The organism is Asanoa ferruginea (assembly GCF_003387075.1).
GTDB lineage: Bacteria > Actinomycetota > Actinomycetes > Mycobacteriales > Micromonosporaceae > Asanoa > Asanoa ferruginea.
The window spans coordinates 7,646,177-7,703,196 of sequence record NZ_QUMQ01000001.1 but is presented as its reverse complement, the minus strand read 5'-3'; the positions used below and the strand labels follow the sequence as shown (position 1 = coordinate 7,703,196).

49 protein-coding genes and 4 pseudogenes (2 of these 53 running past the window's edge) are annotated in these 57,020 nt (G+C 71.1%); 30 read left to right on the top strand and 23 right to left on the bottom strand.

The annotated features are described in order from the left end of the window. On the top strand, window positions 1–572 hold the 3' portion of the coding sequence (locus DFJ67_RS35995; protein ID WP_116073266.1) for an N-acetylglucosamine kinase. The gene continues 406 nt to the left of window position 1, outside the view; the window shows 572 of its 978 coding nt (coding positions 407–978); its start codon lies beyond the left edge, outside the window; its stop codon occupies window positions 570–572. A 5-nt stretch (window positions 573–577) separates the two neighbouring features. Next, window positions 578–1,634: pseudogene (locus DFJ67_RS35990) on the top strand (epoxide hydrolase family protein). Here the strand turns inward: DFJ67_RS35990 and DFJ67_RS35985 are convergent. Next, window positions 1,624–2,574, bottom strand: a complete 951-nt coding sequence (locus tag DFJ67_RS35985; RefSeq protein WP_147315750.1) for a ribokinase — start codon at window positions 2,572–2,574, stop codon at window positions 1,624–1,626. The pseudogene DFJ67_RS35990 and the gene DFJ67_RS35985 sit on opposite strands and share 11 nt — an antisense overlap. An 87-nt stretch (window positions 2,575–2,661) precedes the next feature. Here DFJ67_RS35985 and DFJ67_RS35980 point away from each other — a divergent pair, with 87 nt between their 5' ends. The 5 genes from DFJ67_RS35980 to DFJ67_RS35960 are packed head-to-tail and all read left to right on the top strand — an operon-like array spanning window position 2,662 to window position 7,703. Further along, a complete protein-coding gene (locus DFJ67_RS35980; protein WP_116073261.1) occupies window positions 2,662–3,687 on the top strand; it encodes a LacI family DNA-binding transcriptional regulator in 1,026 nt (341 codons plus the stop codon). Between the two features lie 37 nt (window positions 3,688–3,724). Beyond that, window positions 3,725–4,756 carry an ABC transporter substrate-binding protein gene (locus DFJ67_RS35975; protein WP_170216136.1) on the top strand — a complete coding sequence of 344 codons (1,032 nt, stop codon included), beginning with the start codon at window positions 3,725–3,727 and terminating at the stop codon, window positions 4,754–4,756. Window positions 4,757–4,759: 3 nt separating this feature from the next. Further along, window positions 4,760–5,332: an AAA family ATPase gene (locus DFJ67_RS35970; RefSeq protein ID WP_116073257.1), complete on the top strand. Its 573-nt coding sequence runs from the start codon at window positions 4,760–4,762 to the stop codon at window positions 5,330–5,332. Further along, on the top strand, window positions 5,329–6,132 hold the full coding sequence (locus DFJ67_RS35965; RefSeq protein WP_116073255.1) for an ABC transporter ATP-binding protein: 804 nt from the start codon (window positions 5,329–5,331) through the stop codon (window positions 6,130–6,132). The genes DFJ67_RS35970 and DFJ67_RS35965 overlap by 4 nt, the downstream gene beginning before the upstream one ends. Then, the gene (locus tag DFJ67_RS35960) at window positions 6,132–7,703 is read left to right on the top strand and encodes an ABC transporter permease (RefSeq protein WP_116073253.1); all 1,572 of its coding nucleotides are present in this window, start codon (window positions 6,132–6,134) and stop codon (window positions 7,701–7,703) included. Before DFJ67_RS35965 ends, DFJ67_RS35960 begins: the two co-directional genes overlap by 1 nt. Window positions 7,704–7,897: 194 nt before the next feature. On the opposite strand, the pseudogene DFJ67_RS35955 reads toward DFJ67_RS35960, so the two are convergent. Further along, window positions 7,898–8,813: pseudogene (locus DFJ67_RS35955) on the bottom strand (aminoglycoside phosphotransferase family protein). Between the two features lie 127 nt (window positions 8,814–8,940). Here DFJ67_RS35955 and DFJ67_RS35950 point away from each other — a divergent pair. Continuing rightward, window positions 8,941–9,675 carry a DUF8817 family protein gene (locus tag DFJ67_RS35950; protein ID WP_116073251.1) on the top strand — a complete coding sequence of 245 codons (735 nt, stop codon included), beginning with the start codon at window positions 8,941–8,943 and terminating at the stop codon, window positions 9,673–9,675. Window positions 9,676–9,682: 7 nt separating this feature from the next. Here DFJ67_RS35950 and DFJ67_RS35945 read toward each other — a convergent pair whose 3' ends face one another. Continuing rightward, complete coding sequence (locus tag DFJ67_RS35945; RefSeq protein ID WP_116073249.1) at window positions 9,683–12,226, bottom strand: NucA/NucB deoxyribonuclease domain-containing protein; 2,544 nt, start codon at window positions 12,224–12,226, stop codon at window positions 9,683–9,685. Between the two features lie 176 nt (window positions 12,227–12,402). Further along, complete coding sequence (locus DFJ67_RS35940) at window positions 12,403–13,488, bottom strand: ABC-2 transporter permease (protein WP_147315749.1); 1,086 nt, start codon at window positions 13,486–13,488, stop codon at window positions 12,403–12,405. A gap of 55 nt (window positions 13,489–13,543) precedes the next feature. Between DFJ67_RS35940 and DFJ67_RS35935 the strand changes: the two genes are divergently transcribed. The 3 genes from DFJ67_RS35935 (at window position 13,544) to DFJ67_RS35925 (ending at window position 19,960) form a co-directional block, all read left to right on the top strand. Next, entirely contained in the window at window positions 13,544–14,431 is an 888-nt protein-coding gene (locus DFJ67_RS35935) for an alpha/beta fold hydrolase (protein ID WP_116073245.1), read from the top strand. Between the two features lie 184 nt (window positions 14,432–14,615). Then, the gene (locus DFJ67_RS35930) at window positions 14,616–18,671 is read left to right on the top strand and encodes a Pls/PosA family non-ribosomal peptide synthetase (protein ID WP_116073243.1); all 4,056 of its coding nucleotides are present in this window, start codon (window positions 14,616–14,618) and stop codon (window positions 18,669–18,671) included. Next, window positions 18,641–19,960 carry a M1 family metallopeptidase gene (locus DFJ67_RS35925; protein ID WP_116073241.1) on the top strand — a complete coding sequence of 440 codons (1,320 nt, stop codon included), beginning with the start codon at window positions 18,641–18,643 and terminating at the stop codon, window positions 19,958–19,960. The genes DFJ67_RS35930 and DFJ67_RS35925 overlap by 31 nt, the downstream gene beginning before the upstream one ends. A gap of 6 nt (window positions 19,961–19,966) precedes the next feature. Here DFJ67_RS35925 and DFJ67_RS35920 read toward each other — a convergent pair whose 3' ends face one another. Both DFJ67_RS35920 and DFJ67_RS35915 read right to left on the bottom strand, forming a co-directional pair. Beyond that, window positions 19,967–21,709 carry a putative bifunctional diguanylate cyclase/phosphodiesterase gene (locus DFJ67_RS35920; protein WP_116073239.1) on the bottom strand — a complete coding sequence of 581 codons (1,743 nt, stop codon included), beginning with the start codon at window positions 21,707–21,709 and terminating at the stop codon, window positions 19,967–19,969. Window positions 21,710–21,791: 82 nt separating this feature from the next. Beyond that, window positions 21,792–22,271 (bottom strand): GtrA family protein, encoded by a 480-nt coding sequence (locus DFJ67_RS35915; RefSeq protein ID WP_116077046.1) that lies wholly within the window; start codon window positions 22,269–22,271, stop codon window positions 21,792–21,794. A gap of 35 nt (window positions 22,272–22,306) precedes the next feature. Between DFJ67_RS35915 and DFJ67_RS44185 the strand changes: the two are divergent. Both DFJ67_RS44185 and DFJ67_RS44840 read left to right on the top strand, forming a co-directional pair. Next, window positions 22,307–22,600: pseudogene (locus tag DFJ67_RS44185) on the top strand (PHP domain-containing protein); the annotation flags it as partial. Window positions 22,601–22,844: 244 nt separating this feature from the next. After that, window positions 22,845–23,192: a PHP-associated domain-containing protein gene (locus tag DFJ67_RS44840; RefSeq protein ID WP_170216241.1), complete on the top strand. Its 348-nt coding sequence runs from the start codon at window positions 22,845–22,847 to the stop codon at window positions 23,190–23,192. Here the strand turns inward: DFJ67_RS44840 and DFJ67_RS35905 are convergent. Continuing rightward, a complete protein-coding gene (locus DFJ67_RS35905) occupies window positions 23,119–24,051 on the bottom strand; it encodes a lysophospholipid acyltransferase family protein (RefSeq protein WP_170216135.1) in 933 nt (310 codons plus the stop codon). The genes DFJ67_RS44840 and DFJ67_RS35905 overlap by 74 nt on opposite strands. A 177-nt stretch (window positions 24,052–24,228) precedes the next feature. On the opposite strand from DFJ67_RS35905, the gene DFJ67_RS42445 reads away from it, so the two are divergent. After that, window positions 24,229–24,702 (top strand): hypothetical protein, encoded by a 474-nt coding sequence (locus tag DFJ67_RS42445; protein ID WP_147315747.1) that lies wholly within the window; start codon window positions 24,229–24,231, stop codon window positions 24,700–24,702. On the opposite strand, the gene DFJ67_RS35895 is transcribed toward DFJ67_RS42445, so the two are convergent. The 4 genes from DFJ67_RS35895 to DFJ67_RS35880 all read right to left on the bottom strand — a co-directional run bounded on the left by DFJ67_RS35895 (window position 24,699) and on the right by DFJ67_RS35880 (window position 29,479). Beyond that, a complete protein-coding gene (locus tag DFJ67_RS35895) occupies window positions 24,699–25,355 on the bottom strand; it encodes a response regulator (RefSeq protein ID WP_203783335.1) in 657 nt (218 codons plus the stop codon). The two genes, DFJ67_RS42445 and DFJ67_RS35895, sit on opposite strands and share 4 nt — an antisense overlap. 5 nt (window positions 25,356–25,360) lie before the next feature. After that, entirely contained in the window at window positions 25,361–27,415 is a 2,055-nt protein-coding gene (locus tag DFJ67_RS35890) for a sensor histidine kinase (protein WP_116073231.1), read from the bottom strand. A 13-nt stretch (window positions 27,416–27,428) separates the two neighbouring features. Then, the gene (locus DFJ67_RS35885; protein WP_116073229.1) at window positions 27,429–28,079 is read right to left on the bottom strand and encodes a hypothetical protein; all 651 of its coding nucleotides are present in this window, start codon (window positions 28,077–28,079) and stop codon (window positions 27,429–27,431) included. 284 nt (window positions 28,080–28,363) lie between these two features. Next, a complete protein-coding gene (locus DFJ67_RS35880) occupies window positions 28,364–29,479 on the bottom strand; it encodes an FAD-dependent oxidoreductase (protein ID WP_116073227.1) in 1,116 nt (371 codons plus the stop codon). Window positions 29,480–29,507: 28 nt separating this feature from the next. Here DFJ67_RS35880 and DFJ67_RS35875 point away from each other — a divergent pair, with 28 nt between their 5' ends. Beyond that, complete coding sequence (locus tag DFJ67_RS35875) at window positions 29,508–30,233, top strand: TetR/AcrR family transcriptional regulator (RefSeq protein WP_239097067.1); 726 nt, start codon at window positions 29,508–29,510, stop codon at window positions 30,231–30,233. On the opposite strand, the gene DFJ67_RS35870 is transcribed toward DFJ67_RS35875, so the two are convergent. Continuing rightward, complete coding sequence (locus DFJ67_RS35870; protein WP_116073225.1) at window positions 30,211–30,699, bottom strand: hypothetical protein; 489 nt, start codon at window positions 30,697–30,699, stop codon at window positions 30,211–30,213. The genes DFJ67_RS35875 and DFJ67_RS35870 overlap by 23 nt on opposite strands. A gap of 305 nt (window positions 30,700–31,004) precedes the next feature. Here DFJ67_RS35870 and DFJ67_RS35865 point away from each other — a divergent pair, with 305 nt between their 5' ends. Further along, window positions 31,005–33,473: a M14 family metallopeptidase gene (locus tag DFJ67_RS35865; RefSeq protein WP_116073223.1), complete on the top strand. Its 2,469-nt coding sequence runs from the start codon at window positions 31,005–31,007 to the stop codon at window positions 33,471–33,473. Window positions 33,474–33,523: 50 nt separating this feature from the next. Here the strand turns inward: DFJ67_RS35865 and DFJ67_RS35860 are convergent, their stop codons facing one another. Further along, entirely contained in the window at window positions 33,524–34,855 is a 1,332-nt protein-coding gene (locus DFJ67_RS35860) for a lanthionine synthetase LanC family protein (RefSeq protein WP_203783337.1), read from the bottom strand. Window positions 34,856–34,921: 66 nt separating this feature from the next. On the opposite strand from DFJ67_RS35860, the gene DFJ67_RS35855 reads away from it, so the two are divergent. The 7 genes from DFJ67_RS35855 to DFJ67_RS35825 all read left to right on the top strand — a co-directional run bounded on the left by DFJ67_RS35855 (window position 34,922) and on the right by DFJ67_RS35825 (window position 42,559). Further along, entirely contained in the window at window positions 34,922–35,227 is a 306-nt protein-coding gene (locus tag DFJ67_RS35855; protein ID WP_116073219.1) for an ArsR/SmtB family transcription factor, read from the top strand. Beyond that, a complete protein-coding gene (locus DFJ67_RS35850; RefSeq protein ID WP_170216134.1) occupies window positions 35,224–35,676 on the top strand; it encodes an SRPBCC domain-containing protein in 453 nt (150 codons plus the stop codon). Before DFJ67_RS35855 ends, DFJ67_RS35850 begins: the two co-directional genes overlap by 4 nt. After that, window positions 35,673–36,137, top strand: a complete 465-nt coding sequence (locus tag DFJ67_RS35845; protein ID WP_116073215.1) for a DUF6069 family protein — start codon at window positions 35,673–35,675, stop codon at window positions 36,135–36,137. Before DFJ67_RS35850 ends, DFJ67_RS35845 begins: the two co-directional genes overlap by 4 nt. A 3-nt stretch (window positions 36,138–36,140) precedes the next feature. Then, window positions 36,141–37,283 carry a DUF5925 domain-containing protein gene (locus tag DFJ67_RS35840; RefSeq protein WP_239097068.1) on the top strand — a complete coding sequence of 381 codons (1,143 nt, stop codon included), beginning with the start codon at window positions 36,141–36,143 and terminating at the stop codon, window positions 37,281–37,283. A gap of 123 nt (window positions 37,284–37,406) precedes the next feature. Further along, a complete protein-coding gene (mraY, locus tag DFJ67_RS35835) occupies window positions 37,407–38,519 on the top strand; it encodes a phospho-N-acetylmuramoyl-pentapeptide-transferase (protein ID WP_116073213.1) in 1,113 nt (370 codons plus the stop codon). A gap of 130 nt (window positions 38,520–38,649) precedes the next feature. After that, window positions 38,650–39,288 carry an HNH endonuclease family protein gene (locus DFJ67_RS35830; RefSeq protein WP_116073211.1) on the top strand — a complete coding sequence of 213 codons (639 nt, stop codon included), beginning with the start codon at window positions 38,650–38,652 and terminating at the stop codon, window positions 39,286–39,288. A gap of 85 nt (window positions 39,289–39,373) precedes the next feature. Beyond that, on the top strand, window positions 39,374–42,559 hold the full coding sequence (locus DFJ67_RS35825; RefSeq protein ID WP_203783338.1) for an ATP-binding protein: 3,186 nt from the start codon (window positions 39,374–39,376) through the stop codon (window positions 42,557–42,559). A 4-nt stretch (window positions 42,560–42,563) separates the two neighbouring features. Here the strand turns inward: DFJ67_RS35825 and DFJ67_RS44180 are convergent. The 5 genes and pseudogenes from DFJ67_RS44180 to DFJ67_RS35800 form a co-directional block, all read right to left on the bottom strand. Continuing rightward, window positions 42,564–43,790, bottom strand: a pseudogene (locus DFJ67_RS44180) (amino acid permease); the annotation flags it as partial. Between the two features lie 66 nt (window positions 43,791–43,856). Then, entirely contained in the window at window positions 43,857–44,588 is a 732-nt protein-coding gene (locus tag DFJ67_RS35815) for an alpha/beta fold hydrolase (RefSeq protein WP_116073206.1), read from the bottom strand. Between the two features lie 116 nt (window positions 44,589–44,704). Beyond that, window positions 44,705–45,583: a cyclase family protein gene (locus tag DFJ67_RS35810; protein ID WP_116073204.1), complete on the bottom strand. Its 879-nt coding sequence runs from the start codon at window positions 45,581–45,583 to the stop codon at window positions 44,705–44,707. A 55-nt stretch (window positions 45,584–45,638) separates the two neighbouring features. Continuing rightward, complete coding sequence (locus DFJ67_RS35805) at window positions 45,639–46,433, bottom strand: alpha/beta fold hydrolase (RefSeq protein ID WP_116077037.1); 795 nt, start codon at window positions 46,431–46,433, stop codon at window positions 45,639–45,641. Then, a complete protein-coding gene (locus tag DFJ67_RS35800; protein ID WP_170216133.1) occupies window positions 46,430–47,326 on the bottom strand; it encodes a LysR family transcriptional regulator in 897 nt (298 codons plus the stop codon). The genes DFJ67_RS35805 and DFJ67_RS35800 overlap by 4 nt, the downstream gene beginning before the upstream one ends. Before the next feature lie 178 nt (window positions 47,327–47,504). On the opposite strand from DFJ67_RS35800, the gene DFJ67_RS35795 reads away from it, so the two are divergent. Both DFJ67_RS35795 and DFJ67_RS35790 read left to right on the top strand, forming a co-directional pair. Further along, a complete protein-coding gene (locus DFJ67_RS35795; protein WP_116073200.1) occupies window positions 47,505–48,059 on the top strand; it encodes a dihydrofolate reductase family protein in 555 nt (184 codons plus the stop codon). Window positions 48,060–48,088: 29 nt separating this feature from the next. Next, window positions 48,089–48,748 carry an MSMEG_1061 family FMN-dependent PPOX-type flavoprotein gene (locus tag DFJ67_RS35790; protein WP_116073198.1) on the top strand — a complete coding sequence of 220 codons (660 nt, stop codon included), beginning with the start codon at window positions 48,089–48,091 and terminating at the stop codon, window positions 48,746–48,748. Here the strand turns inward: DFJ67_RS35790 and DFJ67_RS35785 are convergent. After that, window positions 48,739–49,350: a TetR/AcrR family transcriptional regulator gene (locus tag DFJ67_RS35785; RefSeq protein ID WP_116073196.1), complete on the bottom strand. Its 612-nt coding sequence runs from the start codon at window positions 49,348–49,350 to the stop codon at window positions 48,739–48,741. The two genes, DFJ67_RS35790 and DFJ67_RS35785, sit on opposite strands and share 10 nt — an antisense overlap. A gap of 86 nt (window positions 49,351–49,436) precedes the next feature. Here DFJ67_RS35785 and DFJ67_RS35780 point away from each other — a divergent pair, with 86 nt between their 5' ends. After that, window positions 49,437–50,516: an aldo/keto reductase gene (locus DFJ67_RS35780; RefSeq protein WP_116073194.1), complete on the top strand. Its 1,080-nt coding sequence runs from the start codon at window positions 49,437–49,439 to the stop codon at window positions 50,514–50,516. On the opposite strand, the gene DFJ67_RS35775 is transcribed toward DFJ67_RS35780, so the two are convergent. Further along, window positions 50,470–51,267, bottom strand: coding sequence for a methyltransferase (locus tag DFJ67_RS35775; protein ID WP_170216132.1), 798 nt, complete (start codon window positions 51,265–51,267; stop codon window positions 50,470–50,472). The two genes, DFJ67_RS35780 and DFJ67_RS35775, sit on opposite strands and share 47 nt — an antisense overlap. A gap of 140 nt (window positions 51,268–51,407) precedes the next feature. Between DFJ67_RS35775 and DFJ67_RS35770 the strand changes: the two genes are divergently transcribed. After that, window positions 51,408–52,340, top strand: a complete 933-nt coding sequence (locus DFJ67_RS35770) for a zinc-dependent alcohol dehydrogenase family protein (protein ID WP_116073192.1) — start codon at window positions 51,408–51,410, stop codon at window positions 52,338–52,340. A 23-nt stretch (window positions 52,341–52,363) separates the two neighbouring features. Here DFJ67_RS35770 and DFJ67_RS35765 read toward each other — a convergent pair whose 3' ends face one another. Beyond that, complete coding sequence (locus DFJ67_RS35765) at window positions 52,364–53,158, bottom strand: MarR family winged helix-turn-helix transcriptional regulator (protein ID WP_239097069.1); 795 nt, start codon at window positions 53,156–53,158, stop codon at window positions 52,364–52,366. 205 nt (window positions 53,159–53,363) lie between these two features. On the opposite strand from DFJ67_RS35765, the gene DFJ67_RS35760 reads away from it, so the two are divergent. Next, window positions 53,364–53,966 carry a TetR/AcrR family transcriptional regulator gene (locus DFJ67_RS35760; RefSeq protein ID WP_203783340.1) on the top strand — a complete coding sequence of 201 codons (603 nt, stop codon included), beginning with the start codon at window positions 53,364–53,366 and terminating at the stop codon, window positions 53,964–53,966. Continuing rightward, window positions 53,963–55,141 carry a GDSL-type esterase/lipase family protein gene (locus tag DFJ67_RS35755; RefSeq protein WP_116073188.1) on the top strand — a complete coding sequence of 393 codons (1,179 nt, stop codon included), beginning with the start codon at window positions 53,963–53,965 and terminating at the stop codon, window positions 55,139–55,141. Before DFJ67_RS35760 ends, DFJ67_RS35755 begins: the two co-directional genes overlap by 4 nt. A 58-nt stretch (window positions 55,142–55,199) precedes the next feature. Here the strand turns inward: DFJ67_RS35755 and DFJ67_RS35750 are convergent, their stop codons facing one another. Continuing rightward, window positions 55,200–55,880: a hypothetical protein gene (locus tag DFJ67_RS35750; RefSeq protein ID WP_116073186.1), complete on the bottom strand. Its 681-nt coding sequence runs from the start codon at window positions 55,878–55,880 to the stop codon at window positions 55,200–55,202. Between the two features lie 41 nt (window positions 55,881–55,921). On the opposite strand from DFJ67_RS35750, the gene DFJ67_RS35745 reads away from it, so the two are divergent. Continuing rightward, on the top strand, window positions 55,922–56,782 hold the full coding sequence (locus DFJ67_RS35745) for a phosphotransferase enzyme family protein (protein WP_239097075.1): 861 nt from the start codon (window positions 55,922–55,924) through the stop codon (window positions 56,780–56,782). 55 nt (window positions 56,783–56,837) lie between these two features. On the opposite strand, the gene DFJ67_RS35740 is transcribed toward DFJ67_RS35745, so the two are convergent. Next, window positions 56,838–57,020, bottom strand: the 3' end of a protein-coding gene (locus DFJ67_RS35740) for a DUF4253 domain-containing protein (RefSeq protein WP_116073182.1). Its footprint extends 660 nt past the window's final position; the window shows 183 of its 843 coding nt (coding positions 661–843); the start codon falls outside the window, past its right edge — the gene reads right to left on this strand; it ends in the stop codon at window positions 56,838–56,840.

Here is a 57,020-nt window from a genome sequence, read left to right as displayed (position 1 = left end):
ACCGCGTCGGCGGCTGGAGCGAGCTGTTCGGCGACGAGGGCTCGGCCTACTGGATCGCGGCCCGCGGCCTGCAGGCGTTCTCCCGCATGAGCGACGGGCGCGACCCGGCCGGCCCACTCCTCGACGTCTTGCGCGAGCACCTCGAGCTGTCCGCCGACCTGGACCTGATCGACGTGGTGGTCAACCGGTGGCAGGGCGGCCGCGGCCAGATCGCGGCCCTGTGCCCGCAGGTCGTCATCGCCGCCGAGCGGGGCGACGACGCGGCGACCGCGATCCTGCACGACGCCGCCCGGGAACTCGCCCTTCTGGTGGACACGACTCGTAGGCAGCTCGGCTACGGCGCCGACGACCAGGTGTTGGTCTCCTACTCCGGTGGCACGTTCAACGCGGCCCAGGTGCGCGCGGAGTTCCAGGCGCATCTCCACAAGCTGCATGACCGGTATGACCTCCGTCGGCCCCTGTATTCACCTGTCGTCGGCGCGGCGCTGTATGCCGCGAAACAGGCCGGCAGCCCGCTCGACGCCGACGCGCTCGAGCGGCTCCGAACTACCCCTACCGCCACCGCCGCCTAGACAGCCTGCGCGACCGCATCACCGCCACTCGCTGGCCGCACCAGGAACTCGTGCGAGACCGGTCGCAGGGCGTGCAATCGGCGACGATCCGCCGGCTCGCGGACTATTGGGCAACGGACTACGACTGGCGGCGGTGCGAGTCGAAGCTCAACGCGCTGCCACAGTTCAAGACCGAGATCGACGGGGTCGACGTGCACTTCATCCATGTGCGGTCGCCGCATGCTGGCGCGTTGCCGCTGATCATGACGCACGGCTGGCCCGGCTCGGTCGTCGAGTTGCTCGAGACCGTCGGCCCTCTCACCGACCCGACCGCGTACGGCGGGCGGGCCGAGGACGCCTTCGACCTCGTCCTGCCGTCCATGCCCGGCTACGGCTTCTCCGGCGAGCCCGCCGACCTCGGCTGGAACGCCGGCCGCGTCGCGCAGGCCTGGGCGGAGCTGATGCGTCGCCTCGGCTACACCCGCTACGTCGCCCAGGGCGGCGATGTGGGCGCCGCCGTCACCGACGCGATGGGCCGCCAGGCACCCGACGGGCTGCTCGGCATCCACATCAACGTGCTGCTGACGGTGCTCGGCGGGCCCCAGCCGGCGGAGTCCGACGCGGAACGCGCCGCGGCCGCACAGGTCGCCACGTTCGGTGGCGCTGGCCGCCTGGATGCTCGACCACGACACGGACAGCTACTACAAGATCTCCCGTGCCTTCGTCGACGGTGAGCCCGCCGGCAATTTCACGCGCGACCACGTCGTCGACAACATCACGCTCTACTGGCTGACCGGCACGGCCGACTCGGCCGCCCGGTCCTACTGGGAGGACGGACGCGTGCTCGCCGCCGCGCAGGCGTCCGGGCAGGCTCCGCCGGACGTCTCGGTTCCGGTCGGCTTCACCACGTTCCCCGGCGAGGTCTGGGCCGCTCCGCGTAGCTGGGTCGAGCAGTCCTATCCCAGCCTGACCTACTTCAACGAGGTCGATCGGGGCGGGCACTTCGCCGCCTGGGAAGAGCCGGAACTGTTCGCGAGCGAGGTGCGCGCCGCGTTCCGGCCGCAGCGGGAGGTCACGCGCTAGCCGCCCAGGCGAGCGCCTCGTCGAGTTGGGTGGCCCGGGGGAACGACGACTGGGTGCCCGGGCGGGCGACGCTGGAGGTCGCGCACGCACAGCCCAGCCGAGCCGCGGCAGTGGGGGAGAGGCCCGCGGCCAGCCCGTAGGAGAAGGCACCGACGAACGCGTCCCCGGCGCCGGTGGTGTCGACCACGGCCGCCGGCGACGGCGTGATCCGCTCGGCCGCTCCGGAACTGTCCACTATGGTCGCGCCCCGGTCGCCCAGCGTCGCCACCATGTTGACGCCGAAGCGTTTCGCCGACGCGGCGATGGCCTCGTCCGAGGAAGCACCGTCGCCCCCGGTCAGGAACTCGAACTCGACCTCGTTGGGGATGAGCCAGTCGGTGACGGCGAGGAGTTCGGGGCTGACCTGCGCCGCGGGTGCGGGGTTGAGGACGGTCACCGCGCCGCGGGCCTTGGCCGCCCGGAAACCGGCCGCGGTCACGGCCTGCGGCACCTCGAACTGGCCGACGACGACATCGACCCGGGGAACGGACTCCACCGCGGTCGTCGCCTGTTCCTCGGTCAGGTAGGCGTTCGCGCCCGCGACGCAGACGATCCGGTTGTGGCCACCCGCTTCCACCCAGATCGGCGCCACCCCACTGCTGGCCTCCGATGTCCGCGTGACGTAGCTGGTGTCGATCCCGGCCGCGCGGAAGTTGTCGACGGTCAGGTCGCCGAAGACATCCGTGCCGACGCAGCACACCATCGAGACATCAGCGCCGAGTAACCGCGCCATCACCGCCTGGTTGGCGCCCTTGCCCCCGAACCCGAGCGCGAAGCGGTCGCCGAACAAGGTTTCGCCGGCGTCCGGGATGCGTGGCATGTACGAGATCATGTCCATCATCGTGCTGCCGATGACGACGATCCGTGCCCGCTCGACACTGCTCATGCTGCGCGGTCTCACTTCCTGCTGCTTGACGGGATGCTCGCACGGATCTACGGTCCAGTGCAATCGATACCAGGATTCGATTCCAGGGGGTTGTGACCGGCTATGTCCGAGGCGACGATTGGCGACGTGGCACGCCGGGCCGGCGTCTCCGTTACGACGGTCTCGCGGTTTCTCGCTGGTCAACCGGTGCGTGCGGCGGACACGATCCGGACCGCCGTGCAGGACCTGGCCTACCGGCCGAGCCCGGTCGCGCGCAGCCTGCGCTCCGGGCGTACCCGGTCGATCGCGCTCGTGGTCCCTGACGTCACCAACCCCTACTTCGCCGCCGTGGTCAAGGGCGCCGAAGCGGTGGCCCGGCAGGACGAATACCACCTGTTCCTCTCCAACACCGACGAAGACGTCGACCGGGAAGCGGCGGTCCTCGCGGACCTGATCGGCCGCGTCGACGGTGCGATCCTGGCGCCGACGGTCGAGTCCGACGAAGCGCCGTTGCGCGCGCACCAGGCCGGCCTGCCGCTCGTCTTCCTCGACCGCGAGATCGGCGGATCCGCCCTCTTCGACGCGGTCCTGGTCGACAACGCCGGCGGCAGCCGTAGCGCGGCCGAGCACCTGCTCGACCTCGGGCACCGGCGGTTCGCCATCGTCAACGGCACCATGCACTCGACACCGGGAAGGCAACGCCGCGAAGCCTTCCTCGAAACGCTGACAGCGCGGGGAATCGACCCCGCGGAGATCGACGAAGAGGTCGGCGACTTCCGGGAGCAGGGCGGCTATCAGGCGGTCATGCGCCTGCTGGCCCGCGAGCACCCGCCCACCGCGCTGTTCGTCACCAACAACCTGATGACGGTCGGTGCGCTGCGCGCCCTGCACGACCTCGGCGTCCGCGTCCCGGAACAGCTGTCCATCGTCGGCTTCGACGACCTCGACCTGGCGGCGCTGCTGATGCCGCCGCTCACGGTCGTCGACCGCCCGATGGAGGAACAGGGCGCGATCGCCATGCGGCTGCTGTTGCGCCGGCTGCGCGAGAGCGACGACGTGACGCCGCGCCGCATCGTCTTGGAGACCAAGCTTCTGGTCCGTGGCTCGACCGCACGGCCAACCGCGGGCAATCGCACACCTCTCTCCTGATTGGACATTGATGACCACTCGCCGTGATTTCTTGACTGTGACCGCGAGGATCCTCGGTGGCGGCGCGCTCGCGGCCGGGCTCGGCGGAGCGCTGGCCGCCTGCTCCGACGACGACGACAAGCCGACCGCGGCTGGCGGAGGCGGCGTCAGCCCCGTCACGTTCCAGCTCGGCTGGCTCGCCAACGTGGAGAACATGGGCGTCTACGTCGCCGACGACGCCGGCTATTTCACCAAGGCGGGCCTGAAGACCACCATCGTCCCGGGCGGACCGTCGGTGTCCGTCGGCCCGCTGATCGCCAGTGGCAAGGCATTCGTCGGGCTCGACTCGGTCGACACCATCGCCCGGGCCCGCAAGGAAGGCGCGCCGCTCAAGGTGGTCGGCGCCACGTTGCAGAAGAACCCGTCGGCCGTGATGTCGCTGGCCAAGAATCCCATCCGCACGCCACAGGACCTGGTCGGCAAGCGGCTCGGCGTGCAGCAGTCCGGCACCGAGATCTACAACGCGTTCTTCAAGGCCAACGGGGTCGACCCGAAGTCGGTCACCTACGTGCCGGTGCAGTTCGACCCGGCCCCGCTGGTCAACGGTGACGTCGACGCGTTCGCCTCGTTCCTGACGTCGCAGCCCATCCAGCTCAAGCGCCAGGGCGTCGAGACAGAGTCGTTCCTGCTGGCCGACTTCGGCTACGGGCTGTGGGCCGATGCCTTCGTCGTCAGCGAGGAAACCCTTGCCGACAAGACGAAGCGCGCCCACCTGGTCAACCTGATGCGGGCCAGCGTGCAGGGCTGGCAGGACGCCGTGCAGGACCCGGCGCGCGGGGTGAAGCTCGCGGTCGAGAAGTATGGCAAGAGCCTCCAGCTCAACGCCGACGAGCAGTTGCTCACCGCGCAGTCGTTCGTGCCGCTCATCGCGACGCCGGAGACGAAGACCAACGGCCTGCTCACGATGTCGAAGGACGGCATCGAGTCGAACATCAAGACGATGGGCGCCGTGGGCATCACCACGACCGCCGACCAGCTCTTCGACACGACCGTCCTGGCGGAGGTCTTCCAGGGAAAGCCGACGGTGTAGCGCATGACGACCGCAGACTTCGATCCGTGGACCCAGGTCCGGACGCTCCACGACCTGCCGGCCGACGAGGTCATCTCCGCGTTCCAGAAGGCCGTCCGGCGCGGCGAACTGGAAGAGGCGACGCTGCTCGCCTACGAGATGTTCGCGACCAGCGCGGAACTCGAGGAGTGCCTCTGGCACCGGCTCCAGGTCATCTCGGTCGAAGACGTCGGCTCGGGATCGTTCCTCGAGCCGGTCGTCGTCGACTCGGTCTACCGGATGCACTCGCGGGTCCCGCGCCCGCGCGGCGACCGCTTCCTGTTCGCCGTCCACGCCATCCGGCTGCTGGTCGGCGCGACCAAGGACCGCACCTCCGACGAGCTGGCCAACTGGGCGACGCGGGTGGTGGACAGCGGCGAGCGGCTGCCGCGGATCCCCGACCACGCGCTTGACATGCACACCCGCCGCGGCCAGGAAATGGGCCGCGACCTGCTGCACTTCCTGGAGACCGGAGCCCTCGTGCACAACGAGGCACCGGACCGCGACACCACCTACCGCGACTGGCTGATCGCGGCGGCGGCGCGGGAACGCGGATGACCGGCGTGGTGGCACCGGCGGCGACCCACGGGTTCGTCGCCGCCGGCGTGACGAAGTCGTTCCGGATCAACCGATCCAGCATCCTGGCGCTGGACAACGTCGACCTGACCACCACCAGCGGTTCCTTCACCGCGCTGCTCGGACCGTCGGGCTGCGGGAAGTCGACCCTCCTGCGCATCTTCGCCGGGCTCGAGACCGCCACCAGCGGCCAGGTGCTCGTCCACGACCAGGCGCCGGACCGGCTTCGCCGCGAGCACCGCGTCGGCGTCGCGTTCCAGGACTCCGCCCTGCTGCCGTGGCGCAGCGTCGAAGCCAACATCCGGCTGCCGTACGAGGTAGCCGGAAGGAAGGCCGACCCGGCGGCGATCCGCGACCTCATCAAGCTCGTCGGGCTCGACGGCTTCGAGAAGGCCCGGCCCGGCCAGCTCTCCGGCGGCATGCGGCAACGCGTCGCCATCGCGCGCACGCTGGCGATCAACCCCGACGTGCTGATGCTCGACGAGCCGTTCGGCGCGCTCGACGAGATGACCCGGCAACGCCTCAACCTCGAACTCCAGCGGATCTGGATGGAGCGGGCGACGACGACGCTCCTGGTCACCCACTCGATCGCCGAGGCCGTCTTCCTCTCCGACCGGGTGGTGGTCATGGCGCGGCGCCCCGGCCGGGTCATCGCGACGGTCGACGTCGATCTGCCGCGTCCGCGTACACCGGAGATCCTGCGTAGTTCGGAGTTCCACGCACTCTGCGATCGGCTCGGTGAGCTGCTGTTCGCGCAGTCCGCCGACGAAAAAGAGCTGTGATGAAGCGCGTGCTGCCCGGCGCGATCGGGTTGGGCCTCGTGCTGCTCGTCTGGTTCGCGCTCTCCGGCCTGCTCGCCGACCTGCGGGTCATCCCGTCGCCGGTCGACGTGGTCAGCCAGATCTGGGACGACCGCTCGGCCCACCTCTCGAACATCGGCGTGACGCTGCGCGAGGCGATGGTCGGCTACCTGTGGGGCAACCTGGCCGCGATCCTGTTGGCCGTGCTCTTCGTGCGGGTGCCGGCCGTCGAGCGGGTGCTGCTCCGCCTGGCGATCGCGAGCTACTGCGTGCCGCTCGTGGCGATCGCGCCGATCCTCGTCGTGGTGCTGCCCGGCGACGCGCCCAAGGAAGCGCTCGCGGCCCTGTCGGTGTTCTTCACGACCCTCGTCGCGACCGTGGTCGGCCTGCGCTCGAGCGACGCCACCGCGGTCGACCTCGTGCACGCCTACGGCGGGTCGGCCTGGCAGACCCTGTGGCTGGTGCGGATCCGGTCGGCGCTGCCCAGCCTGTTCGCGGGCCTGCGGATCGCGGCACCGGCGGCCCTGCTCGGCGCGATCATCGGTGAGTATCTCGGCGCCAGCAGCGGTCTGGGTGTCGCGCTCGTGCAGGCCCAGTCGTCGTTCGAGGTCGCCCGCACGTGGGGGATCGCGCTGGTGATCTCGGCCCTGGCCGGCCTGCTCTACGCCGCCACCGCCCTGATCGCCCGGCTGCTGACACCCTGGGCGACCCGGCTGCTCGACGTGGGCACCGGCGCGGGCGAGACGGCCAGCCTGCGCGGCGGCCGGGTGGCCCGAGCCCTGCAATCCACCGGTTTCCTGCTGCTGTCGGTGGCCGTCACGCTGGCCGGCTGGTATGCCCTGCTGCGCCTGTTCGACCTCAACGGCTACTTCGCCAAGACCCCGGCCGACGTCTTCCGCTACGTCTTCTCCGACGCGGACGCCGGCGCACACCGCGACGAGCTACTGGCGGCACTCAAGATCACGATGGTGGACGCGGCCGTCGGCTATCTCGTCGGCACGGTGGTCGCCGTGCTGATGGCGGTCGTCGTCGTGGCCATCCGCACGGTCGAGCAGACGATGATGCCAGTGGCGATCGTGCTGCGCTCGGTGCCGCTGGTCGCCATGGCGCCGCTGATCGCCCTCGTCTTCGGCCGCGGCCTGCTGGGCGTCACGGTGATCGTCGCCCTGGTCGTCTTCTTCCCGACCCTGGTCAACCTCTCGGTCGGCCTGCGGGCGGCACCCGCCCCGGCGTGTGAGGTGGTCACCTCGATGGGCGGTTCGGCCTTCCACACCGTGACCAAAGTGCGCATCCAGTACGCCCTGCCGGCCCTGTTCGCCTCGGCCCGGATCGCGGTGCCCGCGGCAATCGGCGGCGCGACGCTGGCCGAGTGGCTGGCGACCGGGAAGGGCCTGGGCAGCCTGCTGGTCGTCGCCTACAGCGGCTCGCGCTTCGGCACCCTGTGGGCCGGCGCGGTCCTGGTGGTCGTGGTCTCGGTCGCTCTCTACGCTCTGATCGGTGCGGTCGAGCGCCCGGTTCTCCGGCGCTACACACCCCAGTATTCGACGCGGTGATCCGGCCTCAACCCGGCCGAGGCCGCGGCGTCGCAGGGCGGAGTGAGCGGCCTCAACAGTTCGAGGCTGTGCGGCATCGCGGGGCGGTCTGAGCGGGCCTCTACCGGCTGAGGCTGTGCGGCATCGCGTCGGCGGTCTGAGCGGGCCTCTACCGGCTGAGGCTGTGCGGCATCGCGTCGGCGGTCTGAGCGGCCTCAGCCGGCTGAGGTCGTGAGGCGTCGCAGGGCGGCGTGGGCGGGTGGGCCCCAGGTGGGCTTGCCGCCGGGGCGGCCGTGCACGCCGGCGTCGCCGATGAGGATGCCGCTGAGGGCGCGGGCCATCGCCCACCCGCGGGCGCGGCGCATGGTGGCGGTGTCAGCGCTCGGTCGGTAGGCGGCGTAGAACTGGTCGATGGCGTCGTCGGGCAGCAGCAGCCACCCGCCCGCGAGGTCATAAGCCGGATCGCCGGCGCAGAGGTCGCCGAAGTCGATCACGCCGCAGAAGGTGCCATCGGCGGTGAGGACGTTGGCCGGGTGCAGGTCGGCGTGGAGCCACACCGGCGGACCTGTCCAGACGGGCGCGGTGACCGCGTCGTGCCAGACGGCCCGGACGGCGTCCGGTTCGTCGATCAGCCCTCGCTCGGTGGCGATGGCGAGCCCGCTGTCGAACTGATCGGCGCGGTCGGCCAACGGCCCGCCGCGGTCGCGGCCGGCGGGAGCGTCGCCGGGCGCGGGTTGGTGCAGCGCCGTCAGGAACCTGGCCAGGGACGTGGCCGCCTCCGTCGAGAGCGTCGCCGGGAGCCGGTCGGCGGGTGTGCCCGGAACCCAGGTGGTGATGAGCCAGGGCCGGGGGAACCGAGCGGAGGGTTCGCCGACCGCGCTGCGGGACCGGGATCGGCAGCGGCAGGCGCGGGGCAAGCGTGGGCAACCAGGCGGCCTCTTTGCGCAGCAGCGCGTCCGCGGAGCCGGTCGCCCAGGGCAGCCGGACCGCCAGGTCGTCGCCGAGCCGCCACAGTTGGTTGTCCCAGCCCCGCGCACCCAGGCGAACCGGCCGGTCGGCGAGGTCGGGGTGCTGGTCGCGGACGAGATCCTGAACCAACTCCGCGTTGATCTCGCTCTCGACGTGGGTCACGCGAAGCAACGGTAGTCGCTCCCCGCCAGATCACCCGCGGCGAGCCCGCAACACCTCCGCACGGCGTATTGCCCAGGAATTCTGCCGCCGTACGGTGGTGAAAGCCGTAACCACTGGGGGTCTGTCGATGCTTTCCGAGCACGTTGCGTCCAATGAGGTCACTGTCCCGTTGCTGCCGTGTGTGGCGCCGGAGGAGACGTTGGCGTTCTGGCGGGCGTTGGGCTTCGCGACCATCTGGGAGCAGCACAAGCCCTATCTCTATCTGGCGTTGCGGTGGCGCGGGTTCGAGCTCCACTATGGCCGGGCGGCGGAAGGTGTCGACCCGGCGGCCGAGACCACCGGCGGGTGTCTGGTGATGGTCGACGAGGTGGCGCCCTACCACGCGGAGTTCGCCGCGGCGATGCGCCGTGCTCATGGAAAGGTTCTCGCCAAAGGGCTTCCCCGGATCACCCGTTACCGGCCGGGCGCGTCGCGGTTCACGGTCATGGATCCGTCCGGCAACTCGATCATTTTCATCCAGCGCGACGAGCCGGCCGAGCTCGAGTATGGCGGCGACAAGTCGCTACAGGGGCTGGCCCGGGTGCTCGACAACGCGCGGATCCTGCGCGAGTTCAAGGACGACGACCGGGCCGCGTTCCGGGCGCTCAACTCCGGGCTGCGCCGCCACGGTGACGCCGCGCCGGCCGTGGAGCAGGCGATCGCGCTGGCCCAACTCATCGAACTGTCGACGGCGCTCGACGAGGCCGATCGGGTGCCGGAATGGGGCGCCCGGCTCAGCCGGCTCGACCTGACCGCGGCGGAACGCGGTCAGGTCGTCTCGGCCGTCGCCGACCCGGCGCTGCTTGACGCCTTCGTGAACTGAGCCGGCTTCAGGGGCGTTGGATCAGGGCCTGCCCCGACCGCATGGTGGTCGGCTCGGCGATGTCAACGTCGTAACCCGCGGCGCTGCGATTGTCGTAGACGACCTCGCCCTGCGGGTAGGCGCCGGCCGACAACGGCCACACCACCATCCGGACCTTGTCGGGCCCGTCGTAGGCGTAGAGCACGTAACCGTAGGTGCCCGACCGGCCCGAGACGGTGCCGGTGCCCTTAGCCGCGATCTTGTTGTCGGGTGTCACGACCAGCCAGTCGAGCGTGCTGCCGGCGGAGTCGAACCGGTAAGGGTTGCCGGGCAGCCAGTTGCGGGCGGTGCCCAGCGGGCGGTTGAGGTCGTTCTGCGGGTAATACTTGCCGGCCAGGTGCAGCCAGCCCTCGCCGGCCGCGGTGGGCGCGCCCGGCAACGCTCCGGCGGGTGAGTCGTAGGAGCCGTCGACGTTGGCCCACCCGCCCCACGGGTCGTAGACGATGACCATCACGCTGCCGAGCCCGGCGCCGCTGTCGTCGTCGGTGACGGTCGTGCCGATGGTGAACATGCCCGCCCGGTCGAAGCGGTGGGTGGCATGACAGGCCAGATCTTCACTGGTGTACGTGCTGGAGCTGCCGTCGTCCCAGGTCGTCACGCAGGTGTGGGTGTCGTTGGCACCGGGCTCGGCGAACGCGGCGTTCACGGTGACCTCGTCACCCTTGCGGAACACCTGCCACGGCGTGGGGCTGAGCAGCCCGATCCCTTCCGGCGGGTCGGCCGCGATCCGCAGGCCCGGGGTCCCGAACGTCGGCGCCACGTTGGACACCGTCACCTGGGCGCTGTCGCTGACGGTGTGCACGCCGTCGTACGCGGTCAACGTGACCTCGTAGACGCCGTCGTCGGTGCAGGTGACCGTGGTACGCGGGTCGTTGGTCCAGGCGAAATAGCATTCGGCGCCGGCGTCGACCCCGCTGACCGGCCGGTAGGTCCAGCGCGTGTCGGGCCGGCCGGTCTCCGGGTCGCTCGCCGAGCCGAGCAGGAGCACCGCGGCACCCTCGTTGCCGCTGACGTCGGGGCCGGCGTTGACGGTCGGCGGCAGGTCGGGCTCGGGATCGCCACCCCCGCCGTCGTCGGTCTCCTGCTCGTCCTCTTCGGGCAGCAGGGCGTCGCAGTATTCGGGACCGGTCGGCGGCGCGTCGGTGATCTCCACGAAGAAGGCGTCCTGCTGGTAGAGGATCCGGTCGTCGCGGTAGTACTTCTTGAGCGCGTTGCCGGCGCACCGGTTCATCGTCTTGTCGACGCCCCTGATCGAGAAGTCCCAGTCGAATGCCGGTGGGTCACAGCAGGCCGCACCCTCCATGGTGGACGCGAACGGATATTCGTCGCACTCCTGACCCTTGGCGGTGTCGTATACGTCGATGGGCAACCTGCCGCAGGCGGGACGCACGACGGCCCGGTTGGCGTCGGCGATCGGGCTGGTGGTCTTGGCCGAACGCACCCGGTGAAGGGCGCCGGACTCGCTCTGCCCGCCGACGTATTTGCCGGGGATCGCCTTGGCCGTGCCCGGGAACGGATAGGTGATGCAGGTCGGGTCCTGCGCGCAGCGGAGGTGTTCGGCGACCTCGGCGACCTTCGAGTCGTTGACCGAATATTGCAGGTGGGGGACGACGTCGTCGTGGATGCACGCCGCACTGCGGTAGGCCGCGAAAGCGATGGTCGCCGAGTCGCACCGCATCGTGTGCTTCTCGCCCGACGCGTCCGGCAGGCGCTTGTTGAAGCTGTCGACGACATAACCGCGGAACTGCCATTGGTGGCGCAGGACCTTGTCCGGGATCTGGCTCACCGACGCGTCGGACTCGATCGTCCAGCGGGTCCAGCCGTCGTCCCAGTCGTCGATCGGCATGGCGACGTAGGCGCCGGTCGATCCGCAGCCGTCCGCCGACGAGGGGCGTGGCGCGGACGCGTCGCCGGTGCAGTCGATGCGTTGGTAGAGCACGGAGTTGCCCCGGATGAAGCCCTTGGGCGGCACGATCGAGACGCTGTCGGCCTTGAAGAAGACGGTGATGTTGCGCCGCTTGTCGTCGCGGCCGTAGGCGACGGCGGTGTAGTTCATCGTCATCTCCGACAGCTTGGTGCCGCCGGTGCCGCCGGTGCCGACAGTGCCGCGGACGGCGATGAGCTGCGAACGCTGGCACCACAGGAACCGGTTGTGCACGCGCCCGGCCGGGGTCTTGGCACCGTCCGAGCGCAGGCACGCGTCGACCTCGGGCCCACCCGGCTCGGTCGGCGGGGTGCGCGCCGGGGTGACCGCCGCGATGGTCGTCGGATCGAGATAGGACTTCTGCGTGGAGCCCGAGGAGCGCAGGCGTGACTGTGGCAGTGTCACGTTGCCGGCCTTGTCGACGACCGGACGGCCGAGGTAGCTGACCGCGGCGACGTCGCGGACCTGCGGCGGCGCTGGTGGACCGGTCGGCTCGGCGGCCGCCGGCGGTGTGTGGACCACCGCGATGAACATGCCGGCGAGGGCGCCCGTGAGGAGGCGGGCGAGCCGAGGGCGCGCTGAAGTCATGTGTTCCCCCGTGTCGCGTGCGCGGCCCCCCGTTGGTGCCACGCGCGGTGACCGATCGAGACCAGTCACTTCGCGACGCTAGCGAACGCAACGACCATCCTCAATGGTCGATCATCCCGGGTGCGCGCAAGGTCAATAGCTCTGCACGCATTGCCAATCAGGGGGCAGGGTCGGCGTCAGTCGGCGACCCGGGCCGGTCGCGCGGTGCGGCCGAGCACGACGGTGGCGGCCAGGAACACTGCGACGCTGGCCACGGCCCAGATGGCCAGCTTGCCCGCGGTCCAGGCGGCCGTGCCGGCCGGGAAGTAGATCACCGATCGGATCAGGTCGGCGCCCAGGCCCGGTAGGTCCCATTCGTGGATGCCGCGGAAGAAGCTCGGCAGGAACTCGGGTGGGTAGATGCCGCCGGACCCCGGGTTTCCGAGCACCACGACCAGCAGGATGATCAGCGTGGTGCCGAGCCGGGCGAGCCAGCTCTGCACCGCGGTGGCGAACAACGCGGCCGCATAAGCCAGCAGGGTCCCGGCCCCGAAGAGGCCGAACAGGTTCTGGTGCCAGATCCCGAGCCCGGGTCCGACGATGAGCGTGCCGGCCAGGGCGAGCAGGATGGCGTGGATCGCGAGCCCGCCGATCCGCACGCCGGCCCGGGCGACGGTGCGGGGCACCGTTCCCAGCGCCAGGCTCAGCGCGATGCCGCCGAAATAGCCGCCGATGACCAGGCCGACCGCCAGGTAGAACGGCACCACGCCGCGCGGGTCGTCGGGGTTGACGGGCACGACGTCGGTCACCGTGAGCGGGATCCCGGCGCGCTGGGCCGCCACGCCCAGGACGCCGGCCGTGACGGCCACCGCCGCCGGGGAGGCGGCGGTCGCGACCGTCAGCGACAGGCCGCCGGGCGAACTGGCGAGCGCCGAATAGACCTCGTCCCGGTGCACCGCCCGATCGGCGGCGGCCGGGTCGTCGTACTCGATGGCCCGCAGTTGTCGGGTCTGGCTCGCCACCGCGGCCAGCAGGCGCTGCGCGGTCTGGTCGCCGCGGACAACGCCGACCGGAACCGCGTTGGGCTGGGGGTTGTGCAGGGCGCCGACGAACGCGGCGATGAAGCCGACGCCGACCAGCAGCGCGAGAAACAGCGGCCCGGCGCCGGCCATGATCGCCTGCCGCAACGGCAGGGCGGGAGGCGGTTCGGGGCGCGGTCGGAGGGCACCGACCAGCTCCCGCATGAAGATTTTTCGCCCCGACTCCCGACCGGTTCCACCCACTACGTCATGGTATGGGGCTGTAGCGTGATCCGTGGAAACCCGGGCGGGAGCGGCCATGGAACAGCAGGGGCAGGGGCACTGGCTCAACGGTCTGCGGGATGGCTACGCCGAGGTCGGCGACGTGCGGCTGCACTACGTCGAGGCCGGCGACGGTCCACTGGTCGTGCTGCTGCACGGCTTTCCCGAGTTCTGGTATGGCTGGCGGCAGCAGATCGAACCACTCGCGGCGGCCGGCTTCCGGGTCGTCGCACCGGATCTGCGCGGCTACAACCTGTCGTCCCGGCCGGACGGTGTCGACGCCTACGACATCGACGCGCTCGCCGCCGACATCCGCGGGCTCATCCTCGAACGCGGCGCCGCGTCGGCGGCGCTGGTCGGTCACGACTGGGGCGGGACGGTCGCCTGGATGACCGCGATGAAGCATCCCGAGGTCGTCGACCGGCTGGTCATCCTCAACGCGGCTCACCCGCGGAAGCTGACGCAGGGGCTGCACCACCCGAGCCAGCTACAGAAGTCCTGGTATTTCTTCTTCTTCGCGCTTCCGGAACTTCCGGAAACTGTCGTACGCGCCAATGATTGGCATTTCTTCCGGCATTTCCTGCGCGACGCCAACCCGGCCTACACGCGCGATGAGTTCGACCATTACATCGAGGCCTGGTCCCAGCCCGGTGCCGCGACCGGAATGATCAACTACTATCGCTCGTCGGTCCGCACGCCACCCAAGCGTGCGGAAGCGGCACTGCGGCCCATCGACGCGCCGACCTTGGTCATCTGGGGTCAGCGCGATCACTACCTCGGCCCGGAACTCGCCGAGCCGGATCACGACGACGTTCCGCACCTTGACCGCGTCGAGCGGCTGCCCGACGCGTCGCACTGGGTTCATCACGACGAGGCGGAGCGCGTCACCGAGCTCATCGTCGATTTCGTCGGCCCGCCGCTGTGATGCCAACCACCCGATTGGCCCCAACAAGACAAGTACGGTTCATTCTTCGTTAAACTGTCCGGTCGGTGGCCGTAAGCGTTGCCAATATGCGGATCGCCACGCTGACCGTGAGCCGGGTAGCCGGTGGGCCCGGGAAAACGTCCTCGCTGCCCGCGGTGCAGCTCATGTTGTCGGAGGGTGGAGCATGCGCGCGTCATTGGCCGATGTCGATCTGACTGAGGTGCTGCCGTCGCTACGCCTCGACGGGCCGCGCGCGATCTACCCCGCGCAGGCCGCCCCGCCGCCGCGCACCCTGCTCGACATCCTCGCCCAGACCGCACACCGTCATCCCCACGCGCCGGCCATCGACGACGGGGTCACCCTGCTCAGCTACCGGGCGCTGGAGGCCGAGGTCGACGAGTTGCGGGAGCGGATCGCGGCGCTCGGTGTGGGCGTCGGTGACCGCGTCGGCGTACGCGTACCGTCCGGCACCGCCGATCTCTATGTCGCGATCCTCGCCGTGCTGGCCGCCGGTGCCGCCTACGTGCCGGTGGACGCCGACGATCCGGACGAGCGGGCCGAACTGGTGTTCGCCGAGGCCGACGTGGCTGCCGTCGTCGGACCGGACCGCACGCTGGCACTGCGCCGGGCGCCCGGCGGGCAGGCCGGCCGGCCCGGCCTCGACGACGACGCGTGGATCATCTTCACCTCCGGGTCGACCGGCCGGCCGAAGGGCGTCGCGGTGACCCACCGCGCCGCTGCCGCGTTCGTCGACGCCGAGGCGACGCTCTTCCTGACCGACGAGCCGATGGGGCCTGGCGATCGGGTCCTCGCCGGTCTGTCCGTCGCGTTCGACGCCTCCTGCGAGGAGATGTGGCTGGCCTGGCGGCACGGCGCCTGCCTCGTGCCCGCGCCGCGCTCGCTGGTGCGCAGCGGGATGGATCTCGGACCGTGGCTGGTCGAGCAGCGGATCACCGTCGTCTCGACGGTCCCGACGCTCGCCGCCCTGTGGCCGGCCGGCGCCCTCGACGACGTGCGGCTGCTGATCTTCGGCGGCGAGGCCTGCCCGCCCGAGCTGGCCGAGCGGCTGGCCGTCGAAGGCCGTGAGGTGTGGAACACCTACGGGCCGACCGAGGCCACGGTCGTCGCCTGCGCCGCGCAGCTCACCGGCGAGGGTCCGGTGCGCATCGGCCTGGCGCTCGACGGCTGGGAGCTGGCGGTCGTCGACACCTGGGGCGACGTGGTCGCCATGGGCGAGATCGGCGAGCTGGTCATCGGCGGCGTCGGGCTGGCGCGCTACCTCGACGAGGCCAAAGACGCGGAGAAGTTCGCGCCGCTGCCGTCGCTGGGCTGGTCGCGCGCCTACCGCAGCGGTGACCTCGTGCGGGCCGACCCCGAAGGGCTGCTGTTCGTCGGCCGGGGCGACGAACAGGTCAAGCTGGGCGGGCGCCGGATCGAGCTGGGCGAGGTCGACGCCGCGCTTCAGGCGCTGCCGGGCGTGGCCGCGGCCGCGGCGGCGGTCCGCACGACGCGGCACGGCAACCAACTCCTGGTCGGCTACCTCGTGCCGGCGACCGACCTACCCGCGGCCGACGTGCCCGGGACCGACCTGCCCGCGACCGACCTGTCCGCGACCGACCTGTCCGCGGCCGACGTGCCCGCGACCGACCTGCCCGCGACCGACCTGCCCGCGGCCGGCGCGCCCGCGACCCCCGCGGCCGACGGCGGGTTCGACAAGGCGGCGGCCGTGGAGCGGCTGCGGGCGGCCCTGCCGGCCGCGCTGGTCCCGCTGCTCGCCGTGGTCGACCACCTACCGACCCGCACGTCGGGCAAGGTCGACCGCGCCGCGTTGCCGTGGCCGCTGCCGGAGCTCGAGGCCGCCGCGGCCGTCCTGCGGCTGGAGGGCACCGAGGCCTGGCTGGCCGAGTGCTGGAGCGAGATGCTCGGCGTCGCGCCGAGCGGCCCCGAGACCGACTTCTTCGCCAGCGGCGGCTCGAGCCTGAGCGCCGCACAGCTCGTCACGCTGCTGCGCGGCCGCTACCCGGGCGCGTCGGTCAGCGACGTCTACCAGCACCCGACGCTGCGGGCCCTGGCCCGCCGGCTCGACGAGTTCGAGGCCGCGGAGGCGGCCACCCGCACCGTGCTGCCGACGCCGCGGCTGACCGGCCTGGCCCAGGCCGCCCTGATGCTGCCGATGCTCGGCGTGGTCGGGCTGCGCTGGGTGGTGACGCTGGCCGCGCTCAACAACGTGCTCGCCCTGTTCGGCAGCTTCCCGTGGGCACCGACCGTGTCCTGGTGGTGGGTCCTCGCCGGCTGGCTGCTGCTGATCAGCCCGCCCGGCCGGATCGCGATCGCGGCCGGCGGCGCCCGCCTGCTGCTGCGCGGCCTGCGACCGGGCAGCTACCCGCGCGGCGGTCGCGTCCACCTGCGACTGTGGGCGGCCGAACGGCTGGCGGCGTCGAGCGGCGCCACCAACCTGGCCGGGGTATGGATCACCTACTACGCCCGCGCGCTCGGCGCGAAGATCGCCAGCGGTGTCGACCTGCACTCCCTGCCGCCGGTGACCGGCATGCTCCGGCTCGGGCCGGGCGCCGCGGTCGAGCCGGAGGTCGACCTCGCCGGGCACTGGGTCGACGGTGACGTCGTGCACGTCGGTCGGATCCGGATCGGCGCCGGAGCGACGGTCGGCGCCCGCAGCACGCTGATGCCCGGCGCACGGATCGGCAAGCGGGCCGAGGTCGCACCCGGCTCGTGCGTGGTCGGTCCGGTGCCCGCGGGGCAGCGCTGGGCCGGCGTCCCGGCGAGCCGGTCCGGCCGGGCCGCCCGCCGCTGGCCGCAGCGCCGTCCAGGTCGCGCGGCCGGGTGGACCGTGGCCTACGGGCTGACCTCGTTCCTGCTCGGTCTGCTCCCCGTGATCGCGGCGCTGGCCGGGCTGGTCGTGCTCGGCCGTTTCGTGCGCGGTGCCACCACCCTCGGGGCCGCCTTCACCCAGGCGCTGATCGGCGTCCCGCTCGCCACCGTGGCCGTGATGGCCACCTACGCGCTGCTGATCCTGCTGCTCGTGCGCGCGCTCAGCATCGGCCTGCGCGCCGGCCACCACCCCGTGCACGGGCGGGTCGCGTGGCAGGCGTGGGCCACCGAGCGGCTGATGGACCTGGCCCGGGTGGGCCTGTTCCCGCTCTACGCGAGCCTGTTCACGCCGGTCTGGCTGCGCGCGCTCGGCATGCGGGTCGGCCGCCGGGTCGAGGCGTCGACCGTCCTCGCGGTGCCGGCGATGACCACCGTCGGCGACGGCGCGTTCCTCGCCGACGACACCCTGGTCGCCTCCTACGAGCTGGGCGGTGGCTGGCTGAAGATCGGCGCCGCCCGGGTCGGCAAGGGCGCGTTCCTCGGCAACTCGGGCATGACCGCGCCCGGCCGCGCCGTGCCGAAGCGCGGGCTGGTCGGAGTGCTGTCCGCGACGCCGAAACGGGCCAAAGCCGGCAGTTCCTACCTCGGCATGCCGCCGATGAAGGTGCCGCGGGCGGTGGCGAAGGGCGACCAGAGCCGCACCTACGACCCGCCGGCCCGGCTGATGCTGGCCCGCGCGGCCGTCGAGTTGTGCCGCATCGTCCCGGTCATGTGCACGGTGGCGCTTGCCGTCGGTGCCCTCGCCGGATTCGAGGGACTGGCCGCCGGATTCGGGTGGGTCATCGCCCTGGCCGCCGGCGGTCCGCTGCTGCTCGCCGCCGGCATCGTGGCCTGCGTGGTCGCCGCCCTGATGAAGTGGCTGCTGGTCGGCGCGTTCCAGGTGCGGGAACGGCCGCTGTGGAGCAGTTTCGTGTGGCGCAACGAGCTGGCCGACACGTTCGTCGAGGTCCTGGCCGTGCCGTGGCTCGCCGGTGCGGTCGGCGGCACCCCGCTGATGAGCCTGTGGCTGCGCGGCCTCGGCGCCCGGATCGGGCGCGGCGTGTGGTGCGAGACCTACTGGCTCCCGGAAGCCGACCTGATCCGCATCGGTGACGGCGCCACCGTCAACCGGGGCTGCGTTGTGCAGACCCACCTGTTCCATGATCGAATCATGCGTATGGACCAGGTGACGCTGAACGAGGGCTCCACCCTCGGCCCGCACGGGATCGTGCTGCCCGGCGCGACGGTGGGGGAGCACGCCACCGTCGGGCCGGCGTCTTTGGTGATGCGCGGCGAGACCGTGCCGGGCGGCGGCCGCTGGCTTGGCAACCCGATCGCCGCGTGGCCGGCGGACTGGGCCCGCCGCGGGTGAACACGAAGGGCCCGGACCCCTACCTGCCGGGACACGGCAACATCGGCTACCGGACGACGCACTACGACCTCGACCTGCACTACCGGACCGGTCCGGGTCGGCTCTCCGGCCGGGCGACCATCTCCGCGACGGCCGACCGCGTCCTCGCGGAGTTCAGCCTCGACCTCGGCATGTTCCAGATCGACAAGGTGTTCGTGGAAGGCGCGGCGGCCCGCTTCAGCCACCGCGCCGGCAAGCTGCGCATCCGGCCGACCACGCCGATATCCGCCGGGGCGCCGTTCACGGTCACCGTGCGCTACGGCGGCGTCCCCCGGCCGATCCCGAGCCGCTGGGGCGACCTCGGCTGGGAGCGGATCGACGACGGCGCGCTCGTCGCGAGCCAGCCGACGGGAGCACCGTCGTGGTTTCCGTGCAACGACCACCCGGCCGACAAGGCCACCTACCGGATCGCGCTGACCACCAAGTCGCGACTCACCGTCGTCGCCAACGGCACTCTCGTTTCGCGCCGGACCACCGGAAACACCACCACCTGGGTGTACGAGCAGCCCGCGCCGATGCCGAGCTACCTCGCCACTGTCCAGATCGGACGGTATCGGCTGGTCGACCTGGTCGCCGGCGCGATACCCCAGCGTGCGGCCGTGCCGCCCCGGCTGCTCACGGCGGCGACGCACGACCTCGGCCGCCAGCCGGAGATGATGGCCCTGTTCGAGCGCCTCTTCGGCCCGTACCCCTTCAGCGATTATGCGGTTGTCGTGGTCGACGAGACCCTGGACGTGCCGGTCGAGGCGCACGGGCTGTCGATCTTCGGCGCCAACCACATCGACGGGCGCCGCGGCTTCGAGCGGCTCGTCGCGCACGAACTGGCGCACCAGTGGTTCGGCAACAGCCTGACGGTGGCCGACTGGCGCCACATCTGGCTCAACGAGGGTTTCGCGAAATACGCCGAGTGGCTGTGGTCCGAGCTGTCCGGCGGCGAACCGGCGCAGGCCCACGCCGCCCGGTCGCGGGCGCTGCTGGCCGCACTGCCCCAGGACCTTCGGGTGGCCGATCCGGGGGTACGGCGGATGTTCGACGACCGGGTCTACCAGCGCGGCGCGCTCACCCTGCACGCCCTGCGGGCGGCCATCGGCGACACGTCGTTCTTCGCCCTGCTGCGGGAGTGGGCGCGGGTGCACCAGCACGGCACCGTGACCACCGAGGAGTTCACCGCGTTGGCGCAGCGCCACTCGGCACGGCCGCTCGGCGAGCTGTTCGCGGCTTGGCTGTATGAACCGGCGCTGCCCGCCTGACGGATGTCACCGCGCGGCTTCTCCCGCGCTGGCCAATTTCGCCGCGAACGCCTCCAGGGGCTGCGGACGGCCGAGGTGGAAGCCCTGTGCGGAATGGATGCCGAGGTCGAGCAGCGCGGCGAGCTGGTCCGGCGTCTCCACGCCCTCGGCCGTCACACCGATGCCCAGGCCGTGCGCGAGATCGGCCAGCAACTTGACCACCGTGTAGTCGCCGGTGTTGTGGACGACGCCGCCGACAAAGGTGCGGTCGATCTTCAGGCCCTGCAACGGGAGCCGGGACAGGTAGCGCAGGCTCGTCGAGCCGCTGCCCATGTCGTCGAGGACCAGGCCCACGCCGGCCTGGCGCAGTTTCTCCAGCCGCGGCATCGCCTTCGACAGCGTCTCCAGGTCGGCGTCTTCGGAGATCTCCAGCGCCAACCGGTTGCCCGGCAGGCCGGACGCGGCCAGCGCCGCGGCCACGTGGTCGTCGATGGAGAGGGCCAGCGTCGCCGCCGAGACGTTGACGTTCATCCGCGGCGGTGCCTGCCCGTCGTGGTCGCGGACGATCGCCGCCATGTCGGCACAGGCCTGGTTGAGCACCCAACGGTCGAGATCGGGGACGTGACCGGCTCGGTTGGCCTCCGGCAGGAAACGCTCCGGCGCCAGCAGACCCAGACGTGGATGCAGCCAACGGACCAGTGCCTCGATGCCGACGATCGCGCCGTCGCGCACGTCGACGATCGGTTGGTAGAACAGGCGTAGCTGGCCGTCGCGAATGGCGTCGCGCATCGACAGGTCGGATGCGCCGAGGCGGTGGGAAAGTTCGGCGCCGACGCCGGTGACCACCGCTGTGCGACCCCCGCCGCTCTGCTTCGCCTGATACATGGCCATGTCGGCTTCGCTCAGCACGCTCTGCGGGTCGGCGACCCGGCCGGACACCGCCACGCCGACGCTGGCCGTCACGGTGGCGCCGGCGGCGAGATGGCCGTCGTGCGCGGTCACCGCGAGCACGTATCGCTCGCCGAGGGCGCGGGCGGCCGCCTCGGCCGATTCGCTCTGCGGCAGGCGGGCCAGGACCGCGAACTCGTCGCCGCCCAGACGTGCGACCAGCTCGCCGGAGAGTGCCGCGCGGGCCATCCGTTGGCCGGCCACGACCAGCACCGCGTCACCGAGCTGGTGGCCGTGGGTGTCGTTGATCCGCTTCAGGCCGTCGAGGTCGACATAGGCCAGCAGCACCCGGTCGCCGCCGCGGCCGGCGTCGGCGCACGCGGCGGCCAGCCGGTCGAGCAGGAAGGAGCGGTTGGCCAGGCCGGTGAGCTCGTCGTGGGTGGCCCGGTGCGCGTAGAGACGGGCGAGCCCGTCGAAGATCTCCGCCGCCGAGATGCGGCCGGCGACCGCTCCGTCTTCCTCGACGAGCACGTCGTCGTAGGTCTGGTTGGCCGGGCGGCCCCGGGCGAGCAGGGCGGCCGCCTCCACCGGGGTGTCGGCCGACAGCCGCAGCGGCGACCAGTCGGTGAGCTCGCCGATGAGCTGGCGGGATCGCAGCGCCCGGCCGAACCCGAACGGGCCGGCCATCATCGTGCCGAACGACTCGCGCATGACCAGGCCCCGCCGCTGACCGTCGTCGACGACGACGCACCGCAGCGTGTCATCGGCGCGGAACAATTCGTCGACCCGCCCGCAGGTCTCGGAGGCGGCAACGGTCAACACCGGCCGCGTGAGCCGGTGCAGCGTGGTTTGCGGTGCTCGGCCGCCCCAGGTGCCTTCCACCGGGACAAGATTTACCACCCCCGTTCCGTGACACGCCAGAGAGTGTGCGCGGTTCGACGCCACGCCGGCCCCAACCGTCACCTCACCCACCGGGGTTGCGGAAGATCCACCAGCGGGCAGCGGCGTAGTTGAAGAACGCCACGAACGCCGCCGCCAGGATGCGGGCGGCCGCGAGGTTGGCCCCGGCGGCCGACAGGCCGGTCGTGACACCCAGGGTGAGCAGGTAGTCGGTGAGCGCGACCAGCGTGTAGCGCGAGGCCTCGCCGGCGACCGGCGCGTGGGACCGGAAGTTGACCGTGCGGTTGAGCACGTAGTTCAACGCGACCGCCCCGACGTAGGCGGTGGTTACCGCGGCCGGCACCGGGAGCGGGGTCGATCGGCGGAGCAGCCAGAGCAGTGTGAGGTCGACGCCGAAGGTGAAGCCGCCGAGCATCGCGAAGCCGACCAACTCCCGCGGCGCCCAGCGGCGCACGCGCGGCGGAAGCCGGTTGGTCCAGTCGGTCAGGAAATCGCCGACCCGCTCCGCACGACGGCGGGTGGGGGAGCGGGTCGACGCCACCATGTCGCCCATGTTTTCGCGCCCGGCGCAGCCTGTCGATGGCCGGCGGCCGGCGCCCAGGCGAACGTCGGCTTGCGGAACGGCCCGCGGCCGTCGAGCGGCCCTACGATGGCCGCGTGCGTGACCAGCCGCCCGCCGGACGGGCCGACCTGCACCTGCACACGAACCTCGGCGATGGCTGGATCAGCCCGGCCCGGTTGGTCAGGCAGGCGCTCGCCCAGCGGCTCAGCGTCATCGCGGTGACCGACCACGACCACGTCGAGGGTGCCCGGCGGGTCGCGGAACTGCTGGCCGGGCAGGAATCCGGCATCAGCCTGGTCACCGGTGTCGAGGTGTCGACCCGCCAGGGTCACCTGCTCGGCCTGTTCGTGGAGCACGCGCCCCGGCCGATGCGATCGGTCGAGGAGAGCATCGACGCCATCAAGGAACAGGGCGGCCTGGTGGTCGTGCCGCACCCGCTGGGCCGGCTCGTGCCCAGCCTGAGCCGGCGGCGGATCGACGCCCTGCTGGCCGCCGGCTTCGAGATCGACGGCATCGAGACCTACAACCCGAGCCCGGCCAACGCGTCGCGGCGCGATGTCGTACGCGAAGCCAACAAGGACTGGGGGCCTGGCCGAGATCGGTTCGAGCGACGCCCATTTCTGGCAGCACATCGGGGCCGGCTACACGCGCTTCCCGGGCGTCGACGCCGCCGACCTGCGCCGGGCGATCGTCGATCGGGCGGTGCGGGCGGGTGGTCAGGAACAGCCGCCGGCGCGGCTCAACCCGGCCAGCTATGTCGCGCAGTGTGCCTGGAGTTGGTTCGTCGACCCGCCGCGCCGGATGCTGCGCCGGCGCCGCGCCGCCGCCGCTATGCCGCCCGCGCCTCGATCACGCCAGCCGCCGGACGTTCCGCCTCCGCCGGCCAGAACCGGCGGAACATGAACCACTGGGTCGGGCACTGCCGCACCACCTCTTCCTGGCAGGCGAACATGTATTGCGCCAGCCGCGCGATCTCCGCGGCCCGCTCGGCGTTGCCGGTCACCGGCCGCGGGAACATCGGCGGGAACGCGCGGATGTAGTAGCCGTTGTTGGGTGCGTACCAGACGTAGCCCGGCATGATCGCCGCACCGGACTTGACGGCCAGCGTCGCCGCTCCGGCCGGGACATGGCAGCGGTGGCCGAAGAACGTGACCTCCACACCGCGTTGGCTGGTGACGGGCCGGTCGACGACGATCGCCACCGCGCGGCGGGCGGCGAGTTCCTGCATGACCCGCCGGGCCGCACCCGACACCGGGATGATCTCGACGTTCTTCTCCCGCCGGTGGCCCTGGAGCAGCCGGTTGAGCTCCGGGTCCTTGAAGGTGTCGGCGATGGCCGAGAGCGGCACGTGCCGGGCGGCGATGGCGCCCGCCAGGTCCCAGCTTCCAAAGTGGCCGGTGGTGATGATGGCGCCCCGGCCGGGCGCCATCGCCGACTCGACGCACTCGCGCCATGACGTGCCTTCGGTCAGGTCCCGCGTACGCGCGTCGACGTCGGGCATGTTCTCGTAGGGCAGGCAGATCAACGAGGCCGCCGTCCGCCCGTAGTTGCTCCAGGAACGCCGCGCCGCGCGCCGCACGAGGACATGGGTCGCCGGCAGCCCGAGCACCTTCGCCATGTTCTCCTGGGTCACCAGGCGCTTCGAACGCCAACCGAGATAACTCGCCAACGTCAGGGTCGAGGCGACCCCGTGCCGCACCGTGCGCGGCGTCCGCCCGGCGACGGCGATTCCTGAGTTGGCAAGCCAATACACCGACGACATGGGCTCACTCCGTAGTCGTTCCGCCCAGAAGTGAGCCGTACGGTAATCGAACGATCGCCGCGCCCGGATGGCCGAACAGCGAACTGCGTCGTGCCGGTGCCGGAAATCTCGGTGACCGGTGCGTCGCGGCCTCAGCTGTTCATCTCCACGCGGGCCGGCCCGCGATACGCTCGGCCCGTGACCACCGCGCAGGAGGCCCGGGCAGCCGAGGTCGATCGTCGCCTGTCCGCCGCCGAGCACGCCGCCGCCGAGCGACATGCCGGTCTGAGCGAGACCGTCCGCCACTCGTTCGCCCGCCTTCGCGGCGGCCTGGAGCGGGCGCACACCCGCTCCGACACGGTCGACGAGCGGGAGTGGGCCGACTACGTCACCCAGCTCGACCGCGGGCTCGACGAGATGCACATCGAGCTCGGCCGGGCCGCCGAGCACCCCGACGCGGGTCCGGAGGCCGCCAAGGTCCTGACGACGCACGCCTCCAAGCTCGAGCTCGACGGTTGGCGGCTCCAGTTCACGGTGCTCGACGCCGACGCGCGGGCCCGGTTGGCCGCTTCCGAGGCGGAGCTGGCCAGCTACCGCGCGGGCGATCGGCCCGCGGCCGACGACCTCGAGCGCTCGCTCGACCAGCTCCGCGCCGCCGCGGCACCGCGCTAGCCGTCGGGTTCGGCGATGCCGGCCGCCCGGGCGCGGGTGATCGCCTCCGCCCGGGTTTCCGCTTCCAGCTTCGCGATGATCGTGGAGACGTAGTTGCGGACCGTCTTCGGGCTCAGCCGGAACCGTTCCGCGATGGCCGTGTTCGTCAGGCCCGACGCCATCAGCACCAGGATCTCGTGCTCGCGCGCGGTCAACCCGGGAAACGCCGGCCACGCCGGTGTCGGCCGCGGCGCCGCCAGGTGCGCGGCCAGGTGCTGGGCCGCGGCGGGGCTGAAGATGGCCTCGCCGGCGGCGGCCGCGTGCACGGCGCGCAGGATCTCGTCGCGGTCGGCGCCCTTGACCAGGTAGCCGCGCGCTCCCGCCCGGACGGCCGCCAGCACCGAGGCGCTGTCGTCGAACATCGTCACCACCAGGACGTTGGTCTGCGGCCGCGCCGCCACGATCCGCCGGGTCGCCTCGACGCCGTTGAGGCCCGGCATGGTCAGGTCCATCAGCACCACGTCGGGCGCCAGCTCGGCTGCCTTCGCCACCGCCTCGTCGCCGTTCCCGGCCTCGCCGACCAGCTCCGAGCGGGGGTCCGACGCGAGGACGGCGCGGATCCCGTAACGGAACACCGGGTGGTCGTCGGCGAGCAGGATGCGGATCGGTTCCATCGGGCTCATTCCTCGGGCCGGGGCGGCAGCGGGAGTCGGGCCCGGACGAGGGTGCCCGGATCCGCCCCGACGATCTCCAGCGTGCCGCCGAGCTCCTCGGCACGCTCCCGCATCGACGCCATTCCGACACCGCCCGTCACCCCGGCGGGGATGCCCCGCCCGTCGTCGCGGACCTCCACGCACAGCATCCCGTCGGCGAAGGACAGGCGCAGGGTGCCCGCCTGCGCGCCAGCGTGCCGGACCAGGTTGTTGAGCGCCTCGTGCGCGATCCGGTAGGCGGCGACCTCGACCGCGGCGGGCAGTTCCGGCAGGTCCGGGATGTCGACCCGCACCCCTACGTGCGCGTAGCGCTCGCCGACGTGGCGCAGCGCCGCACCCAGGCCGAGTTCGTCGAGCACCGGCGGCCGCAGTTGGCGCGCCAGGCGGCGTACCTCGGCAAGGTTCTCCCGGGTCTGGTCCTTGAGGTCGCGCAGCAGGCGGTCGGTGGCGGCCGGGTCGCTGGTGAGCAGCGCGCGGGCGGTGTCGATCGTCAGCGCCTGCCCGCCGAGCGCCGGACCGAGCGAATCGTGCAGGTCGCGGCGGATCCGGCGACGCTCCTCCTCACGGGCGGCGACGAGGCGCTCGCGGGCGTGCTGTAGGTCGGTCGCGAGCCGGCGGGTGCGGGCGGCCTCGCGGTCGGCGTAGAGCGCGGCACCGCACTGGTCGGCCAGATCCGCGAGCAGTCGCCGGTCGGTGTCGGTGAGCCGGTCGCTTCCGACGACGAGCTGACCGAGCGCGACACCACGGTGGGTCAGCGGAAAGCTTTCCACATCGGACACCGGTCGGCCGGCCGAGGCGACGACCTCGCCGGGTGGATCGACGGTGATCGCCACATATGACGGTTTCAGGGCTCGTGCGACGGCATCCACAATGGTGGGTGATACCGACTCCGGCTCGACCACGCCCGCCAGGCGTCGACCCAGCCGCGACAGCACCCCGTAGGGATCGTGCCGCTCGCCGTAGACCAACCGGTCGACCCGGCGCTGCACCCGCTCCCGCACCGGGCTGAACGCGACGGCCACGAGCCCGGTCGCCACGATCGGCAGGGTCAGCCCGCCGCCGCGCCACCACGCGCCGACCCCGCCGACGACCGCCGCGTAGCCGCCGACGACGAACCCGGTGAGGACCACCCAGACCAGCGTGCGGTTGATGACGACGTCGATGTCGAAGAGGCGGTGCCGGATGATGGCGATGGCGATCGCCGCGGGCAGGGCGGCGGCGATCAGATAGCTCACCAACATCAACACGGTGTACGTGGCGAGCCCGCGCGGCGTCTGTTCCGCCTGGACGGCGCCGACCGGCGTCAGCAGCAGCACCACGTTGTAGACCAGCCGCAGCGCCAGCGCGTAGAGCACCCAGCGCGTCTGGATCCGTTGCACCGGGTCGGAGACGCGCGCGTAGCGGTAGATCTGGGCGCCGACGCAGCTCGCGAACAGCAGCAGCAGCGTGCCGAACTCGAGCGCGCTCTCGCCCGACGAGCCCGTGGCGGCGACCACCGCCAGCCACAGCCCCCAACCGACCGCGAGCCAGCGGCTCCAGCGCGGCACGAACCGACCGTCGGGAAACACGTACGCCAGCGGGAACAGCGATATCCACGCGAGCCCGGGCAGGCCCTCGACCACGCCGGCGACATCGGGGTAGAGCCCGCCGACCACCAGCGGCACGCCGCCGCCGGCCGTCGCGAAGAGCACCAGCACCCAGGCGAGGTAGAGCCGGAACCAGGACAGCGGGCCGCGCAGGACGAAGTAGGCCGCGGCGGCACTGACCGCCACCAGCATCACCTCGAGCGCGACGAAGTAGGCCGCGAACCCGGTGACCGGCACACCCCAGCCGTCGAGCACCGCGCGGAGCCCGTTGACGGTCCAGCCGTCCGGCGCTGTCCACAGGGTGGGCGCGACCTCGGCGTTGGCGAGCCACAGGGCCGCGCCGACGGCGAAGAGGGCGAGCAACGTCGCGCAGCCGGCGGACACGACGACGCGCCCGGCACGCAGGGCGCGCGTGCCGGGCGCCTCGATGGTCACCGCCGCAGACCCTTCACGCCGCCGACGGTACGCGGCGACGCAACAGGCCGATTCCCACGACGAGCCAGAAAACGGCCACCAGGAACGGCGGGAGTCCACGGGTGGCCACGTCGAGCAGGAGCAGCGCCGCGGCAACGATCGCGACGACGAAACCGGTGCGGCGCAACACCATGCTGCCGCGCAGGGCGAGTCCAGTGAGGATCACGGCGACGGTCGCGGACCAGATCGTCGTGTAGCTGAGCACCTGTGACGCGGCATAGAGATCGCTGTCGCCGAGCCGCGGCCCGGTGAAGCCGGCGGCCAGCTCGATCAACGCCAGGTGGCCGACGATGGTGATCGCCGAGAGGGCGACCGCGACCTGCGACGCGGCGACGAGGCGGCGGGCCGCCGTGTCCCGCAGCCGGCTGTTGAGCATCGCCATCGCGGCGGCGCCGAAGAGGACGGCGAGGGCATAGAGCGCCCAGGCCGTCGCCCAGCCGCCCCGGATCGACGCCATCTGGTCGGTCGTGAGGTCCGCGGCATTGGTGACGCCGGTGCTCGACATCGCGGGCACCAGCGCCGCCAGCCAGGCGACGAAGGGTAGGGGAGAAAGGACGAGGAGCCAGGCGGGCCGGCGCAGGTCGAGTGCCGCGGTGGGTGGGGTGACCTCTAGCTGTCGGGTCATCGGGATCTCCGGAGGGTAGGTCGGATCGGTGTGACCCCTACCGTCCCGATCCCGGCGTCCCAGGCACCAGGGACACCAAGTCCGGAGTGCCCGGTCCTAGAGGTCGCGCACGAACCGGTCAGGTAGCCGTTGTCGGTGAACGCCAGGTTCTCCCAGAGGTAGAGGTCGCCGGTCTGGCGGTTCCAGAGGTAGAGCGCGGCGCCGGAGGGCAAGACCGTGGACGCCTGCGTCCAGTTCGTGACCGGGTGGCCGGTGGGGGACGAAAATGGGTAACGGCAACGCTTTCAGCCCGTGGACGCCGCTTCGGTGGGGCGGGCCGTGAAGAAGCGGACGATGTCGTCCGCCGCGGTGTCGGACAGCATCATCGCCTGGACCCGGGCCGACATCTCGGCGATCGGCGAGATCCTGGTGAACATCGCCTCCTCGTAGGCCCGGATCGCCGCGTCCGGGTCCGCCGGGTTGGCGGCGAGGTGGCCGGCGAGTTCGGCGCCGTCGAGCATGGCCTGGTTGGCGCCCTCGCCGACCGGCGGCATGAGGTGCGCGGCGTCGCCGATGAGCGTGACGCCCGGGCGGCTCGTCCAGCGCGTGCCGATGGGCATCGTTTCGATCGCGCGCGGCACCGGCGCGCTGTCGCCGGCCTCGATGAGCGTGGTGAGGCGGGCGTCCCAGCCGTCGAAGATGTCCAACAGGGCGCGCTTGCTGTCGAGGGGCCGATCGGTTGCGCGCAGCGAGATACCGACCCGCAGGCTGCCGTCGCCGAGGCGTTGCGCCGCCAGGATCTGGTTCGCGCCGACGCACCACAGGTTCCCGCCGCCGACCAGCTCGGCGATTTCGGGATGGCGCCGGTCGACGTCTTCGATACTCAGCTCGACCAGAGTGGCCACATAGGACAGCTGAACGCCGGTCAGCAGCTTTCGGACGACGGAGCGGGCGCCGTCGGCGCCGACGAGGAGGTCGCAGCCGGTGCGGTGGCCGGAGTCGAAAGCGAGGTCACAGCCGCCCTCGGATCGCGGGGTCGCAGCGGCGAGCCGGTGCCCCCAGAGCACCGCGTCGCGGGGGAGGGAGTCGAGGAGAAGATCACGCAACGCGCTCCGGTCGATCTCGGGACGGCCGGAGAACGAGCCAGGATCCGGTTCATGGTGTACGAGCGTCCGCCCGGTCGGGTCGAGGACGCGATGTTCCTCACCCTCGGGCCGGGCCCGCGACCGGAACCGCCCGGCCAGACCCGCCTCGGCCAGGGCCCGTTGCCCCGACTCCGGGTGCAGGTCGAGCGAGCCGCCCTGGGACCGTGCGGACCGGCTCGCCTCGCGCTCGTACACCGTCGCTTCGATGCCGTGTCGGTGCAGGACCCGGGCCAGCGTCAGCCCGCCGAGCCCGCCACCGCAGATCGCGATTCGCATACCCACCTCGTTACCGTACAGTGTATTCGTGGATACACCGTACGGTAGCGAGGTAGTGCCGGTTTGGGAACGCCCCGAGCCCCAGCCGCGGGCGGCGCCGGTGCCGCTGCGCCGAGCGACGATCGCCGCCACAGCGATCCGGCTCGCAGACGCGCACGGCCTCGACGGCCTGTCGGTGCGCAAGCTCGCCAAAGAGTTGGGCGTCGGGCCGATGCGGTTCTACGACTATGTACGCAACAGGTCCGAACTACTCGATCTGATGGTCGACGTCGTCTACGCCCGGATCGCCGAGGCCGACCGGCACTCCGGCTGGCGCGACACGGTGCTGACCATCGCACGCGCGACCCGGGCCGCCGCCCTCGACCACGAGTGGTTCGCCGACCTGCTCGGCGGGCGGCCACACCTGGGGCCGCACGCCCTCGCGGTGGGCGAGGCGACCGCGGCGGCGCTGAGCCAGGCACCCGCCGTGCGCGGCATCGACGATCTCCAGCGGGCGGTGGGTGCCCTCAACGCCTTCATCATCGGCGCGATCCGCCGGGAGGTCACCGAGCGGCGCACCGCCCGGTCAACCGGCACCGACGAGGCCGCCTGGCAGGCCAGTCTCGGCCCCTACCTCACCCGCATGTTGGAAACGGGCAACTATCCCACCGTCGCCCGGCTGGTCATCGACGGCGCCCACCTCAACGCCGAGGAGACCTTCGACCACAACCTGACCACGGTCCTGGACGGCATCACCCGTCGCAGGCTCCCGTGAAGTCGGCCTCGCTGGCCCGGCCCAGCTGGAAGCTGACGGGCGGCGCGTCCGGGGTGGCGAAGCCGGCGGCGCCGTCCGGGTCGATCCGGAGCAGCGAGGTGGAGACGGTGAGACCATCCCGGCCGTCCCACGCACCGTTGAGCCGGCCCAGGTAGAGGCCGGCCGCGGCACCGGTGGGTTGGGCGTTCAGCCAGAAGCGGGTGCCGCGGTAGTTGGTCGCGTCGCCGGAGATCTCGTACGTCACGCTCTGCCCGGCCTCGCACACCGTGGCGCTCCCGCCGATCTCCGAGCCTTCGTCGCCGCCACCGACCTCGTCCCGCAGCCGCAGGACCATCGTGCGGCTGTCCCCGGAACCGAAAGGGACCTCGCCCTGCCAGTAGCCGACCAGGCCGGGTCGGAACGGCGCGCCCCAGGGATGGAACAGCCAGTGCGCCGGGTAGAGGAGTCCGAGCCCGACGACGAACACAGCGCCAACCAGAACCAGACGCGATCGCACCCGTCGCGGTCGCTGCTCGATAGCCATCGGCCCCCTCCCAAGTCGGGCTGACGCTACGTGCGCGCCGTTGACGGGACGGTGAACGTACGGGCGGAATTGTCGGAAGACCGGATGTCGATCTTGCCGGCTCGGCCGGTCGCGCACTGGCTCAAGTAATCCTCAAGATCCGCTGCGGCCGGCTGCCGAAACCAAAGATGCACATACGCTGATCGGACCCATCCCGCCTTGCCCGAGTGTCCTTCGTGGACTTAACGCGCAGAAAGTAAGGAGGAAGCATGCGACGCAGACGACTGCGGCTCGCACTTCTCGCGCTGCCTGCCCTGTTGGTGAGCAGCGTCCTGGTGGCAAACCCATCCGCGGGCGCGGATCCCGTGGCGCCCACCGCCGGACGGTCCCAGCTGGAGGACGAGGACCAGGCGCGGAGTGTCCGCATCGAGCTGACCGGCTCCGCCATGCTCGACAAGGTCAACGACGCCGGCTTCGACATCGAACACGGCCTCACCCGGGTGCCCAACGGCATCGAGGGCGAAGCGATGGTGACCACCGACCAGGTCGCCGAGCTCAAGGCGCTGGGCGTCAAGATCCTCGCAGACGGTGAGGGCTTCCAGTGGCCCGAGGCGGCCGACGGCGGCCTCACCGCCAGCTTCGGCGCGCGCTCGGTCGCACCGCTCACCCACGCCGACACCGTGCGGGTCGTCCGCGCCGACTGGTTCACCACGAAGGGCCAGGGCTTCCTCTACGTCGAGGCCCGCACCACCGAAGGGCAGCAGGCCGACCCGATCGTCGGCATGCAGCTCGAGAACGACTCGGGCAAGGCCACCCCGTGGGGGTACGCCCGCACGATGAGCCGGTTCGTCGACTCGGGGCAGTACATGTTCCACCGGAACCTGTTCAAACTGGCCACCCGGCCGCACGAGATCAGGGTCACCAGCTCGACCGGCGGCGTCGCCATCGGCACCGTCTCCGACTGGCTCGAGGGCGCTCCGCCGCCGTTGACCGAGAACCAGGGCTACAAGTCCAACTTCGTCAACAGCTACCAGAACCCCCAGCAGCTGTACGCGCGTGCTGAGCAGATCGCCGAGCAGTACCCGGACATCGCCGAGATCATCTACCTGCCGAACCGGACGAACGGCTACCAGCGCAAGGCCCAGGCCACGATCGGTGGCACCGGTGAGTCCGCGGTCGTCGTCGACTCGGCCGCGTGGGGTCACGAGGGCGGCAACGACATCACGGTCGAGTTCGTCGACCGGCCGGGCGCGGACCTGCCGCTCGGCGTCGAGGTGACCGGCAAGGCCATCCGCGTCCTGCTCGCCAAGGACGCCAACGGGGCGCTCGCCAGCACCGCCACGGAGGTGTCGACGGCGCTCGAGACCCAGTCGCAGGGGCTGGTCGACCGGGCACACCCCTACCGCACCAATGTGGGCACCGGCATCGTCGCCGCGACGACCGCGCCGGTCGCGCTGACCGACTTCCTCGACCAGAAGCGGGTCGGCGCGCCGGAAGGCGAGGTGCCCCGCGGCCCGAAGACGATCCCGGTGCTGCGGATCGGCAAGCACCGCGACGGTAGCCGGCCCGGCGTCCTGATCCAGGCGCAGGACCACGCCCGCGAATGGGTGCCCGCGACGACCTCGCTGGAGTCGGCCGAGCGGCTGGTGCACAACTACAAGACCGACAAGGAGACGAAGAAGATCGTCAACGACACCGACGTCTTCTTCATCCTGTCCAACAACCCCGACGGTGCGAACTACAGCTTCTACAACAACGCTTCGCAGCGCCGGAACATGACCAACCACTGCCCGGACGCCAACGACGACCCGGCCCGCCGCAACTCCTGGGGCGTCGACCTCAACCGCAACTACCGGGTCGGTTCGGGCTTCGACGGCTACGACGGCGCGTCGTTCAGCTGCACCAGCGACACGTTCCAGGGCCCGGCGGAGCTGTCCGAGCCGGAGTCGAAGAACATCATCTGGCTGGTCGAGAAGTACGCCAACATCAAGTTCATGATGTCGGTGCACTCCAACGGCGGCCAGCTGTTCTGGCAGCCGGGCGCCTACATCGCCGACGGCCGGATCACCACGCCGCGGCCGCCGCTGGGCGACGAGGCGTTCTACTGGCAGTCGGCCGGCCGGATCCTGTCGCAGGTCAAGGCCTACCGGGAAACGGTTGTCACGCCGGAGAACGTCGGCGGCTCGTCCGACGTCCTCTACTCGTCGGCCGGCAACGTGCGTGAAGACCTCTACAACACGTACGGCATCTTCGCCTTCGGTTGGGAGGTCGGCGGTTCGGTCTACAACCCGGCCACCGGCAACTGGCAGGGCGGCTCGTTCCAGCCGGCCTGGGAGGGCGACCCCAACCTGGTCAGCGGCCACTCCGAGACGATGGAATACGCCAACGGCATCATGGAGATGTTCCGGATCGCCGCGGAATGGGGCAAGGACAAGAAGGACCCGAAGTCGACGCTCGTCCCCGGCGGCGGCAAGTTCAGCCGCCCGGTCGACGTGCACTTCGAGACCAACGAGCCGGCGACCATCTACTACACGACCGATGGCAGCCGGCCCACGCTCCAGTCGCCCCGCTACGAGGCGACCGAGTTCCGTGAGCCGGGCGAGGTGTTCCACGTGACCACCACGACCACGTTCCAGTGGTTCTCGGTCGACGCCGCCGGCAACGTCGAGAACAACTACGACCCGGACAAGAACAAGGGCAAGAACTACCGCACGGCGACCATTACGATCCTCAAGTAGGTATTCGAACGAGAGGTCCGCGGCGGTTGCCGCGGACCTCTCGCTTGCCGTTACGGCAATGCCAGGTGGGTCACGCACAGCCGCTCCGGCACCGTCCACCACTGGTCCGGGCGGTCGACGACCGCGGCGGTCGGGCCGTCATCCAGCACGCGGGCGAGGCGCAGCAGGAACGCCGCGATCCCCGCCGCGCCCTGCATCCACGCCGTGCCCGGCGGCAGCAGCGGCGGGTCCTGCCGGTATTCCACGAACCGCCAGCGCGCACCCGCGTCGTCGCGGATCGCGCGGTCGACCAGGGCGTCGGCCATCGTCGCGGCGCCGCGCAGCAACAGCTCGCGGTAGGACTCGTCGGTGCTGTCCTGGGCCGCGTCGAGCAGGATGTCGGCCACGCCGGCGGTGCCGCAGCAGCGCCCGTCGTTGTCCCAGAAGCCCGGCCGGAGCCGTTGCGGAAGACCAGAGGTCAGCACCGAACGCAGGCAGCGCCGGCGCAGCTCGGCGACCTCGAAGTCGCCGACCCGCTCGACACCGGCGCGGGCCAGCGCGGCGAACACCTGGGACGTGCCGGCCGGGCCGTGACACCAGTTGTAGGTCACCGGCTCCACCTCGCGCTGTGACCGCGGGATGGTGTGCTCGAGCACGAACCCGCCGTCGTCGAACGAGGCGATGGCCACCAGGTGCTCGGCGCCCCGCAGCGCGGCGGCGACGAAGTCGGCCCGGTCGAGGGCGTGCCCGGCCACGGCCAATGCCGCGGCCACGCCGGCGGTGCCGTGCGAGAAGTTGGGGTTGCTGGAGCGGTAGCCCGGCCACATCCGCCAGTCCAGGCCGCCCTCGGCCGGTTCGGCCACCCGCATGAGCGCCTCGCCACCGGTCGTCATGACGTCGTCGGCACCGTCGCCGCCGGCCCACGCGGCGGTGAGCACCACCCCGGCGCTGCCGGAGACGATGTCCGTCACCGGCCCGTGCGACTCCGCCTCGATGCGCGGCGCCGGTGCCCAGCCCGCCGGCGTACGCAGCTCGGCCAGCCGCCCCATCGCCACCCGCTCCCGCCCGGGCGCCAGCAACCGCAGCGCGGTCACGACGCCGGCGAGGCCGTCATAGAGCGACGGGTCGGCGCCGACCGGTGGCGACTGCCGGCCGAGCCGCTCGACGATGCCGGCCGCCAGTGCCGTCTCGGCGCTGCTGAGCTCGCGGTGGAGGCGCAGCTCGGCGAGCACGGGAGCCAGCCCGGCGATGCCACCGTAGAGCGAGTCGCGATCGTCGGCCGGCTGCGGCGGGTCGTCGCCGACCACCTCGGCCAGCCACGGCCCGTCGTCGTGGCGGACCTGGCCCAGCGCCCAGGCCCAGCCGGCCTCGCCCACCTCGCGATACGTCGCAGCACCAGACACGCCGACACGATAGCCGCGGTGCCAAGCGGGTTGACACGGGCGAGGTAGGCGGCAATAGTAAACCAAATGGTTCACCGTCAGTTCGCGGCCCTGGGCGACCCGACCCGCCTGGCCATCGTCGAGCGGCTCGTCCGCGGGCCGACCTCCGCCGGTGACCTCGCGGCGCCGACGTCGATGTCGCTGCCCGCCGTGCTCAAGCACCTCCGGGTGCTCGAGGAGGCGGGGTTGGTGACGACGATCAAACGCGGTCGCGTACGCGAGTGCCGGCTGCGCGATGACGCCCTCGTCGCCGTAGCCACCTGGACCGCACAGCAGCAGGCGCTCTGGTCGACCCGGCTGGACGCTCTCGGCACCCTCCTGGAGGACACGTGACCACCGCTCCGCTCCTGACGTTCGACCTCGACCGCACCTACCCGGCGCCGCCCGAGCGGGTGTGGGCCGCCTGGACCCGCGCCGACCTGCTGGAGCGCTGGGTCCTGCCCGACCCGGACTGGCGGCTGTCGAGCTGTGAGGTCGACGCCCGCGAGGGCGGGGGCTACCGGCTGAGCTTCGGCCCCCGACCGGAGGGCGACGCGTACACCGAAAAGGCGACCTTCTCGGTCTTCGAGCCGGTGCGGCGGCTCGTGCTCGACGTGCTGACCGAGGGGGAGGACATGGCTGAACGGTCGCGCTGCACGGTGCTGTTCCTGCCGGTCGAGGGCGGGACCCGGCTGGAGCTCACGGTCGAGGGACTGTCGGGCGTGACGACGATCGAGCACCTGCGGGTGGGCTGGCAGTGGTGCCTGGACGGCATCGCCGCGCAGCTCGGTGCCGCGGCATGAGTGACACCGGGGCCGGCGCGGGCCGATTCCGCGGGCTGGTCGGCACCGGCCTCCTCGCCACGCTCGCGGCGATGGTGGCGACCACCCTCGCCGCCGCGCTCGCCCGGGCCGTTGGCGTCGACTTCGAGGTCCCGGACGGTGGCGAGACGATCCCGTTGCCCGGGTTCGCCGTGGTGACCGGCTTCTTCTCGCTCGTGGGCATCGTCATCGCCGCCGCGCTTCGTCGTTGGAGCGCCCGCCCCGCCGTGCTGTGGGTGCGGACGGCGGTGTCGCTGACCGCGATCTCGTTGCTCGCGCCCCTGCTCTCCGGCGCGAACGCCGCCACCACCGCCGCCCTCCTGTTGTTACACCTCGTTCCCGCGGCGGTGGTGATTCCCACCCTGGCGCGCACCGTCCATCATGGACAAACGCAGCGGGCCGGAAATCCGCTACCCATAAACGAATGGAGCGGCGATCATTAAGGGGTGCGTATCCCGCGGCAGATCCCGTTCGAGCTCGGCGCCCCCGGCGTCGCGCCGGAGTCGGTGCTGCCCGTCGTGCTCACCTTCGACGACTCCGACTCTCCTCGTGACGTCATCGACGCGCTCGCGCTGACCGCGTTCGTCGCCGGCCACCAGCCGCACTCGACGACCCGCGACCTGACCGACGTGCGTCCCGACGCCACCCTGCTTCCGGCCGGCGTCACCGCGCTGCGCGAGAGCATCAGCACCACCGAGCACGCCCGGCTGGCCGCCGGCGAGGGCTGGACCCTGCGGTCCGTGCACTGGCCACGGCAGAAGAGCGCACAGATCTCGGTCACCGCCGTCACGGCCGAGCTGGTCGCCGAGATCATCGACCGTGCTGTCGAGGGGATGACCGAGGAGCCCGCGCCGGTTGAAGACTCGGTCCAGATGGGCTTCTGGTATGCGGGAGCCCAGGGCCCGCAGCGTCACCCGCGGTCGATCACGGCGGGTTCCTGGGCCGACATCCGGGCCAACTACGCCGGGGTGGCGGCGGCCAGCTTCGACCGTCTCGTGAAGGTCGACCGCGAGTCCGTCCACGGCCGGCTGTTGCTGTTGCACGGCCCGCCCGGCACCGGCAAGACCACGGTGCTGCGGGCCCTCGCTCGCGAGTGGCACGAGTGGTGCCAGTTCGACTGCGTGCTCGACCCGGAGGCGCTGTTCTCCAGCCCGGCCTACCTGATGGAGGTCGCCCTCAGCAGCTCCGGTGACTGCCGGTGCCCCGACAAGCGGCACGACAAGTGGCGACTGTTGCTACTGGAAGACTGCGACGAGCTGATCCGCGCCGAGGCCAAGGACAACACCGGCCAGGCGCTCTCGCGGCTGCTCAACCTCACCGACGGCCTCCTCGGTCAGGGCCGCAAGGTGCTGGTGGCGATCACGACCAACGAAGACCTCGCCCGCCTGCACCCGGCCGTCGTGCGTCCCGGGCGGTGCCTGGCCCGCGTCGAGGTGCCGGCGCTGCCGTTCGGTGAGGCCAGCGCCTGGCTCGGCAGCTCGGCAGGGGTGCCCGCGGGCGGCGCCACCCTGGCCGAGCTCTACGCACTGCGCGAGGGCTACGGCGGCACGGAAGAACGCGAGCCGGTCGCCACCGGTCTATACCTCTAGCCGCGAACAGCGGCGCGGTGAGGTCCGGGGCGGCCGCGCTTGCCGCCGGATGGCAAGCTCCTGTCCCGTGATCGATGATTTCGCGAAAGAGTCTCCGCACCCTCGGCTCGTGGGGGTTCGCTCGTGAGGGCGGTCATCGTCTCGGCCGCGGTCGCGTTCTTCATCTCCCTGTTCGGCACGCCGGTGGCGATCCGCGTCTTCACCGCGCTCAAGGCCGGCCAGCCGATCCGATCCATCGGGCCGTCCACCCATCAGACCAAGAAGGGCACACCCACGATGGGTGGCGTCGCGTTCATCGTGGCGACCGTCATCGCCTACGTCGCGGGGCACCTCGCCCTGACCACCCTGCCCGAGCGGCAGATAGCGCAGGAGGGGCCGACCATGACGGCCCTGGTCCTGCTCGGGCTGTTCGTCTTCTGCGGCGTGGTCGGCTTCTTCGACGACTTCCTCAAGGTGCGCCGGCGCAACTCCGACGGACTGTCCGCCAAGGGCAAGCTGCTCGGCCAGGCGATCGTCGGAGGCGGGTTCGGCGTCGCCGCGCTCTATGTGGCCAGCACCAACGGCCAGACCGTGGCCAGCGAGCACATCTCGCTCATCCGCGACATCAGCTGGCTCGACGTCGGCAAGGTCGGCTCGGTGCTCGTTTTCGTCTTCGTGATCACGGCGATGTCCAACGGCGTCAACCTCACCGACGGCCTCGACGGCCTGGCCACCGGCGCGTCGGTCCTGGTGCTCGGTGCGTACGCGCTGATCGGCTTCTGGCAATACCGGCACTGGTGCGCCGACGAGGCGTACGCGAGCGCGAACACCTACTGCTACCAGGTCCGGGACCCCCTGGAGATCGCCCTGATCGCGGCCGCGGCGGCCGCCGCCTGCCTGGGCTTCCTGTGGTGGAACACGTCTCCCGCGCGGATCTTCATGGGTGACGTCGGCTCGCTCGGGCTCGGCGGCCTGATCGGCGGGCTCGCGGTGGCGACCCGCACCACGCTGCTGTCGATCATCATCGGCGGGCTTTTCGTCCTCATCACGACGACCTGGGTGATCCAGATCGTCTCGTTCCGGACCACCGGTCGACGGGTCTTCCGGATGGTGCCGTTGCACCACCACTTCGAGCTGGGTGGCTGGAGCGAGATCAATATTGTGATCAGGTTCTGGATCGTGGCCGGCGTCTGCGTGGCCGTCGGACTGGGCCTGTTCTACTCGGACTACCTGGCGGTCGTCGAGCGCCTGCGGTAACGCGATGTTCACGGCCCGGTCCCTCGCGAAATCTGGACCGCGACCAATACATCTGCTTCCATCGATGGATCGTGTGTCGTGCCCCGCCGGAGACCCCCGCCCGGCCACGGCCACAGGTCAGGAGAACTCGATGGTCCGCACCCTCAGGGCCGCCATCGCCGTGGCAGCCACCACCGTGGCCACCCTCGCCGTCACCCTCGTCGCCACGCCCGCGCAGGCGACCCCGCCGAACATCCCTTCCTACGCCACCGCGGTCAGCCGGCTCAACTCGCTCACCGTCGCCGCCGAGTCGCACGGCTCGACCTACAACCGTGACCTGTTCCCGCACTGGATCACCATCACCGGCGCCTGCAACACCCGCGAACAGGTCCTCAAGCGCGACGGCTCCGGCGTCGTGGTCAACAGCAGCTGCGCCGCCACCTCCGGCAGCTGGTACAGCCCTTATGACGGCGCCACCTGGACCGCCGCGTCCGACGTCGACATCGATCACATGGTGCCGCTCGCCGAAGCCTGGGCCTCCGGCGCCTGGTCCTGGACCACGGCCCGCCGCCAGACCTACGCCAACGACCTCGGCGGACCCGAACTGTGGGCCGTCACCGACAACGTCAACCAGTCCAAGAGCGACCAGGACCCCGCCACCTGGCAACCATCGCTGGCTTCGTTCCGCTGCACCTACGCCCGCGCCTGGATCCAGGTCAAATACTTCTACAGCCTCTCCGTCGACAGCGCGGAAAAGTCTGCCTTGAACGGCATGCTGGCCACCTGCTGAGCCGCGATAGCATCCGGCTGCGTGCGTCGGCGCAACCACATGACCGGCGATCGCGCCCATCGCGTCCCGGTTGAAAGGCGTCGCTGTGCCAGACCCTTCCGTTCGGCCCGGCGACAACGGTCCGCCGGCTGACGGATCGTCCCTCCGAATACAGATCCTCGGCCCACTGAAGCTGTGGCGCGACGGCGCCGAGATCGATGCCGGTCCTCCGCAACAGGTGTCGCTCTTGGCGCTGCTCGTGGCCCGCGTCGGCAAGCCGACCAGCACGGGCGAGCTGGTCGACCTGATCTGGGGTGAAGACGCGCCCCCGAGCGCGGTCAACATCATCCAGAAGTACGTCGGAGGGCTACGCCGGGTTCTCGAGCCGGGACTCGCGGCCCACCGCAGGGGATCCCTGCTCCACCGGCGTGGCACCGCCTACCTGTTCACCGCTCGTCCCGGGATGCTGGACCTTGGCACCTTCCGCGAGAAGGTCGCCGCGGCGCAGTCCGCGCAGCACCCCGAAGCGGCGCTCGACCACTACGTCGACGCTCTCGACCTGTGGCGTGGCCCGCCTGGCGGCGGAATCGTCACCAGCGCCAGGTCGAAGCCGGTCTTCGCCGCACTCGGCGACGAGTTCCACGACGCGGCCGCGGCCGCGGCCGCGCTCGCGGTGTCGCTGCGCCAACCGGATCGGGTCCTGCCCGCGTTGCGCCTGGCGACGTCGATGGCGCCGTTCCGGGAACCGGTGCAGGCCAGCCTCATCGACGTCCTGAGCGCCGCCGGGCGCCACGCGGAGGCGCTGACCGTCTTCGGCACCGTCCGCGACCGCCTGGCCGACGAACTCGGGATCGACCCCGGCCCGGCGTTGGTCGCCGCACACCGGAAGATCCCGACGGCCCAGCAGGGGAGTGGGACGACCGGCCTGGTCGGCCGCACCGACGAGATCGCGACGCTCGGGAGCATCGTGGACAGCGCGCTCGCCGGCGGCACGGCGATCGGCGTCGTCGAGGGCGAAGCGGGCGTCGGCAAGACCCGCCTGTTGGAGGCGGCGGCCGCCGCGGCGGGCCAGCGCGGTGCGCTCGTCGTCTGGGGAACCTGCCTGCAAGGCGACGGGACCCCGTCGATGTGGCCGTGGGAAAGGGTGCTGGGCTCAATCGTCGACAGCCTGCCAGCGCCGTCGCGGGCGAACTGGCTCGCCGGCGAGCTGAGCAACCTGCTCGAACCGGTCGGCGACCGCGCACCGCGTGCCATTCCCGACAGCAACGCCCACTACCGGCTGTTCGAACAGGTCGTCGCCGTTGTCGGCCAGGCCGCGGCGCGACGACCGACGCTGCTGATTCTCGACGATCTCCAATGGGCCGACGCCGCTTCGCTCGAGTTGCTCACCCACCTGGCCCGGCGGCTGCCCGCTGGGACCGCGATCGTCGGGGCCTTTCGCGATCGCGCGCCCACGCCGGGCTCGGGTCTGTCCCGGTTGCTGGCCGCGGTGAGCCGGCTGCCCGGCCATCGCCGGTTCCGGCTCGGCCCGCTCGACCTGGCCGCGGTGGCCGAGCTGATCCGCCAGGAGACAGGTCACGAGGCCAGCGCGGCTGTCGTCCGATCCGTTCTCGCCCGTACCGCCGGCAATGCGTTCTTCGTCCGTGAACTGTCCCGACTCCTCGGTGACGGCGGCGCGTTCGTCGACGGCTCCCGGATACCGTCCACCGTGCGCGACGTCGTCCGGGATCGGATGGGCGGTCTCGACGACCACACGTGCGAACTGCTGCACATCGCCGCGCTGATCGGCCGCGATGTCGACCTCGGACTCCTGGCCCGCGCCGCCGGCGTCGACGCCGCGGACTGCCTCACTAGCCTCGAGCCGCTGCACGCGCTCGGCCTGCTCGAAACCGGGCCGGACGACCCGTTCTCGGTGCGCTTCGCGCACGACATCGTCCGTGAGTCGGTTTCCGAGAGCACCACCGGGCAGCGGGCGATCCTGCTGCATCTGCGCATCGCCGACGCGCTCGAGGCGACCAGGGCCGACGACGACTCCGGCGCCGAACGTCTTGCCTACCATTGTTGGGCCGCCGGCCCCCTCGCCGACGCGGCTCGCACAGCGGAGGCGCTGGTGCGGGCCGGCCGCCGCGCCGCGTCGAAGCTCGCGTTCGACGCCGCCGGCCGGCATCTCCAGGCGGCCGCCCGGATCGCGCGAACGGCGGGGCTCGGCGACCTGGAGTTGTCGGTGCTCACCCTGGTCGCCGTTGTCGCCCGCCGACAGTCACGATTCGACGGTCCGACGTTCGACCTGTTGGAGCGGGCCGAACACCTCGCCCGCATGCGCGGCCGCGAAGCCGATGCCGCCGACTTCCTCTTCATCCGCGTGATGGGCGCCTACACCTTCATGGTGGAGCACCGCGCGACGTTGGCCCGCCGGATGCACGAGCAGGGCCAGGCGTCCTCCGATCCGACCGTCCGGCTCTACGGCCGGTCGGCCTGGGGCCTGCACCTGTGGGATGTCGGCGACATCGGCGAGGCCGTCCGGTCGTTCGCCGGAGACCAGCTCGCCGGGCCGGACACGCTGACCCCGCTGCGCCGCGACGGGAGCATTCCGGGAGAGGGGCCCGGCTGGTGGGCGGTGACGACCGCGTTGCAGGGTGACGTCGAGACGGCGCAGGCCCTCGTCGACACCTGGGACGACCCCGACGACCCTTACGCGGTCTCGGTGTGGACCTATTACACCACCATGATCGCGTCGCTGGCCGGTGATGCGGTCACCGCCCGGCGGGCGGGCGAGCGGTGGAGCCTCGCCGGCCTGGACCGCCTCAATATGCAGATTGACCACTACATCCGACAGAACTGGTGCTGGGCCCGGGCCCTGACCGGCGACCGTCCGGCCGACGCCGCGGCCGAGGCCGAGGAACTCCTGACGGCCAACCTGCTCGACCCGCCCCGCTGGGGAATCGCCTACCACCACGGGTTGATCGCCGAGATGTGGCTGGCGGCCGGCCTGCCCGACCAGGCCGCCGTCGCACTCGACCGCGCCGAGCAGGCCCTCGACGCCGTCGGCCAGCGCTACGCCGAGGGACTGTTGCTGCTGCTGCGGGCGCGTCTGCTCGACGCCCGCGGTGAACCCGTCAGCGCGGTGCGGACGGCCGCTCAACGGGCTCGCGCGCACTCCGCCGAGCGCGGGGCCCACCTCTTCGCCCGCCGGGCCGAGTTGTTCCTCTCCGGTCTCGCACCATCCGCACCACCGCGTACGCCGCCAGGATCGCCAACAGGCTCGGTGCGCCGACGGTCCACGCGGTCCTGAAAATGTCGATGAACAGCATGCCGACCGCCACCGCCGCCATCGCGACCGCCGCGCTGGCGCTGGTGCGCCAGCCGCCCGGCAGCGACAGCGGCGAGCGGCGGACCTCGTCGGCCGTGCGGCGGCGGCGGAAGGACGCGTGGGTCGCGAAGATCAGCACCCAGGTCGTGATGGCGCCGAACATCACGATGCCGAGCATCTTCGCGAACGCGTCGTCGGGCGAGACCAGGGCGACCGTCACCGCGAACGGCAGCCCGACGGCGGAGGCCGCGACCGCGTTCACCGGCACGCCCCGGCGATTGACCCGGGTCGCCCACCTCGGCGCCTGACCGTCGACGGCGAGTGAGAACAGCGTGCGGGTCGACACATAGACGATCGCGTTGAGCGCGGACAGCGCGGCCGTGAGGACCACGAAGTTCATCGCCGCGGCCGCGATCGGCAGGCCGGCCCAGTCGAAGACGCGCACGAACGGGCTCGCGGTGAGCTCGCCGTCGGGCGCCGCGGCGACCGCATGAGCGACGCAGACCACGATCGCCATGCCGAGCAGATAGAAGACGCACAGCCGCAGGATCGTCCAGCGGGCGGTGCGGGCGAGGTCGAGGCTGGGGTTGCGGGATTCGGCGGCCGCGAGTGCGAGCGTCTCGGTGCCGCCGAAGCTGAAACTCGCGACGACCAGCGCGACGGCCAGACCCGTGATGCCCTGCGGCAAATAGGACGGGGCATCGGTGAACGCGGTCAGGCCGACCGCGGGCCGGTTGGGCAGCCCGACCGTGACGAGCACGACGCCCAGCACGAGGAAGGCGACGATCGCGGACACCTTGATGGCGGAGAACCAGTATTCGAGCGTGCCGAAGGCACGCACCGAGAACAGGTTGGTCACCACGACTGCGGCGGCCGACAGCGCGACAGGGATCCAGAGGGGCACCTGCGGCCACCAGTAGCGCACGTAGATCCCGACGGCCACCGCCTGGGTGCCGGTGCTGATGACGACGACACCCCAGTACAACCACCGCTGGGCGAACCCGGCGAGGGGCCCGAGATAGCGGTAGGCGAACGCGCCGAACCCGTTGAGATCCGGGTTGGCGGCGGCCATCTCGATCGCGGCGTAGGTGAGCGCGACCGCCAGCACGGCGGCGACGAGGTAGGCGAGCAGCACGGTCGGGCCGGCCATCGAAACGGCCAGCCCGGACCCGAGGAACAACCCGGTGCCGATGACGCTGCCAATCGTGAGCATCCCCATCTGGCCGGACGAGAGGCCGCGATGCAGCACCGGTGGTGAAACACCCATCGAGATGGCTGGTCAGTCGGCGACGACAGTGCTGGCCGCGGCGACGATGGTGTCGAACGCGACCTTCGGGTGGGAGAGCATGGAGACGTGTGAGCCCGCTACGTCGGTGATCGTGGCTCCGGCCCGCTCGGCCATCCGGCGCTGGGTGTCGGGCGGGATGACCCGGTCCTCCGTGCCGACGACGGCCCAGCTCGGCAGGGTCTTCCACGCGGGCGGCCCGGACGGGGTGGCATTGGCGCCGAGGGTGATCGGCCGCTGCCCTTCGGCGACGAGCCAGCGGTCGGCTTCCGCCAGGTCCTGTGCGAAGGCGCTGTGGACGGTCTCGGCTTTGAGGTAAACGTCGGCGTCGCCTTCGGGCGCGCCCGGATACCCGGCGATGTCGAACACGGTCGTCGGGTCGGCGACGGCGATGGCCGAGCCGGATCCGCCCAGGATGCTGAAGACGGTCTCGCCTTCGTCGGGGATGAACGCGTTGACGTAGACCAGCGCGCGCACGTCGCCGCCGGCGGTGGCCGCGTTGGTAATGACGACGCCGCCGTAGGAGTGACCGACGAGCACGACCGGCCCGGTCGTCCGCTGGGCAAGGAACGAGGCGAGGTAGGGCCCGTCGGTGTGGACGCCGCGCAGCAGGTTGGGCGGCGCGAGAACGCTGAATCCGTGCCCGCGCAGCAGGGACGCGACGGGACTCCAACTCGAGGCGTCGGCCCACGCGCCGTGCACGAGGACGATGGTCGGATTCGGCATGTCGATTTCTCCTTCGCTCGGTGACTCCGTTCGCCGACCAACCTACGAATGGCCTCTTGACGAGCACTGAACGAGACCGACCGCCGACCACCTCCGCTCGTTCGGCGCCCGTCAAGTCAGAACAGGGCGATGGGGTTGACCGGGACGCCGGTCAGGCCGTGGATGCGCGGCGGGGCGATCGTGAGCAGAAAGGTGTAGCGCTCCAGGCTCGCGCAGAGCGCTGCCAGGTCGTCGAGGTGGACCGCGTCTATCAGCGGCATCGCCAGCCGGCCCAGGCCGACCGCGTGCAGCGGCGAAGGGCCGTCCGAGTCCAGCGGCGGAAACGCGTCTCCACGGTCGCCGGCGAAGACCGCGACGCCGCGGCGGTGCATCCAGCGCACCGCGTCGACCGTGATGCCCGGCGTCGGCGTGCCTGGCACCGGTGTGGACGGCCAGCCGAGTCGCACGACCAGCGCGTCGCCGGGTTCCACCTCGACGCCCTGGCGCTTCTCGGCCTGGTCGAGGTCGTGGGAACTCACCGCGTAAGCGGGGGCAAGCGGCCCGTCCACGGCGAGGTCGAGCAGAACACCCCGCGTCACGATTCCCGCGGCGAACGCCGTTGTCGACGCGTGTGTCACACCCTCGGCGGTCACGACCTGGGCCCGCGGCCGACCGGGATAGACCTCGCCGTCGTGCGACCAGTGCGCGAGTGCGTCGATGTGGGTCGACTTCACGTGGTGGTTGGTGACCATCATCAGATCGGCCGCCACCCCGACACCGGTGTGTGACATCAGGTGCTGGACGGGGGAGACGTCGACGGTCGTCGGTGCGAACGGACCGCTGACCATCGGGTTGGGCGTGATCGGCCGGGCCAGCGACGCCCACCGTCCGACCCGCACCTCCGCGGCGGCCTTCGCGCGCACCTCGTCGGTGATGAGGTTGAGCGTCCCGAGCTCGTCGTCGGCCCCCCACCGGCCCCAGTTGTCCGGCAGGTCAGCAACAGTCGCACCAGTCATGTCTGACGGCCCCTCTCGTCATTCGAACCCGGAGGTCTAACGACGTCGCGCGGCGTCAGGCCATGGCCTGGAACGTCCGTAGCGCGTGCACCCAGGCAGCTGGCTGTTCCAGGTGCGCGTCGTGGCCGGCGTCGGGAATGACGACGTGGCTGACATCGGGGCGTAGTGACAGCATGCGCTGCACCTCAGTGGCGGCCATGGTGCCGTTCTCGCCCTGCACCAGCAAGGTCGGCACCTTTATCCGCTGCCACTCGTCCCAACGCGCGCTGTCCGCGACGGCCGCGATGGTGGCCCGCATGACCTCTGGCTCGAATCGCGGCCAGAGCCCGTCGGTGCGTCGGTCGAGGTCTCGCAGCCAGGCCTGGGCGATCGGGGTGGAGCCGAGGAAATCGGTCGCGCTCTCGAGATCGGCGAACGGCACCGGCCACGACGCGAACCAGTCACCGAGCCTGGCCGGGTAGTCGTCCTCGCCTCCACCCACACCGGCTTCCAGCAACACCAGCCGGTGCACGAGGTCGGCATGCCAGGCCGCGAACAGCATCGCGGTGTGCCCGCCCATCGACTGACCCACGATCGTCACCGGGCCATCGCTAGAGACCTTCTCGACGACGGCGACCACGTCCTCGACGTACGCCCGGCGGGAAAGGTCCGTCGGTCTTCGGGTTGAATGACCATGTCCGCGCTGGTCCATCGCGATGACGCGGTAGTCCGGTATCAGCGCCTCGGCCGTCGGCGCCATTTCCTGTCCGCTGCCGGCCAGGCCGTGCAACAGGACGATCACGTCGTCGCCCGTTCCACCGTCGAGATAGGACAGGGTTACGCCGTCGCGGCGGACTTGCCGTCTTGTCAGCACCGTTCCGGAAGCTCCTCGACCATGTCGAGCAGGGCGTCGCGGTTCGGGTCTGCGACGTCTCGCAGGCCGACTAGTGCGCACGTGGACGGTGGCAGGTCACGCAGCGGGATGGCGACCACATCGGGGTGCTGGAAATGCGCCGCGAATGGCGCCACCGTCGCGTGCACGAGACGGCCCCGCGCGAGGAGGTAGAGGAGCTCGGCATTGTCGTCGACCGGCGCGTCGACGAACCGGATCGGCCGCCCGGAGGGCGTCCTGGCCGGGCAGGTCGCTTCGGCCTGCTGCGCGGTGAGTCCGTAGGGTCGCCGGATGTCGTGGCCTGCGAGGTCCTCGATGGACAGGTCGGCGCGGTCGGCCAGCGGATGGGTCCGGCCGAGCATCACCACGCGCTGGTCGGCGTGGCTCAGGACCGGGCCGACGACGATGTCCGGCTCGTCGAGGGGCAGGCGCGCCACGACGAGATCGACCTCGCGACGGCGGAGGGGACCGAGGCGATCGTCGAACGGCGTCGTGCTCAGCCGCACCGTGGCACCGGGGTACGTCGCCTCGAAGCGCTCGATGGCCCGGCTCAAAACGTCGACCCCGGAGGCGGCGTTCAGCAGGCCCACGCGAACCACACCTGGCCCACCGCCCCGAAACGCGGCTGTCCGCAGCACCCGGTCGAGGCCGGCGACCGCAGGAGCGAGCTCGGCGCGCAGTGCCCGGCCGGTGTCGGTCAGCTCGACCACGCGGCTCGTGCGGCGGAACAGCCGTTGACCGCCCAGCTTCCGTTCGAGCGTTCGCACGGTCTGGCTGACGCGTGAGGTGGTGAGGCCGAGGCGTGCGGCGGCGCGCCCGAAGTGCAGTTCCTCCGAGAGAACGAGGAACAGGCGCAGCTCTCGCAAGTCCACGTCCGGCATCGTGAATCGAGGCTACACGTTCCGCGTAGCAGATCGCCGTTGATGGAGCCCCGTCCCCACCACGAGCGTTGAGCCATGGATTCCGGCGAAATGCTCACGGTGGGTGCCGGTTGCCGTCCACGGGTTCGGGAAGTTGTTCGACGGGAACAACACTAAGGAGAGATAGGTCATGCGAAACGTCATTCTGTATATGTCGATGTCGTTGGACGGGTTCGTCGGCAGCGACCGGGAGCACCCCGGGGTCGCGATCCCCGAGGGCGCGGAACTCAAGCAGTGGAAACTCGACCGCATCAGCACGGTCGGTGCCCACCTCATGGGCCGGGTCACCTACCAGGAGATGTCGTCGTTCTGGCCGCAGTCGGACGATGCCTACGCGACCCCGATGAACGACATCCCGAAGATCGTGTTCTCGCAGACGCTCAGTGACGCCGAGGCGACCTGGCCGGTCACCCGGGTCGCGCGGGGTGACCTCGCGACCGAGGTCGCCGCGATCAAGGCCGAGCCCGGGCCCGACGTCGTCGTGTGGGGCGGCCGGCGGTTCGCCGGCGCGCTGGCCGCGGCAGATCTGATCGACGAATACCGCCTCCTGGTCCAGCCGTTGGTCCTCGGCCAGGGACAGGCCTTGTTCGACCAGCTGCCGCAGTCGCGACACCTGAACCTCATCGAGGCCGTGTCTTTCCCCAGCGGCATCGTTGTCCACAGCTACCGGCCGCAGCGCACCTGACGACAGCCAAAAACATTAGGGTCGATGGCATGACGCCAGCCCTTACCGCCAGCGCCTTCGACTCGTTGCGCATCGACGCTGTGCCCGACCAGGAGGCGCTGCGCCGGGTCTACGAACTCCCGAGCGACGCGGCCGTGCGCAAGCAGATGACCGAACTCACCGAGCAGACCCGGCAGTTGATCGGATGTTCGTCGCTGGTCCTGGTCGCCAGCGTCGACGCCGAGGGCAACTGTGACGTCTCACCGCGCGGCGGCCCGGCCGGGTTCGTCGCCGTCCTCGACGCACGGACGGTGGCGATCCCGGACGCGACCGGCAACAAGCGGCTGGACACCCTGCAAAACGTCATCGCCACCGGGCGGGCCGGGCTGCTGTTCATCATCCCGGGGCGCACCACGACGCTGCGGATGAACGGCCGCGCCTGTGTGTCCACTCGCCCCGACCTGCTGTCGCAGCTGACCGCGGTGGGCAAGCCGCCGGCCAGTGCTCTGGTGCTGGGGATAGACGAGGTTTACCCGCACTGCCCCAAGTCGCTGCTGCGCAGCGGCGCCTGGAAGCCGGAGCAGTGGCTGCCGGCCGACGCCCAGCCGACCTCGGCCGAGGTGACGCTGGCTCAACTGCGGATGCCGGAGCTGACGATCGCTGACATCGAGCAAGCGGAGGCCGATTCGCTCAAATACCGCTACGAGTGACTCCGGTGATACGTGCCCGCGCGGGCGGCGGTGGCGGCGGCCTGTGCGGCGCGGTCGGCAGCGGCTTCGTCGAGGTCTTCGCCGGTGACCAGCAGGCGGTAATACAGCGGTGCGGACACCGCGCGGATGACCTCGTGTGGGTCGGTGTCTTCCGGGACCTCGCCGCGCTCGATGGCGAGGGTGACGCAGGGCGCCCACTCGTTGATGCGGGTTTCGTAGAAGTGGCGCAGGGCCTGTGCGGTCCGCGGGTCGGAGATGGCCGCGGCGATGATCGCTTTGAACAACGGTCCCTGGCGCGGGTCGGTCAGGGTGCGCTGCACGAGGTGGGCGTTGGCGGTCAGGTCGCCGAGCAACGTGCCGGTGTCGGCGCGTGACACCGACTGCTCGGCCATGTCGAGCAGCAGGTCGGCGACCAGGTTGGTGACCGTGCCCCAGCGCCGGTAGACGGTTGTCTTGCCCACGTCGGCGCGGCGGGCGATGTCGGCGAGGTCGAGCTGGGCGAAGCCGTGTTCGGCCAGGGCGTCGCCCGCGGCGTCGAGCACCGCCGCCCGCACCCGGGCGGTGCGCCCACCGGGCCGCACGGAGCCGGGTTCGACACTCATAACGGGTCTCCAGTTCCATTAACGGGCCGGTGCGTGCTAGCGTCGAGCTTAACGGGACAACAGTACCGTTAGGAAGGGGAGATCTCATGGAATACCGGTGGTTGGGTGCGTCCGGGCTCGCCGTCCCGGCGCTGAGCTTCGGCACCGGCACCTTCGGGGGAACGGGACCGCTCTTCGGCGCCTGGGGCAACACCGATGTCCAGGGCGCGCGCCGGCTCGTCGACATCTGCCTCGATGCGGGAGTCAACCTGTTCGACACCGCCGACGTCTACTCCGACGGTGCGTCCGAACGCGTGCTCGGCGAGGCTCTCAAAGGCCGGCGGGACAAGGTATTGGTGTCCACCAAGCTGGGCCTGCCGACGGGGGAGGGGCCCAACGACGCCGGCACCTCGCGGGCCCGGCTGATCCGCGCCTGCGACGACGCGCTGCGCCGGCTCGACACCGAGCACATCGACCTGTTGCACCTGCACGCGTTCGACGCGCGTACCCCCGTCGACGAAGTTTTGTCCACCCTGGACGATCTGGTCACCGCCGGGAAGCTGCGTTACGTCGGAGTCTCCAACTTCTCCGGCTGGCAACTGATGAAATCCCTCGCCGCCGCGGACCGCCACGGGTGGCCACGCTATGTCGCGCATCAGGTCTACTACTCGCTGGTCGGCCGCGACTACGAGTGGGAGCTCATGCCGCTCGGCCTCGACCAGGGTGTCAGCGCACTGGTCTGGAGCCCGCTGGGCTGGGGGCGGCTCACTGGCCGGATCCGACGTGGCCAGGCCCTGCCCGCCGGCAGCCGGCTGCACCAGACGGCCGAGTTCGCGCCGCCGACGACCGACGAGCACCTGTTCGACGTCGTCGACGCGCTCGACACGGTCGCGCACGAGACCGGCCGGACCATCCCGCAGGTCGCCATCAACTGGCTGCTCTCCCGGCCGACCGTCGCCTCGGTCATCATCGGCGCCCGCGACGAACGGCAACTGCGCGACAACCTGGGCGCGGTCGGTTGGAGCCTGACGCCGGACCAGATCGCCCACCTCGACAAGGCCAGCGAACGTCCGGCGCCCTACCCCTACTTTCCCTACTACCGGCAGGCCGGCTTCGCCCGCGTCAACCCTCCGGCACTGCTCAGCCCGGGCGGCGTCCCCACGCCGAGATCAACGGCGCGAGGGTGAGGTCGAGCTCGCCGGCCTCGATCGCGGCCAGGTGCGCGTCGAGCTCGGCGTCGTCGGCCAGCCCGGCGGCGAGCAACTCGGCGCGGACCAGCCGCACGGTCGCGGCCTCCAGCCGGTCGCAGGCCAGCCCGCCGACCGGGAAGAAGCCGGACGCCGAGACATCCACCAGGCCCACCGCCCGCAACGCCCGCGGCAGCGTGCGGCCGAAGCGCAGATCGGCGCCGCGACGGGTCATCAGCTCCCGGACCGCGCGCCGCAGCCGGTTGGCACGCTGCTGCGCCGGGCCGACCTCGTCGAGGCAGGCCAGCGGTTGCAACTCGGTGTCGGCATCCTCGATCAACAGCCAACCACCGGGCCGCAGCGCCGCCACCATCGTCGCCAACGCTTGAGCGCGGTCGGGGACATGGACAAGCACAAGCCTTGCGTGTACGAGGTCAAACGTGCCCGGCTGCGGCGCCGGGTCCGCGACGATGTCGTGCCGGAGCACCTCGTAGTCCGCGTGCGGATCCAACCAGGCCGGGTTGATGTCGGTGGCCAGCACGTGACCCGTTGGTCCGACGGCGGTGGCCAGTGCCTCGGGAATGCTGGGGCCTCCGGCACCAACTTCCCAGCAGCGCCAACCCGTCCTGGCTCCGAGCCGGTCAACGTGCCCACGCGTGACGCCGTCGAACAGCTCCGCCAGCCAGGTGAACCGCTCACCCGCCTCCACCCGCGCGTTGTCCAGCAGGTAGCGGTGATCAGGAGACGTCACACCCCCGTTCTACCAGCACAGAGGCGGCCGCCCGGCCGGCGGGCCGATCACGTACCCAGGGAAGTAGGCATTTGCCGACGATCCGGTTCGCAAACTGGCAAGATCGGTAAAAGCGTGTGTCAAGACCAAGGATGCGAGCAATGAGAGCTCTGCGGTACGACCAGTTCGGCGACGCCGAGCAGATGCTCAAGCTGGTGGACCTGCCCGAGCCGGGTGCGCCGGGAGCCGGCGAGGTCCTCGTCGACGTGTTGTATGCGCCGCTGAACTTCCACGACCTGTTGCGCATCGGCGGCTATTTCGCCCCGCCTTCGCTGCCCGCGGTGGCGGGCAACGAGGGGGTCGCGCGCGTGGCCGCGGTCGGCGACGGGGTCGACAACGTCGCGCCGGGCGACATCGTCGTGCTGCCGCTTCTTCTGGGAACGTGGCGGGAGCGCCTGATCGCCCCCGCCGCGGGCCTGGCGCCCCTGCCGGACGGCGACCTCCAGCAATACTCCATGCTCGGCAGCAACACGCCCACCGCCGGGCTCGCGCTGTCGCAGTACGTGCCGCTGGCCAAGGGCGACTGGGTCGCCCAGTCAAGCGGCAACGGCGGTGTCGGCCGCAACGTCATCGCCCTCGCCAAGCACCGGGGCTTCCGGACCGTCAGCATCGTGCGCCGGCCGGAGGTGGTCGACGAACTCGTCGCCGCCGGGGCCGACGCCGTGGTGGTCGACGGACCGGACACCGTGGCGCAGATGTCCGCGGCGGTCGGCCAGGCACCGGTGCGACTCGCGATCGAGAGCGTGGGTGGTCAGATCGCCGAAAAGCTGATCGATCTGCTGGCGCCCGGCGGCACGCTGGTGCGCTACAGCGCGACCGACCAGCTCGACGGCAAGGGTGCCGACGTCGAGTTTCTGTCGACGGCCACAATGGACTTCCCGACGAAGGTCGCCCCCATCATCGCCGAGGCCGTGCCGTTGGTGACGTCCGGCGCTCTTCGGGTGCCCATCGAGGCCGTCTACGACCTCGCGGACATCAAGCCCGCCATCGCCCACCTCAAGCGCGGCGGCAAGATCCTTCTTCGTGTTGGTTGATCGCGCCCGGTGGTTGACGCCGCTCAGTCGTCCGCGGCCCGCACCGCGGCGGCGATCGGCTCGAGTCCCGCGACCAGGTCGTCGAGTTCGTCCGCGCTGAGCACGTCGTACGCCGGCGCCGCCAGTTCGTCGGTGCGGGCCTCGATTCGCTCCTTGGTCTCCCGGCCGGCGTGGGTGAACCCGCCGGCCGAGTCGACGAGGCCGCGACGGCGCAGCCCGTCGACGACGGTGGCGAGCCGGGCCTTGGGCAGGTGGTGGAGCCGGCCGAACTCCTCCGCCCGCATGCCGAGGGAAAGCGCGAGCAGGACGTGGGCCTCGGTGCCGCCGATGCCGTGGGCGAGCAGGGCGGCGTTGTGGCCGTCTCCACGATGCTCGCGCAGCAGCGTCGTCGCGTGCCAGAGCCTGGCGACCGGCTCCTGGGGTAGGTCGAGCGCGCGGAGCCCGGCGTAAAGGACTCGGCCCTCGATCGGCGCGCTGACCGCTGCCCGGGTGGCGAGGTCGGCGGTCCGCACGAGAGCTGGCGAGTCGGCGAGTTCCCCGATCATCTGCCGCAGTGCGGCGGCGCTGCTCCGCTCGCGTACGACGATCGCTTCTTGCGGGGTGATCTTTCCCCAGACCCACGGGATGTGTCGCGCCACCTCGCCGTCGGCGAAGTTGTAGAAGACCGCGTGCACCACCTCAGCCGGTGCCTGCCCCAGCGGCGCGGCCCGGCCGGCGAAGTATCCGTCCCAGTAGTTGCGCATGCCGAGAGCCAGGAACGCCTCGGTCGGCAGTTCGGAAAAGGTGACGGTGGCGATCGGCTCGATGAGCTCGAACACGCGGTGGATGGTGGCCTGCGGGTGCGACATCGCTCGGTCTCTCCTGTGGTCATGTCGGCGCCCTCGTGGGCGGCCTCTCACCCTCGCTACGAACAACGCGGCCCGGATCCGACAAGGGTTGACGCGCGGCCGGAGTGGGCCAGCGCCCAGTTGCCTAATTCCTTTAGGTTGTTGCATAGTTGTATTAGGAAGTGGGGTGGTGAGCGTGGCCCGAGCGGGTGTGACGCCGGAGCGTCTGGTGCAGGCTGGCGCGGAACTGGCCGACGAGGTCGGCTTCGACGGCGTCACTGTCTCCGCGCTCGCTCGGCGGTTCGACGTCAAGGTGCCGAGCCTGTACTCGCACGTGCGGAACTCCCGCGACCTCAAGACCCGGATCACCCTGTACGCCCTGGCCGAGCTGGCCGACCGCAGCGCCGCGGCGCTGGCCGGGCGGGCCGGACGGGACGCGCTGATCGCCCTCGGCACCGTCTACCGCGACTACGCCCGCGAGCATCCCGGGCGGTACGCCGCGGCCCGCCTGCGCCTCGACCCGCAGACCGCTGCCACCAGTGCCGGACCCCGGCACTCCCAGCTGATGCGCGCGATCCTGCTGGGTTACCGCTTGGAGGGGGCCGACCAGGTCCACGCCGTCCGGCTGATCGGCAGCACCTTCCACGGCTTCATCAGCCTCGAACTGGCCGGCGGCTTCGAGCACAGCGAGCCCGACCCGCAGGAATCGTGGGAACGGATCATGGACGCCCTCGACGCCCTGCTGCGCAACTGGCCCGCCCCGTCAACTCACACCCCGACCTTTGAAGTGGCCTCATGAGCACCTGGATCACCACACCCATCACCACCGATCTCCTGCACGGCGCCGCCGAGTGGGAACGCACCGAGCACGGCCTGCGGCCGCACCGGCTGCCGGGGTGGGCCCGCGCGCAGAGTCCCGACCCGCAACTGCACCTGGTGGAGGCCCAGCCATCCGGGGTACGGGTCCGCTTCCGGACTGCCGCGACCGCGATCGAGCTCGACGCCGTGGCCACCCGGCGCGTCTTCACCGGCCTGCCGGCTCAGCCGCCCGGCCGCTACGACCTGCTCATCGACGGCCGCCTGGCCGGGCAGGGCAGCGTGCCCGGCGGCAACATCGTGACCATCGACATGACCACGGGGAAGGCTGAACACCGGACCGGGCCGGCCGGCACGGTCTCGTTCACCGGCCTGCCGGGCACCGAGAAAAACGTCGAGATCTGGTTGCCGCACAACGAGATCACCGACCTGGTCGCTCTGCGCACCGACGCCCCGGTCACGCCGATCGTGGGAGGTGACCGCCCGGTATGGCTGCACCACGGCAGCTCGATCAGCCACGGCTCTAACGCCGCGAGCCCGTCCACCACCTGGCCGGCGCTGGCGGCAGCGCGGGGCGGTGTGGAACTGCTCAACCTGGGTCTGGGTGGCAGTGCGCTGCTCGACCCGTTCACCGCCCGCACGATGCGGGACACGGCCGCCGACCTGATCAGCGTCAAGATCGGCATCAACCTGGTGAACACCGATCTGATGAGGATGCGGGCGTTCACGCCGGCTGTGCACGGCTTCCTCGACACGATCCGGGACGGGCACCCTGCCACGCCGCTGCTCGTGATGTCACCGATCTACTGCCCGATCCACGAGGACACTCCTGGGCCTGGGGCCTTCGATCTCGAGGCCCTGCGCGAGGGGCAGGTCAAGTTCGTCGCGACCGGCGACCCTGCCGACCGCGCCGCCGGGAAGCTGACACTGCGAGTGATCCGTGACGAGCTCGCGCGGATCGTGGCCGAGCGCGCCGTTCGTGACCCCCACCTGCACTACCTGAATGGGCTTGAGCTGTATGGCGAGGCGGACTTCGCGGAGCTGCCGCTGCCGGATCGGCTGCATCCGGATGCTGCCACGCATCGCCGCATGGGCGAGCGTTTCGGACAGCTGGCGTTTGCGGAGAAGGGCGCTTTCGCCGGCGCCCGCAACGGGTGACGGGGCGGGGCCGGCGCCACCAGCGTGCTGCCGAACCGATCCAGGTGATCGCCTGACATCACGCCGTCGCGATCGGATATCCAATCGCGGCGATGTCCTTGTGCAGCCGGGCAACGGTTGCTTCCGGGTTCAAAGCCTGCACGGCGATGTCAGTGAGCGGGCGGTGCGCGACGACGTGCTCGACCGCCGTCGGGTCCAGCTCGATCCCGTAGTAGTCCTGGGCGAACTTGACGTATCGGCCGACGATGTCGTCGAGCAGGATTTCGAGCATTCCGGAGCCGTCCGGGCCGGTGTCGTCGTAGGGTCCGCGGAGCGGGGGGAACGTGATGCCGTCGCCGGCGTGCCAGCGGTCGTCACCGGAGAGCCGCCACAGCACCGCGGTGGCGACAAACTGTCCTTCCCCGTCGCCGAATGCTGGTTCCTCGATCTGCGGGCGGAACACGGCCGGGAGGCCGTCAAGCAGTCCGGGCCACAGCTCGTGGTCCGCATCGAGGTAGGGCGTCATCGACGACTCGTGATCGAACACCCGGATGAACGCGCCGTCGGCGGTGAACACGACCGCCCACTCGTCACCGCTGCCGGTGTGCATCAGTCCCGCCTCGTCGTCACCCCACGCGCGGTTGTAGGCGTAGTAGGGCCAGCCACCGTCGACGATGCGCTCCAGCACGGCGAGTGCTTTGCAGCGACCCCGCAGCACGTCGATGGAAGGCAGTTCGGCGGCGGTGTCGTACGCGGTCATCCGGTGAACCTACCCGCAGAGGGCGGTAGCGTGCTCGGGTGATGTGGAGCGTGGTGCCCGCGCCGGGGGCGGCTCAGGTCCGCGATGCTTTCGGTGTCGCGGTTGGCGAGCTGCGGCCGCATCCGGGCGGGTTCGAAGCGGATGCTTTCACCGACGGGCGCTGGTTCGTGAAACTCTGGCGTCAGCAGCCCGACAGCGACGCCGCGCTGGCGCTGACCGCTGAGCTGGCGGCCCGGGGCATCCCCGTTCCTGCGGCACAGCAAACGCTCGACGGCTCGTACACGTCGATGTGCCTTGGTCGGCGCTATGCGCTTTTTCCATTCGCCGACGGCCGCCAGGCAACCTGGGACGACGCCGATGCGATAGCGCAGGCGATGTGTGCTGTCCACGAAATCGCTGACCTCCTCCTGCCCCGCACCGACATGGACGAATGGTGCATCGCGACGCTGCGCGACCGGCGCGACCACCCGTGGATCGCCGACCGCCGCGACGAGGTCATGGCCAACGTCGATCGGCTCGAAGCGGTGATCGAAAGGGCTCGTGCGATCGACGTCACCCACGTCGTGTGTCATCGGGATCTGTTCCCGCAGAACGTTCTCGTCGACCATGACGGTCACGTCGTGGCACTGCTCGACTGGGGACTCACGATGCTGGCGCCGCGCGAGCACGACGTGTTCGCCGGCTTGTGCGGGCCCGACCCGGCGCGCTTCCTGCGCGCCTACAGCGCACAGGGGCTAGACCTCACGCACCTTGAGTACGCCCGGCTCGCCCGCTCGCTTCGTGATATTGCCGTTCGTATCGACAACGAGGTCGACCTGGACGGCATCAACACGTGGGGCTTCGACAGGTTGCGCCGAGTGGACGCCGACCTCGCGCTCGCACGACCATTTTGCGATCGCTGAGGCGGGCTATCACCGGCGGTAGTGGTGATCGACGTCAACGGCGGAGCGGCGCGGCTCAGTCCCACCAGAACGACCAGCAGGCCTGGTTCGTGAGGCTCTCGGCGTATCGGATGAGGGTGTCCGTGTTGGACTGCCACACGTTGTCGGGACAGAACGCGAAGTGTTCCGCCGCGACGTGCAGCGCGTGGTCTGCGTCGGTGGGCGGAGCGGCGATGCTGAGGTAGAGCTCGGCTGGTCC

Excerpts from the sequence above, each read along its gene's own strand:
- DFJ67_RS35980 (WP_116073261.1), top strand. The coding sequence starts at position 2,662 with ATGTCCGAGGCGACGATTGGCGACGTGGCACGCCGGGCCGGCGTCTCC.
- DFJ67_RS35970 (WP_116073257.1), top strand. The coding sequence starts at position 4,760 with ATGACGACCGCAGACTTCGATCCGTGGACCCAGGTCCGGACGCTCCAC.
- DFJ67_RS35965 (WP_116073255.1), top strand. The coding sequence starts at position 5,329 with ATGACCGGCGTGGTGGCACCGGCGGCGACCCACGGGTTCGTCGCCGCC.
- DFJ67_RS35960 (WP_116073253.1), top strand. The coding sequence starts at position 6,132 with ATGAAGCGCGTGCTGCCCGGCGCGATCGGGTTGGGCCTCGTGCTGCTC.
- DFJ67_RS35950 (WP_116073251.1), top strand. The coding sequence starts at position 8,941 with ATGCTTTCCGAGCACGTTGCGTCCAATGAGGTCACTGTCCCGTTGCTG.
- DFJ67_RS35945 (WP_116073249.1), bottom strand. The coding sequence starts at position 12,226 with ATGACTTCAGCGCGCCCTCGGCTCGCCCGCCTCCTCACGGGCGCCCTC.
- DFJ67_RS35935 (WP_116073245.1), top strand. The coding sequence starts at position 13,544 with ATGGAACAGCAGGGGCAGGGGCACTGGCTCAACGGTCTGCGGGATGGC.
- DFJ67_RS35930 (WP_116073243.1), top strand. The coding sequence starts at position 14,616 with ATGCGCGCGTCATTGGCCGATGTCGATCTGACTGAGGTGCTGCCGTCG.
- DFJ67_RS35915 (WP_116077046.1), bottom strand. The coding sequence starts at position 22,271 with ATGGTGGCGTCGACCCGCTCCCCCACCCGCCGTCGTGCGGAGCGGGTC.
- DFJ67_RS44840 (WP_170216241.1), top strand. The coding sequence starts at position 22,845 with ATGTCGTACGCGAAGCCAACAAGGACTGGGGGCCTGGCCGAGATCGGT.
- DFJ67_RS35905 (WP_170216135.1), bottom strand. The coding sequence starts at position 24,051 with ATGTCGTCGGTGTATTGGCTTGCCAACTCAGGAATCGCCGTCGCCGGG.
- DFJ67_RS35895 (WP_203783335.1), bottom strand. The coding sequence starts at position 25,355 with ATGGAACCGATCCGCATCCTGCTCGCCGACGACCACCCGGTGTTCCGT.
- DFJ67_RS35885 (WP_116073229.1), bottom strand. The coding sequence starts at position 28,079 with ATGACCCGACAGCTAGAGGTCACCCCACCCACCGCGGCACTCGACCTG.
- DFJ67_RS35880 (WP_116073227.1), bottom strand. The coding sequence starts at position 29,479 with ATGCGAATCGCGATCTGCGGTGGCGGGCTCGGCGGGCTGACGCTGGCC.
- DFJ67_RS35865 (WP_116073223.1), top strand. The coding sequence starts at position 31,005 with ATGCGACGCAGACGACTGCGGCTCGCACTTCTCGCGCTGCCTGCCCTG.
- DFJ67_RS35855 (WP_116073219.1), top strand. The coding sequence starts at position 34,922 with ATGGTTCACCGTCAGTTCGCGGCCCTGGGCGACCCGACCCGCCTGGCC.
- DFJ67_RS35845 (WP_116073215.1), top strand. The coding sequence starts at position 35,673 with ATGAGTGACACCGGGGCCGGCGCGGGCCGATTCCGCGGGCTGGTCGGC.
- DFJ67_RS35830 (WP_116073211.1), top strand. The coding sequence starts at position 38,650 with ATGGTCCGCACCCTCAGGGCCGCCATCGCCGTGGCAGCCACCACCGTG.
- DFJ67_RS35815 (WP_116073206.1), bottom strand. The coding sequence starts at position 44,588 with ATGCCGAATCCGACCATCGTCCTCGTGCACGGCGCGTGGGCCGACGCC.
- DFJ67_RS35810 (WP_116073204.1), bottom strand. The coding sequence starts at position 45,583 with ATGACTGGTGCGACTGTTGCTGACCTGCCGGACAACTGGGGCCGGTGG.
- DFJ67_RS35795 (WP_116073200.1), top strand. The coding sequence starts at position 47,505 with ATGCGAAACGTCATTCTGTATATGTCGATGTCGTTGGACGGGTTCGTC.
- DFJ67_RS35790 (WP_116073198.1), top strand. The coding sequence starts at position 48,089 with ATGACGCCAGCCCTTACCGCCAGCGCCTTCGACTCGTTGCGCATCGAC.
- DFJ67_RS35785 (WP_116073196.1), bottom strand. The coding sequence starts at position 49,350 with ATGAGTGTCGAACCCGGCTCCGTGCGGCCCGGTGGGCGCACCGCCCGG.
- DFJ67_RS35780 (WP_116073194.1), top strand. The coding sequence starts at position 49,437 with ATGGAATACCGGTGGTTGGGTGCGTCCGGGCTCGCCGTCCCGGCGCTG.
- DFJ67_RS35770 (WP_116073192.1), top strand. The coding sequence starts at position 51,408 with ATGAGAGCTCTGCGGTACGACCAGTTCGGCGACGCCGAGCAGATGCTC.
- DFJ67_RS35755 (WP_116073188.1), top strand. The coding sequence starts at position 53,963 with ATGAGCACCTGGATCACCACACCCATCACCACCGATCTCCTGCACGGC.
- DFJ67_RS35750 (WP_116073186.1), bottom strand. The coding sequence starts at position 55,880 with ATGACCGCGTACGACACCGCCGCCGAACTGCCTTCCATCGACGTGCTG.
- DFJ67_RS35745 (WP_239097075.1), top strand. The coding sequence starts at position 55,922 with ATGTGGAGCGTGGTGCCCGCGCCGGGGGCGGCTCAGGTCCGCGATGCT.